Genomic DNA, 54522 nt, shown 5'->3' with positions numbered 1-54522 from the left:
GCGCCGGCAAGGGCGTGCTGCGGGTGCAGTGGTACGTCTCCGCCATTCCCGGCCTGGTCATCCTGCTCACCGTGCTCGGCGTCTCCCTGGTCGGCCAGGGGCTGAACGACGCCCTCAACCCGAGGCTGAAGGGACGATGAGCCTGCTTGCCATCGACGGGCTGACCGTCGCCCTGCCACCCGGCGCCGACCGGCCGCATGCGCTGGAGAAGGTCTCGCTCAGCCTGAAGGCCGGCGAGATCCTCTGCGTCGTCGGCGAGAGCGGCTCGGGCAAGTCGCTGACCGCCGGCGCGGTGATGGGGCTGCTGCCAGAGGGCGTGCGCGCCACCGCCGGTGCCATCCGCTACCTCGGCCGCGACCTGCTGCCGCTGCCGGCGGCCGAGATGCGCAAGCTGCGCGGCCCGGATATCGGCATGGTCTTCCAGGAGCCGATGACCGCGCTGAACCCGCTGCGCAGCATCGGCGACCAGATCGGCGAGATGTTCCGCACCCATACCCGCCTGTCGCGCCGGGAGATCGCGGCGCGCGTGCTGGCGCTGCTGGAGCAGGTGCGCATCCCCGACCCGGCCGCCGCCGCGCGCGCCTATCCGCACGAGCTCTCGGGCGGGCAGCGGCAGCGCGCGATGATCGCCATGGCGCTGGCGCTCGAGCCCAAGCTGCTGATCTGCGACGAGCCGACCACCGCGCTCGACGTCACCACCCAGGCGCAGATTCTTTCCCTTATCCGCGACCTGCAGCGGCGCACCGGCACGGCGGTGCTGTTCATCACCCATGATTTCGGCGTGGTCGCCGATATCGCCGACCGTGTCGCAGTGATGCGGCATGGCATCCTGGTCGAGCAGGGGCCGGCGGCCGAGGTGCTGAACCACCCGCAGCACCCCTATACCCGCGCCCTGGTCGCCGCGGTGCCGCCGCTCTCGCCGCCCGTGCGCGCGCCGGTCACCGGCGCGCCCTTCCTCGAGATCGACCACGTCTCCAAGACCTACCGCAAGGGCGGGCTGCTGCGCCGCCACCGCCGCGTCACCCATGCGGTGAAGGATGTCTCTCTCAGCCTGCCGCGCGGCGGCACGCTGGGGATCGTGGGCGAGAGCGGCTCCGGCAAGTCGACGCTGGCGCGCTGCATCCTGCGCCTGCTCGACCCGGAGACCGGGGAGATCCGCCTCGACGGCCAGGACCGGCTGGCGCTGTCGAAGGAGGCGCTGCGGCGCGAGGCGAAGCGGGTGCAGATGGTGTTCCAGGACCCCTATGCCTCGCTCAACCCCCGCCGCCGGGTGGGCGAGCTGGTGGCGCAGGGCCCGATCATCCACGGCACCCCGCGCGCCGAGGCGATGGAGCGCGCCCGCGAGCTCTTCGCGCTGGTCGGCCTCGACCCCGCGGCGCTCGACCGCTTCCCGCATGAATTCTCCGGCGGCCAGCGGCAGCGCATCGGCCTGGCCCGTGCCCTGGCGCTGCGCCCCGACGTGCTGGTGGCGGACGAGCCGGTCTCGGCGCTGGACGTCTCGGTCCAGGCGCAGGTGCTGAAGCTGCTGGTGCAGTTGCGCGAGCAGCTGGGCCTGTCGATGGTCTTCATCACCCATGACCTGCGGGTGGCCGCCCAGCTCTGCGACCAGCTGGCGGTGATGCGCCGGGGCGAGGTGGTCGAGCATGGGCCGGCGGCGGCGATCTTCGCCAATCCGCAGCACGAATACACGCGCGCGCTGATGGCAGCGGTGCCGGGCAAGGGCTGGACGCCGCCCGTCGCCTTCGGCAGCGAGGAGGCCGCTTAGTTTTTTCGGACTGCCGTGTCCACCTGGAGACAGCAGGTGAAACGGCCGGTCGGCAGCACTGCCCGCCCAACGGCCAGCAGAACAGAAAAAAGATGGGGTCCAGGGGAATTCCTTCCCCTGGCCTTCTACGGTCCTTGCTGCAGGACGCTCGCCCGAAGATCCCCGATATGCCCCCGCATCGCCGCCTCGGCGGCCTCGCCGTCGCGGCGGGCGATCGCCGCCGCGATGGCGGCGTGCTGGGCGACGACCGCCTGGCGGTGGCCGCTCTGCCCGGCGGCGATGAACCAGAAGCGGATCGCCCGGTCGCGCAGGTTGCGCAGGATCTCGGCCAGCACCGCGTTGCCGGCGGCGCCGGCGATCAGGCCGTGGAATTCCTGTTCCAGCAGCATCAGCCGCTCGGTCTCCTCGACCGCGGTGGCGCTGCCGGCGCGCAGGACATTGTCTTCCAGCGCGGCGATCTCGGCCGGTGTGGCGCGGGCGGCGGCCAGGCGGGCGGCGTGGCCCTCGTTGATCAGCCGCGCCTCGATGATGTCCAGCAGCTCGGCCGGGTCGATGCCGCGCACCTCGACGCGCTTGCGCGGGTGGATCACCACCAGCCCTTCCTGGCGCAGCCGGTCGAAGGCCTGTCGGACGGGGGTGCGGCCGAAGCCCAGGGCCTCGGCCACCTGGGCCTCGACCAGGCTGCTGCCGGGCGCGAAGCGGCAGGTGACGATGCGGCCGCGGATGGCGCGATAGGCCTGTTCCTGCAGCGACAGGGCCGGCATCAGCGCTTCGGGCGGAACACGCCCTGCGCCAGCCGCGCCAGGGCGGCGCGCAGCTCGGGGTCGGCGACATCGGCGATCTTGGCGTCGATCGGGGCGGGCAGGGCGACCGGCGTCGGCTTGGGGATCTTGCGAACGGGCGGCGGCATCTTCGCCTGGACGATGCGCAGCCGCTGCACCAGCGCCTGGCCGAGCGCGCCGTTCACCTTGGCGATCAGCTGCGGCGCCAGGTATTGCAGCTCCATCGCCACCGGCCCGGCGCAGCCGAGCGTCAGCGTCCCGGCCGAGAGTTTCTGCGGGATGGTCTGGGCGGCCAGCACGGGACCGACGATCTGCGGCCAGTCGGCCATCAGGTTGGCGCCGGCGGGGCTGCGCTTCTTGAAGGCGGGGCGGGTGACGCGCGGCATCAGCGCGGCGATCGGGCGCGGGCCGAGATCGGCGCGCCAGACCGGCGGGGCCGGGGGCGGGGTGGCAGGATTCTGCGCGGGGGGGCTTGCGCGGCCGGCCGCTTCGTCCTCTTCCTGCATGCGTGCTGCCCCCTGCCTCTGCCCTGCTCGAATGGTACGACCGCCACCGCCGCGCCCTGCCCTGGCGGGAAGCGGTGCGCGATCCCTACCGCATCTGGCTCTCCGAAGTCATGCTGCAGCAGACGACGGTCGCCACCGTCGCGCCGCGCTGGCGCCGCTTCCTGGAGCGCTTCCCCTCGATTCAGGCCCTGGCCGCCGCGCCCTGGGCGGAGGTGGCCGAGGAATGGGCGGGCCTGGGCTATTACGCCCGCGCCCGCAACCTGCATGCCTGCGCCCAGGCGGTGGCCGCGCGCGGCGGCTTCCCGGACACGGTGGAGGGGCTGCGCGCCCTGCCGGGCATCGGCGCCTATACGGCGGCCGCGGTCGGCGCCATCGCCTTCGACCGGCCGGTGGTGCCGCTGGACGGCAATGTGGAGCGGGTGACCAGCCGGGTCGAGGCAGTGGAGGAGCCGCTGCCCGGCGCGCGTCCCCGACTGGCGGCGTTGGCGCAGGGCTGGATGGCGCAGGCGGAGGCCGTGGCGCGGCCGGCCGATTTCGTCCAGGCGCTGTTCGACCTGGGTGCCACGATCTGCACCCCGCGCAAGCCGGCCTGCGCCCTCTGCCCCTGGCAGCGCGACTGCGCCGGGCAGCGCGCCGGCATCGCCGAGACGCTGCCGCGCAAGGCCGCCAAGCGGGTCCGCCCGGTGAAGACCGGCGTGCATTTCCTGCTGATCGATGCCGAGAGACGAATCCTGCTGCGCCGGCGGCCGCCTTCCGGCCTGCTGGGCGGCATGCTGGGCCTGCCGGGCACGCCCTGGCGCGAGGCGGCGTGGCCGATCGCCGAGGCGCTGGAGCATGCGCCAGCCCTGCTGCCCTGGCGGGCGCTGCCCGGCGAGGCGCGGCACAGCTTCACCCATTTCGAGCTGCGCATGACGCTGCTGGCCGCCGAGGCGCCGCCCGGCCTGAACGCCGAGGGCGAATGGCTGACCGCCGAGGCCGCGGCACTGGCCCTGCCGGGGGCCATGCAGCGGCTGATGGTGCTGGCGGAACCGGTGCTTTCCCAAGGACTTGCCGAGCGGGGCGGCCCCGTGGCAAGCCCGGCACTGCGCCAGCCCCTCCTGGGCGGCGCCGAATAAGAGCAATCGGACGCCCCGCATGATGCAGCTTTCCACCCTCGCGGCCCGCAGCCGCCTGGCCTTCGCCGGTTTCGCCCTGCTGGGCTCGGCCGCGCTGGCGGCCTCGGCGCAGATCACCCTGCCGATGTGGCCGGTGCCGGCGACCATGCAGACCCTGGTGGTGCTGCTGCTCGGGGCCCTCGGCGGCTCGCGCCTCGGCCTCGCCGCCGTCGCGCTCTATCTGGCCGAGGGCGCCATGGGCCTGCCGGTCTTCGCCGGTGGCGCCGCGGGTCCGGCCGCGCTGATGGGCCCGACCGCCGGCTTCCTGCTCGGCTTCCTGGCCGCCGCCTGGCTGGCCGGCTTCGCCCGCGGCGGGCTGCTGCGCCAGGGTGGCGTGCTGCTGGCCGCCCACCTGCTGCTCTTCGTCCCCGGCGTCGCCTGGCTGGCGCAGTTCGTGGGCTTCGAGAAGGCGGTGATGGTCGGCTTCGTGCTGTTCATCCCGGGCACGCTGGTGAAGACCGCGCTGGCGCTCGCCACGCTGCGCGCCGTGTCGCGCTGAGCGGAATGCCGGGCGCCTGCGGGCGCCCGGCGCAACCACGGGCCTGCGGCGGGGTTCTTGTCATGGAACAGGACAAGAACGGAGGCCACTGCCATGAGCGACGAGACGCCGTCCAACACCGTCAAGCCGGTCGAGAACTGGACCACCGGCGACGAGACCATGACCGGCGCCCAGGCCAGCTACCTGCAGACGCTCTGCGAGGAGGCCGGGGAAGAATTCAATCCCGACCTGACCAAGGCCGAGGCCTCGCAGCGGATCGACGCGCTGCAGGCGAAGACCGGCCGCGGCCGGGATCACTGAGCAGCGGCGGGATCAGCCGCCCATCGAGGCGGCGATCTCGCTGCGCAGCTCGTCGAGCAGGCGCAGCGTGCCGTCGCGCCGCTCCAGGTGCCAGAACAGCCAGCCATTGCAGGAGGGCGCCTCCTGCACGGCGGCGCCGACCTGGTGGATCGAGCCCTGCGCCTTGCCACAGCGAAGAGAGCCGTCGGCGCCGACCTCGGCGGTGAAGCGGCGGTGGCGGTCGACCAGGCGGGCGCCCGGCGGCACCAGGCCGCGCTCGACCAGGGTGCCGAAGGGGATGCGCGGCTGCTCGCGCTTGGTCGGCATCACCAGGGAGGCGCTTTCCGACAGCGGCTCGACGGCGGCAATGCGGGCGCGGGCGGCGGTCGCATAGGTCGGGTCGCGCTCGATGCCGATCCAGCGGCGGCCGAGGCGGCGGGCGACGGCGGCCGTGGTGCCGGAGCCGAGGAAGGGATCGAGCACCACGTCCCCCGGCGCGGTGCAGGCCAGGATCACCCGGTGCAGCAGCGCCTCCGGCTTCTGGGTGGGGTGCACCTTCTTGCCGTCAGCGTCGCGCAGCCGCTCATGGCCGGTGCAGAGCGGGATGAACCAGTCGCTGCGCATCTGCACGTCGTCGTTCAGCGACTTCATGGCGGTGTAGTTGAAGCGGTAGCGGCTGTCCTGCCCGCGCGAGGCCCAGATCATCGTCTCATGCGCATTGGTGAAGCGCCGGCCGCGGAAATTCGGCATCGGATTGGCCTTGCGCCAGATCACGTCGTTCAGGATCCAGAAGTCCAGATCCTGCAGCGCGACGCCGAGCCGGAAGACGTTGTGGTAGGAGCCGATCACCCAGATGGTGCCGTCCTTGCGCAGCACGCGGCGCGCCTCGGTCAGCCAGGCGCGGGTGAAGGCGTCATAGGCGGCGAGGTCGGAAAAGCGGTCCCAGGCATCGTCGACGCCGTCCACCACGCTCTCATCCGGCCGCCGCAGCTCGCCCTTGAGCTGCAGGTTGTAGGGCGGGTCCGCGAAGATGGCATGCACCGAGGCCGGCGGCAGCGCGCGCAGCATCTCGATGCAGTCCCCCTCGAGGATGCAGTCCAACGGCAGATCCAGCCCCTTCCCCACGCGCGCAAAATCCCCCGGCGACTCGAAGGCGGACAATGCGCGGGGTGGAGTCGCGCCGTCAAGGAAGCCGAGTCGCCGTTTTCAACAGCCTACCCCCGCATTTTCAGGGGAAGGGCGGGTCAGGGAGACTCTTGCCTTCGGCAAACCGCCTGTTCAGAGCAGGCAAAGCTGGTCGACCGGGGCGAAGCCGCGGCGATGGTGCGGGCAGGGGCCGAGCCGCTCCAGCGCGGCGCGGTGCAGCGCCGTGGGATAGCCGGCATGGCGGGCGAAGCCATAGCCCGGCCAGCGGCTGTCAAGCCGCGTCATGGCGCGGTCGCGCGTCACCTTGGCCAGGATCGAGGCGGCGGCGATCGACAGGCTGAGCGAATCCCCCTTCACCACGCAGCGCACCGGGCAGGCCAGCAGCGGCGGCGCATTGCCGTCGACCAGCGCCAGGTCGGGGGCGGTGCGCAGCCGGGTCACCGCGCGGAACATCGCCAGATGGGTGGCGCGCAGGATGTTCAGCCGGCCGATCTCGGCGGCACTCGCGGCGGCGACGGCGAAATCCAGCACCCCGGCACGGGCGGCGGCGCGCAGCACGCCGAAGGCGGCCTCGCGCTGGGCCGCCGAGAGCTTCTTGCTGTCGTCCAGCAGGATCGCCAGCGTCTCCGGCGGCGGGCCGTGGAAGAGGACGGCCGCCGCCATGACCGGGCCGGCGAGCGGGCCACGCCCGGCCTCGTCCACCCCGGCGACGCGGCCGCCGGCCGCCAGTTCCAACGCATAGTCCGGCATTCACCCCAGGCCCCTGGTCTCCAGCCGGTCCCCCGCGGCGATCAGGCCGGGGGCGCCGGCGCGCAGGAAGGCGCCAGCCGCGGCATCGCCGAGCCATAGGCTGCGCAGGAAGGCCACCGCAAGCCCCGCGCTGCGTGGATGGTAGGTGGCATCCTCCCAGCGGTCGCCGACGCCGGTCTCGCCGGCGAAGGCGGCATGGGTCGCGCCCTCCAGCACCGCCAGCGCCGCCGGGCCGGAGGTGGCGTCATAGGGAATGCGCCGCGCCGCGGCGGAGGTGCCGCCCAGCCAGCTGTGGTCCTGGCTGCCGGTGACATGCAGCATCGGCGCGGTGACCCGGGCGAAGGCCAGGCGCGGCGGCAGCCCCTCGGGCGGCATCGGCGAGAAGGCGATGCCGGCCGAGAGCCGCGGATCCGGCAGGGCCAGGCCGCGATCGCCGCCGGGCAGCCGCTGGCCCAGCATGTGCTGCACCAGCCAGGCGCCATAGGAATGCCCGCCAATGCCGATCCTTCCGGTGTCCACCCGGCCCTTCAGGGACGGCGTCGTGGCAAGAGTGTCGAGGGCGAAGCGCACATCCAGCAGCCGGTCCAGCGCCCGGTTGGCGTCGCTCGCCGCCGCCAGCAGGTTGGCGCGGCGGTCCGGCACGCCGCGCCACAGGCTGTCATCGGTGCCCGGATGCTGGAGATGCAGGGAAACAATGCCGGCCTCGGCCAGGGCCTGGCCGAGATAGCCCAGCCCCTCGCGCGAGCCGCCCAGCCCATGCGAGATGATCAGCAGCGGCGCCCGGCCGGGGGCCTCCGGCAGCCGCAGCAGCACCGGCAGGCGGCGGTCGCGGGCCGGGTCGTGCCATTCCTCGCGCAGCAGGCGGGGCGGCGCCGCGGCGGCGGGAGGCGCGAGAAAGGGCAGGGCCAGGGGGGCCACCAGCGTGGCGCGACGGGTCAGCATGCCGCTTCAGATGGGCCCGCGGCTTCCGCCTGCCGAGAGGAGAGCATTGCAGCGCGGCCGCTTCTGCACCAGTTATGCCGCTCTTTTCATGGCTTCTGGTCGATGCGACCGGCGAGGACACCGCGATGACCACCGACCACCCGGTGCTGGCTCTGGAAGACCGTCTGGCCGCGGCGATGAAGGCGGGCGATGCCGCCACCCTGGAGGCGCTGCTGGCCGAGGGGCTGGTCTTCATCGACCAGAACGGCCGCAGCCAGGGCAAGGCCGAGGACCTGGCCATGCACCGTTCCGGCCTGCTGCGGCTGGACCGGCTGGAGATCGCCGACCGCAAGCTTCGCGAGCTCGGCCCGGAAGCCGCGGTGGTGACGCTGCGCGCCAAGCTGGAGGGCCGCTTCCGCGGCGCCCATGTCGCCGGCCATTTCGCCTATACCCGCGTCTGGCAACAGACCGGCGAGGAGAGCTGGCAGGTGGTGGCGGCGCATTGCTCCACCGTCGCCTGAGCCTCTCCCCGCCCGCGGCGGTCAGAGCTTGATGTCGTAGGTCTTCCAGGGCGTCAGCGCCGCCACCCGGTCATAGACGGCGCGGCCGCGGTAGTTGTTCTCGGCGGTGATCCAGCGGATCACGCTCCAGCCCTTCTGCCGGCCGATATCGGCGACGGCGCCGATCAGCGCATCCGCCACCCGCTGCCCGCGCGCCGCCGGAGCGACGAAGAGGTCGTCGAGGAAGCCGCCGGTGCTTGCCGCCAGCGGCCGGGCGAAGGGGCGGAAATGGGTGATGCCGACCGCCTGGCCCGACCCGTCGAGGGCGATGAAGCCCTTCACCTCATGCGCCGGGTCCTGGATCCAGCCCCAGACCCGCGCGCGCATCTCCGGCGTCTGCTCGACGCGGTAGAATTCGGCATAACCCTGGTACAGCCGCTCCCAGTCCGGGCGGTGGCTGTCGTTCAGCGGCAGGATCGTCAGGCCGGGATCGGGCATCGGAGGCTCCAGGGCGGGCGGGCGCGCGGAACCGCAGGGGCCGCCGCGCGTTGCAGGGCAGAGGAAAAGGCAAGGATATGCCGCTGCCATGCTGAACCAGAGCAGCGCCACGGTCGAGACGCCGCGGCCGCGTCGCAAGGCCCCGCCGCCGCCACCGACCCCGCAGAGCGAGGCGCGCGCCGCCGGGCTGCGCTACGTCTCCGACACCGGGCCGGGCATCACCCGCCAGCGCCAGGGCGAGGATTGGCGCTTCCGCGGTCCGGACGGCAGGCTGATCCGCGACAAGGCGACGATCGAGCGGCTGAAGAAGCTGGCGGTGCCGCCGGCCTGGACCGAGGTCTGGCTCTGCCCGCGCGCCGACGGCCATATCCAGGCCACCGGCCGCGACGTGAAGGGGCGCAAGCAGTACCGCTACCACGCCGACTGGCGTGCCGCGCGGGACACCACGAAATACCAGCACGTCATGGAATTCGCCCGCTGCCTGCCGCAGCTGCGCGCCCGCATCGCCGAGGACATGGAGCAGCCCGGCCTCGGCCGCCAGAAGGTGCTGGCCACCGTTGCCCATCTGCTGGACAGCACGCTGATCCGCGTCGGCAATGAGGATTACGCCCAGGCCAATGGCAGCTACGGGCTGACGACGCTGCGCAACCGCCATGTCGCCATCAAGGGCGCCGAGCTGCGCTTTGCCTTCCGCGGCAAGAGCGGCAAGGACTGGACGCTGGCGCTGCGCGACCGGCGCGTGGCCAAGGTGGTGCGCGCCTGCCAGGATCTGCCCGGCCAGTCGCTGTTCCAGTACCTGGACGAGGAGGGCGAGCGGCAGAGCATCGATTCCGCCGACGTCAACGACTACCTGCGCGAGATCACCGGCCGCGACATCACCGCCAAGGATTTCCGCACCTGGGCCGGCACCGTGCTGGCGGCCATGGCGCTGAGCGAGTTCGAGCGCTTCGACAGCGACGCCGCCGCCAAGCGCAACGTCAAGGCGGCGATCGAGCACGCGGCGACCCGGCTGGGCAACACGCCCGCCATCTGCCGCAAATGCTACGTCCATCCGGAAGTGCTGGACAGCTACCTGCAGGGCAGCCTGCTGGTGCAGGTGAAGCAGCAGGTCGACGCCGTGCTGCGCGACGATCTGCCGAAGCTGAAGCCGGAGGAAGCCGCCGTTCTTGCGTTTCTGCGGAAGCGGTTGCGGGAAGAGAAGGCAGCATAGAAAAGACAGGGGAAGGCCAGGGGAATGAATTCCCCTGGATTTTTCTGTCTGTTGGCCGTCTGGCGCCCAGCCACATCGCCACCAACGACGTGCCGGCATCACGGCGGGACGCCTCTACAAAAACAGCGCGACCTCGAAGGTCGCGCTGCTGATGGGCCGTGGCGCCTGCCGTCCCCACATGGACACGGCAGTCAGACAGAGAAAAGAAGGGCGCAAACGTCTACGTTTGCGCGGGGGAATTCATTCCCCTGACCTATCCCTGTTCTGACTACTCCGCCGCCTGCGCGTATTCTTCCAACGGCGCGCAGGTGCAGATCAGGTTGCGGTCGCCATAGACGTTGTCGACGCGCTTCACCGGCGGCCAGTACTTGTGGGCCGCGACGAAGGGCAGCGGGAAGGCGGCCTCCTCGCGGCTGTAGGGATGCGTCCACTCCGCCGCCGCGATTTCCGACGCCGTGTGCGGCGCGTTCTTCAGCGGGTTGTCGGCGCGGTCGCTGCGGCCCTGCTCCACCGCGCGGATCTCGGCGCGGATGGCGATCATGGCGTCGCAGAAGCGGTCCAGCTCGGCCTTGGTCTCGCTTTCGGTGGGCTCCACCATCAGCGTGCCGCTGACCGGCCAGGACATGGTCGGCGCGTGGAAGCCGTAATCCTGCAGGCGCTTGGCGATGTCCTCGACGAGGACACCACCGCCCTGCTGGAAGCCACGGCAGTCCAGGATGCATTCATGCGCCACCATGCCGCGCGCGCCCTTGTAGAGCACCGGGAAGTGCCCATCGAGCCGCTTGGCGATGTAGTTGGCATTGAGGATGGCGACCTGGGTGGCCCGTGTCAGCGCCTCGGGCCCCATCATCCGGATATAGGCGTAGGAGATCGGCAGGATCGAGGCGCTGCCGAAGGGCGCCGCCGAGACCGGGCCATAGCCCGTCGTCGGACCGGCCTCGGCCAGCAGCGGGTGGTTCGGCAGGTGCGGCGCCAGGTGGGCCGCGACGCCGATCGGGCCGACGCCCGGACCGCCGCCGCCATGCGGGATGCAGAAGGTCTTGTGCAGGTTCAGGTGGCAGACATCGGCGCCGATCCGCCCCGGTGCGGTCAGGCCCACCTGCGCGTTCATGTTGGCGCCGTCCATGTAGACCTGGCCGCCGGCCGCATGCACCGCGTCGCAGATGCGGATGATCTCCTCCTCGAACACGCCATGCGTGGACGGGTAGGTGATCATCAGCGCCGAAAGCTTCTCGGCGTGCTGCGCGATCTTGGCCTCGAGGTCGGACAGATCGACATTGCCGTCGCGGTCGCAGCCGACGACCACCACGCGCATGCCGGCCATCACGGCGGAGGCCGGGTTGGTGCCATGCGCCGAGGAGGGGATCAGGCAGACGTCGCGCTGGCCTTCGCCGCGCGCCTTGTGGAAGGCGCGGATGGCCAGCAGCCCGGCATATTCGCCCTGGCTGCCGGCATTCGGCTGCAGCGACACGGCGGCGAAGCCGGTGATGGTGGCCAGCCACCCCTCCAGCCGGCGGACCAGGGCGATATAGCCGGCGGCCTGATCGACGGGGGCGAAGGGATGGATGTCGGAGAAGCCCGGGAAGGTGACCGGGATCATCTCGGCCGTCGCGTTCAGCTTCATCGTGCAGGACCCGAGCGGGATCATGCTGCGGTTCAGCGCGACGTCCTTGTCCTCCAGCGACTTCAGGTAGCGGAGCATGGCGTGCTCGGCGTGGTGGCTGTTGAACACCGCCGCCGTCAGGAAGGCCGAGCTGCGCGCCAGCGCGCCGGGGATGCCGCCGGCCGGGGCCAGATCGGCCAGCGCCGCCGCCTTGCCGCCCACCTTGGCCAGGATGGCCACCAGCGTCTCCAGCTCGGTGCGGGAGACGGTCTCGTCGAGGGCGATGCCGACGCCCGTCGCATCGATCCGGCGCAGGTTGAAGCCGCTCGACAGCGCCTCGGCCATCAGGGCGTCGGCGTGGGTGCCGGCCTCGATCGCCAGCGTGTCGAAGAAGGCGTCGTGGCGCAGCGTGAAGCCGGCCTTGGCCACCGCATCGGCCAGCAGCCGCGCCTGCAGGGCGACGCGGCGGGCGATGCGGGTCAGGCCCTCGGGGCCGTGCCACACCGCGTACATGCCGGCCATCACCGCCAGCAGCACCTGCGCGGTGCAGATGTTCGAGGTCGCCTTCTCGCGGCGGATATGCTGCTCACGCGTCTGCAGGGCGAGGCGCATGGCCGGGCGGCCGGCGGCATCGACCGAGACGCCGACCAGGCGGCCCGGCATCAGCCGCTTATAGGCGTCCTTGACCGCCATGAAGGCGGCATGCGGGCCGCCATAGCCCATCGGCACGCCGAAGCGCTGCGACGAGCCGATGACGACATCGGCGCCCATCTCGCCCGGCGGCGTCAGCAGCACCAGGGACAGCGGGTCGGCGGCGACGATGGCCAGGCCACCGGCGGCCTGCACGGCGGCGATCTCGGCGGTCAGGTCGCGGATCTCGCCGGTCGAGCCGGGATACTGCAGCACCAGCGCGAAGGGCTTCTTCTCCGCGCAGGCCGCGGCGATCCCGGCGACCGGCACGACGACGACCGACAGGGAAAGCGGCTCGGCGCGGGTCTGGATGACGGCCAGCGTCTGCGGATGCACATCGGCCGCGACCAGCAGGGTCTGCGACTTCGCCTTGCTGGCGGCGAGCGCGAGCGCCATGGCCTCGGCCGCGGCGGTGGCCTCGTCCAGCAGGCTGGCATTGGCCATCGGCAGGCCGGTCAGGTCGGTGACCATGGTCTGGAAATTGACCAGGGCCTCCAGGCGGCCTTGCGCGATCTCGGCCTGGTAGGGCGTGTAGGCCGTGTACCAGCCCGGATTCTCCAGCACGTTGCGCAGGATCACCGGCGGCACCTGGGTGCCGTGGTAGCCGAGGCCGATCAGCGAGCGCCGGCGGGTGTTCAGCTCGGCCAGGCCGCGCAGTTCGGCGATGGCTTCCGCCTCGTTCACCGGCGCGGGCAGGGTCGAGAAATCCTGGCCGCGGATCGCCTTGGGAACCGTCTTCTCGGACAGTTCCTCCAGGCTGGCGGCGCCGACCACCTTCAGCATGGCGGCGATCTCGGCCTCGCCCGGGCCGATATGGCGGGCGGCGAAGGCACCGTGGTCCTCCAGCGCCGCGAGTTCGTCCAGCGCGCTGCTCATGCCTGGCTGTCCACGAAGGCCTGGTAGGCGGCCTCGTCCATCAGCGCCGCGATCTCGGCCTCGTCGGCCGGCTTGATCTTGAAGAACCAGCCCTCGGCGGTCGGCGCGCTGTTCACCAGGGCCGGGTCGTCGGACAGCGCCTGGTTCGACTCGACGATGCTGCCGGCGATCGGCGCATAGACGTCGGAAGCCGCCTTGACGCTCTCGACCACGGCGCAGGCCTCGCCGGCGGTGACGTCACGGCCGGCCTCGGGCAGGTCGACGAAGACGACATCGCCCAGCGCGGTCTGCGCATGGTCGGTGATGCCGATGGTGGCCACGCCACCCTCCAGCCGCACCCACTCGTGATCCTTGGTGTATTTCAGCTCGGCCATGGGGGCAGATCCTTATCGGGCGTAGCGGTGAGGGATGAAGGGGGTGGCGGCGACGCGGGCGGGCACCGCCTTGCCGCGCACCATCAGGTCCAGCTTGGTGCCGTCGGCGGCATGCTCGCGCGCCACATAGCCCATGGCGCAGGGGCCGTTCAGGCTGGGGCCGAAGCCGCCGCTGGTGATCTCGCCAACGTTCGTGCCGGCGACGGCGATCTCGGTATGGCCGCGGGCCGGCTGGCGGCCCTCCGGCAGGATGCCGACGCGCAGGCGCTTCGTCCCGCCATCCAGCTCGGCGCGGACGCGCTCGGCGCCCAGGAAATTCCACTCGGTGCGGCGGCGCTTGCCGATGGTCCAGGTCAGCGCGGCCTCGACCGGGCTGGTCGTCTCGTCGATGTCGTTGCCGTAAAGGCAAAGCCCGGCCTCGAGCCGCAGCGAATCGCGCGCGCCCAGACCCGCCGGCACCACGCCGGGCAGCGCCAGCAGGAGGCGGGCCAGCGCCTCGGCCTGGTCGGCGGCGACGCTGATCTCGACGCCGTCCTCGCCGGTATAGCCGCTGCGGCTGGCCAGCACCGGGATGCCCTCGATCGTCGTCGCGGCCACGCCCATGAAGGGCAGGGCGGCCAGCGCGGGGGCCAGCGGCGCCAGCAGGGCCAGCGCCTGCGGCCCCTGGAAGGCCAGCAGCGCGCGGTCGTCCAGCCGGTTGAGCTTCACGCCCGCGGGCAGCACCGCCTCGATCGCCGGCAGGTCGACATGCTTGCGGCTGGCATTGACCACCAGGAACAGCCGGTCGCCCAGGTTGGCGACCATGAAATCGTCCAGGATGCCGCCCTCGGCGGTCATCAGCAGGCCGTATTTCTGCCGGTTCGGCTTCAGGATCTGGATGTCGCCGGGGGTCAGCTGCTCCAGCGCGGCGGCGGCGCCGTCGCCGACCAGCTCGGCCTGGCCCATGTGGGAGACGTCGAACAGCGCGGCGCCGGCGCGGGTCGCCAGGTGCTCGGCCATGATGCCGGCCGGGTACTGCACCGGCATGGAATAGCCGGCGAAGGGCACCATGCGGCCGCCCAGTTCGCGATGCAGGGACGCCAGCGGCGTTTCGAGAAGGGTCTCAGCGGAATCGGCCACGCAGCCTCCAACGCCGCGCCGGAGCGCAGCGGGTCAGGGTTCGTGGCCCCCCTCTGTCCGATGACCTGAGAGATTCAGCGCGGGCGTTGCGCGCCTTACTCCGTCGGTGCCGGTCCCTGCTTCCAGGTGCCGGGCTTTCCAGAGACCCCTACCCACGCGGCCCTTCTGCCTGAGCGTTTCCGGGGGCCGGTTGCGCCTTCGGCGACAGCCAAACCAGGGGCGAACCCCAGGCGCTGTGCTCTCCCGCGTGGGATCTGCGGGTGGGCTCCCCATTGCCCCAGGGAAAGGGGCAAAGCAAGTGAAGGGTAGGCCAGGGGAATGAATTCCCTTTTTTCTGTCAGGCTGCCGCTGCCTCCCGGCCAGGCGGGACGCGATACTCAGCGGTCGCGCGACGTCGCCGCTGGTGCCATTTTATGAAAAGGTGCCCCGCCGTGCTGCCCTGGTATCGCCTGTGGAGAGGCGCGGGTCCCCAAACGGCCGGTGATCAGAAAAAAGAAGGGGTCGAGGGGAATTCATTCCCCTCGCCTTGATCTGCCTTCTCTTAACGCGGCCCCCGCGCCCGGTTCAAAGCCAGCTCATCCGGCGACAGGACGAAGCCCAGCCAGACCTGCCGGCGCGCCGCCGCCTGGGCATTGCCCGGCAGGCGGATGCTGATCTCGTCCGAGCTGCGGGCGCGGGACACGTTGGGGGCGAATTCCACCTGCAGGCCGTAGGTGGTCGGCGGCGCCACCGGCTGGTCGTCCTGCATCACCGCCACCATGTAGGTGATCTGGGCGGTGTTGCCGCGGAAGGCGGGGCCGCGCTCGACCAGGAAGCTGGGCGTGACGGTCACGTCCAGGCCGCCGTTGCGGCCGTAGTCGCATTTCGCCTGGAAGCCGGAGACCGAGGCATTGAGTTCCATGGCCGTCAGGTCGCGCCCGCCGCCGGGGCGGAAGCGGGTCAGGTCCGCCGCGTCGGCGATGATCGAGATCCGCGGGCAGGGCGCCATGGCGTCGAGCAGCGGGTTGCCCCGGTCGCTGCCGCCGCAGCCGGCAAGCAGCGTGAGCCCGCCCATCGCCGCCATCATGCCGAGCCGGAGGTTCCGCGCCTTGACCATGCTGCCACTCTTCCCCTTAGTGCCGGGTCTCGATAGCACGGCCGGACGGCCGTCCATCACCCCCCGTCGCAGCCCCACCCCCGGACAGGCCGGGCGGAGCCCATGAATCACCACGCCCCCATCGAACAGGCTGCCATGACCGTCAAGCCCGCCCTGCATGTCCTGCTCGCCGGTCCGCGCGGCTTCTGCGCCGGGGTGGACCGGGCGATCAAGATCGTCGAGGAATCGCTGAAGCGCTTCGGCGCCCCGGTCTATGTGCGGCACGAGATCGTGCACAACAAGTTCGTCGTGCAGAGCCTGGAGGCGCAGGGCGCCATCTTCGTCGAGGAGCTGGACGAGGTGCCGCAGGACGCGCCGGTGGTGTTCTCGGCGCATGGCGTGCCGAAATCGGTCCCGGCCGAGGCGCAGCGGCGCAACATGGTCTATCTGGACGCCACCTGCCCGCTGGTCAGCAAGGTGCATCGCGAGGCGGAGCGCCACTCGGCGGCCGGGCGCCACATCCTGCTGATCGGCCACAAGGGCCATCCGGAGGTGATCGGCACCATGGGCCAGCTGCCGCCCGGCAGCGTCACCCTGGTCGACAACCTGGCCGAGGCCGAGGCGGTGATCCCGCCCGAGGGGCCGCTGGCCTATACCACCCAGACCACCCTGTCGCTGGACGACACGGCCGAGATCGTCGCCGCCCTGACCCGGCGCTTCCCGCACATGGTGGGCCCGGCCAAGGAGAGCATCTGCTACGCCACCACCAACCGGCAGGGGGCGGTGAAGGCGATCGCCGGCCGGGCCGAGATGGTGGTGGTGGTCGGCGCGCCGAACTCCTCCAACTCGGTGCGGCTGCGCGAGGTGGCGGAGCGCGCTGGCTGCCCGCGCGCGGTGATGGTGCAGCGCGGCCGCGAGCTGGATCTCGGGCTGGTCGAGGGCGTGCGGGTGCTCGGCATCACCGCCGGGGCCAGCGCGCCGGAGGTGCTGGTGGACGAGGTGATCGCCCGGCTGCGCGAAGCCTATGAACTGACCCTTGAGGAAGTCGTGGTGGCGGAGGAAAACGTCACCTTCAAGCTGCCGGCCGCGCTGGCGCGTTAACGTCTTACTTCTGGAGCGCCAATGGCGGTCTATACCGAGGTCACGGAGGCCGCGCTGCGCGGCTTCCTGGCCGATTACGATCTGGGCGAGCTGGTCGCCCTCCGCGGCATCGCCGAGGGGGTGGAGAACAGCAACTTCGCCCTGCAGACCACCGGCGGCAGCTATATCCTGACGCTCTACGAGAAGCGGGTGGACCCGGCCGAGCTGCCCTGGTTCCTCGGCCTGATGCGGCACCTGGCGGCGCAGGGCCTGTCCTGCCCGCTGCCGGTCGCCGGCCGCGACGGGGTGGCGCTGCGCCAGCTGGCCGGGCGGCCGGCGGCGATCTGCACCTTCCTGCCGGGCAACTGGCCGCGCCGGGTGCGCCCCGAGCATTGCGCGCCGCTCGGCGCCGCGCTGGCGACGCTGCATTCCGCCGGCGAGGGCTTCCGGGCGGAACGCCCGAACGGCCTCGGCCCGCGCTCCTGGGCGCCGCTGCTGGAGCGCTGCCGCGACGGCGGCGACGCGGTGCAGCCCGGGCTGATCGCCGAGCTGGACGGGCATCTGGCGGGCATCCTGGCGGCCTGGCCGGCCGGCCTGCCGCGCGGCCATATCCATGCCGACCTGTTCCCGGACAATGTCTTCTTCCTGGAAGATGCGCGCGGGGCGCCACGGGTCTCCGGGCTGATCGACTTCTATTTCGCCTGCACCGACATCCTGGCCTATGACCTGGCGATCTGCCTGAACGCCTGGTGCTTCGAGCCGGATTTCGCCTTCAACGTGACCAAGGCGAAGGCGATGATCGGCGCCTACCAGGCGCTGCGGCCGCTGTCCCAGGCGGAGATCGAGGCGCTGCCGGTGCTCTGCCGGGGGGCGGCGCTGCGCTTCCTGCTGACCCGGCTGTTCGACTGGACCAACACGCCGCCGGGCGCCATGGTCACCCGCAAGGACCCGCTGGAATACCTGAAGCGCCTGCGCTTCCATGCCGGGGCCAAGGATGCCAGTGCCTATGGCCTCTGACACCCCTGACACGGCCGGGCGGCTGGTCGAGATCTGGACCGATGGCGGCTGCAAGCCCAATCCGGGCCCCGGCGGCTGGGCCGCCATCCTGCGCTATGGCAGCGTCGAGAAGGAGCTGTCCGGCTACGAGGCGGCGACCACCAACAACCGCATGGAGCTGACCGCGGCGATCTCGGCGCTGGAAAGCCTGAAGCGGCCCTGCACGGTGGTGCTGCACACCGACAGCGAATATGTCCGCAACGGCATCAGCCGCTGGGTCAATGGCTGGGTGCGCAACAACTGGCGCAACGCCGCCAAGGACCCGGTCAAGAACATGGAGCTGTGGCAGCGCCTGCTGGCTGCCGCCAAGCCGCACCAGGTCGACTGGCGCTGGGTGCGCGGCCATGCCGGCGACCCGATGAACGAACGGGCCGATGTGCTGGCGACCCAGGCGCGGGTGAACGAAGGGCGGTAGCGGGGTTTGAGCACCCCCTCCCGCCCGCCCCGGGACCGCCCTGCCGGCTGACGGCCTGCATCCGCGGCAGCGGCGCGGCCCACGCTCCGGTGGACTTCGCGATCAACCGGATGGCCGGTCCCGGCGTTGCAGCTGCGCAAACCCGAAGGATCATCGCCATGCGTCTGCCCCTGCTCACCGCCCTCACCGGTCTGGCCCTGATCGCCGCGCCGCTCGCCGCCTCCGCCCAGACCGCGCCGGCCGCCGGCGCCCCGGCCGCGGGCACCGCGTCGGGCCTGCGGATCGAGGCCAACCAGATCCGCGCCAAGCAGCTGATGGACCGCGACGTCTACACCACCGACAACACCGAGATCGGCGAGGTCGAGGATCTGGTGGTCGATCCGGCGACCGGCCGCATCGTCAGCGTCGTCATCGAGGTGGAGAACCGGCTGGGCCTGACCGACAAGTATGTGGCGGTCGACCTCAACCAGCTCCGCCTGACGCCGGGCGAGCGCCGCATCACCATCGACATGACCCGCGACAATGTGCGGTCGCTGCGCGGCATCGCCTACAAGGACTGACTATCGCTCCCGGCGCCCTGCGGAAGCGGCCGTCGCCGGCCGCGCGGGGCGCCGGCGACGGCCTGGCCCGAATGGCCGGTTCCCGCCCGTGGGATATCGACTATGGTGGCCAGGGCCCGTGCTCGGGCCGGATGATGGCCGTGCGGAGACCCGCCGAGGGGCCGATCTGCCGCCGCGTTGCGCGGTCGGGCCCGGAGGGGGAGCGCCATGGCCGATATCTGGACCGCGTGCCTGATCACGCTGCTGGTCTTCGGCGCCGCCCTGCTCGGGCTGCGGATGCGGCGCAGCCTGCCCGGGCCGCATCTGGCCAGCGAGGCCCGCGATGGCGTGGTGCGCGGCACCTCCACCATCTCGCTGCTGGCCTCGCTGGTGCTGGGCCTGCTGCTCTCCACCTCGAAGGCCACCCTCGACAACACCGACCGGCAGATCCAGCTGCACGCCGCCGATCTGGTGGCGCTCGACCAGGCGCTGCAGGATTACGGCCCCGAGGCCGCCGCGCTGCGCGGCACGGTGCGCGAGGTGGCGCGCCGCACGCTGCGCGACATCTGGCCGCCGGCCGGGGCGCCCTTCCTCGGCCTGTCCGACGAGGCCGTGGCGGCGGCGCTGGACAGCCTCGCCCGTGCCGCGCTCGACCTGCCGGCGGCCGGCCCGGCGCAGCAATGGGCGCGCGGGCAGATGCTGGAGCTGACCGCCGCGCTGCGCCGCCAGCGGATCCTGCTGGGCGAGCAGGCCGGGCCCACCGTGCGGCCGATCTTCCTGGTGGTGCTGGTCGCCTGGATCTCGGCGCTGTTCTTCTTCTACGGCCTGCACACCCCGGCCAATGGCAGCACCCTGGCCGCCTTCCTGGTCTTCGCCGTGGTCACCGGATCGGCCTTCTTCCTGATCCTGGAGATGGACAGCCCGCTGGAGGGCATCCTGCGGATCTCCTCGACCCCGCTGGAGCGCGCGCTGCGGACCATGCAGTGACGGAGCCCCGGCCCGCCTTCCCGAATGCTTTTTCCAATCTCTTCCCGCAGGGCCGGCCGCCGGCGGGATGCAGCAGCGAGACGATGATGCGCCCTTCCCGGTTTCCCGGCCCCCGCCCCGATCCCGCGCCGGGCCGGCGCGCCCTGCTCGCCGGCCTGGCCGCCGCGGCCATCGCCCGCCCCGCCGCGGCGGCGACGGAGATCCGCCTGGACGATGCCTTCGGCGGCATCGTGCTGACGAAGATCCCCGAGCGTGTCGTCTCGCTCGGCTTCACCACCCATGACACGCTGCTCGCCCTCGGCGTCCAGCCGGTGGCGGTGCGGCACTGGTTCGGCGATGCGCCCGGCGGCATCTGGCCCTGGGCGCAGCCGCTACTGCAGCGCCCCGCGCCGGTGCTGCTGAACGGCGATGTCTCGGTCGAGCGGGTGGCCGAGCTGCGGCCGGACCTGATCGTTGGCATCGGCTCGGGCATCACGCCGGAGATCCATGCCACCCTGTCGAAATTCGCGCCTGTCCTGATGCATGAGCGCGGCCAGGCGACCTATGGGACGCCCTGGGACAGCCTGGCGCGCCGGCTCGGCCAGGCACTCGGCCGCGCGCCGGAGGCGGAGGCGGCGATCGCCGCGGCCCGCCGCAGCTTCGCCGCGGCGCGCGCCCGGCATCCCGGCTGGGCCGGGCGCAGCGCGGTCGCCGCCTACAGCTTCGGCGGCGAAACCGGCGCCTTCACCCGCAGCGACACCCGCGGCCGCTTCCTGGCGGAGCTCGGCCTGGTGGTGCCGGAGGCGGTGGAGCAGCGGCGCGCGCCGCAGGGCTTCTACGCCCGGCTCTCGCCCGAGGATCTCTCGCCGCTGGAGGCCGACCTGCTGATCTGGATCAGCGCCAGCGGCCAGATGGCGGAGATCGCCGCCCTGCCGCTGCGCCGCCTGCTGCGCGCGCATCGCGAGGGGCGGGAGGTCGTCGCCACCGCGCTGGTCTCGGCGGCGCTGTCCTTCGGCAGCGTGCTGTCGCTGCCCTTCGCGCTGGAGGCGCTGGAGCCGGAACTGGCCGCCGCGCTGGATGGCGACCCGGCGACGGTGGTGCCCTCCGCGCGGGCCACCGGCATCGCCCCCTGAGGCAGGGCTTCGCCTACGCCGCCACCGGATCGAAATGCGGGATCGCCGCGATCAGCTCGGCGGTGTATTCGGCCTGCGGCGCGCGGAAGATGCGCTGGCTGTCGCCCTGCTCGACCACCTGGCCGTTGCGCAGCACGATCATGCGGTCGCAGAGCATGCGCACCACGTTCAGGTCGTGGCTGACGAAGAGATAGGCGAGGTTCTTCTCGCGCCGCAGCCGCTCCAGCAGCTGCAGCACCACCGCCTGCACCGAGACGTCGAGCGCCGCGGTCGGCTCGTCCAGCACCAGCAGCTTGGGGTCCACCGACACCGCGCGGGCGATGCCGACGCGGGCGCGCTGGCCGCCGGAGAGCTGGTGCGGGAAGCGCTCCAGCAGCGGCAGCGGCAGGCCGACGCTGACGGCGCAGTCCTTCACCCGCTTGGCGAGCTCCGCGCCGTCGCGCAGGCCGCGCAGCCGGCGCAGCGGATCGGCGATGCTGTCGAAGGCGCTGAAGCGCGGGTTCAGGCTCTCGCCGGCATCCTGGAAGACGATCTGGATCTGGCTGCGCTGCGGCGCCGCGTGGAAGTCGCGGGCGGGCACGTCGGAGACCGACTGGCCGTCGAAGATCACCTCGCCGGCCGTGGCGTCGATCAGCCGGGTGACCAGGCGGGAGATGGTGCTCTTGCCGGAGCCGCTCTCGCCCACCAGGCCAAGGCTTTCGCCCGGCTGCATCTGGAAGGAGACCTTGTCCACCGCGGTCACCCCGCCGGGGTATTTCTTCACGAGGTCGCGGACCTCGAGCAGCAGCGGCGTGCCGGCGGGCAGGGGCGCGCGGCGCAGGGGTTCGGCGGGAAGCTCGACGTCGGGGGAAAGCGAAGCAATGGTGGAATGCGGGGTCGGGCAGGCGGCGACCAGGCGGCGGGTATAGGCATGGCCCGGCGTGCCGAACAGCCGGGCGGGCGGCGCCTCCTCGACGACGCGGCCCTGCTCCATGACGGCGACGCGGTCGCAATACTGCGCCGCCAGGCCCAGATCGTGGGTGATCAGCAGCATGGCCATGCCGCGCTCGCGGGTCAGCGTCGCCAGCAGGTCCATCACCGCCTTCTGCGTGGTGACGTCGAGGCCGGTGGTCGGCTCGTCGGCGATGATCAGCCGGGGCGCGCAGGCGATGGCCATGGCGATCATCACGCGCTGGCACATGCCGCCCGACAGCTCGTGCGGGAAGGCCTCCAGGCGCTGGCCAGCGTTGCGGATGCGCACCTGCTCCAGCAGGGCCAGGGCCTGGTCGCGCGCGGCGCGCGACGACAGGTCGCGATGCGCGCGCAGCGCGTCGGCCAGCTGGGCGCCGATGCTGCGGATCGGGTTCAGCGCGGCGCGCGGATTCTGGAAGATCATCGAGAAGGCGGCGCCGCGCATCGGCCGCAGCACGTGAGCGCCGGCGCGGGTGATGTCGCGCCCGTCGAAATGGATGCTGCCCCCGGTGACGCGCCCGGCCTTGTCGAGCAGCCCCATGGCGGCCAGCGCGGTGACCGACTTGCCGGAGCCGCTCTCGCCCACCAGCCCGAGCACCTCGCCCGGGTCGAGGGCGAAGCTGGCGCCGCGCAGGGCCGCGACATCGCCGCGGCGGGTGGCGAAGCTGACCTCCAGGTCCTGGACCTGCAGCAGAGGCGTGGTCATGTGCGCATCCTCGGGTCGAGGATGTCGCGCAAGCCATCGCCCAAAAGGTTGAAGCAGAGGACAGCGAACATCAGCGCGGCGCCGGGGAAGAAGACCAGCCACCACTTGCCGGAGGCGATGAAGCGCGCGCCTTCCGCCACCATGATCCCCCATTCCGGCGTCGGCGCCTGGACGCCGAGGCCGATGAAGGACAGGCCGGCGGCATTCAGGATCGCCCAGCCCAGGTTCAGCGAGATCTGCACGGCGACGATGGGCAGGATGTTCGGCAGCAGGAAGAACAGGACGATGCGGCCGCGGCTGTTGCCCGAGGCCTGCGCCGCCTCGACCCAGCCGGCGTTGCGGCGGACGGCGACCTCGGTGCGGGCGAAGCGGATATAGAAGGGAAGATTGATGATGGCGGTGGCGTAGATGATGTTCTCCAGCCGGTTGCCCAGGGCCGCGACCATCGCCATCGCCAGGACGAACAGCGGAAAGGCCATCAGCACGTCGGTGAAGCGGCCGACCCAGCGGTCGAGCCGGCCGCCGACGAAGCCGCAGAAGCTGCCGATCATGGCGCCGACGGCAAACGACAGGCCGACGGCGGCGGCGGCGATGGTCAGGTCCAGCCGCGTGCCGTGCAGCAGCCGGCTGAGGATATCGCGCCCCAGCTGGTCGGTGCCGAACCAGTGCGCGGCGGAAGGCGGCTGCAGCGCGCTGGGCACGTCGCTGGCGACCGGGTCGTAGGGCGCGATCCAGGGGGCCAGCACCGCCAGCAGGATCAGCAGCGCGGTGCCGGCCATGGCCAGCGCCGTCAGCGGATTGCCGCGCAGCACCCAGGCGACATGGCCAAGGGTCGCGTTGCGGCTGGGGGAGGTGAGGGAGGCGCTCATTCCGCGGCGATCCTCGGATCGGCCAGGCCGTAGAGAATGTCGACCAGCAGGTTCACCAGCACGAAGATCGTCGCCATCAGCAGAACAAAACCCTGCACCGGCGCGTAGTCGGAGGCGAGCAGCGCATCGAGCGCATAGGACGCGACCCCCGGCCAGGAGAACACTTTCTCGACCAGCACGTTCGCCCCGAGCATGGTTGAGAAAACAATGCCGGCGATGGTGAGGACCGGCAGCAGCGCGTTGCGCAGCGCATAGACCAGGATGACCCGCCAGGGCGCGAGGCCGATCGAGCGGGCGGTGCGGATGAAGTCGCTGCCCAGCACCGCCAGCATCGAGGCCCGCGTCATCCGCGCCAGCGGGGCGAGCACGAACAGCGCCATGGTGCAGGCCGGCAGGATCAGCTGCGACAAGGCCGCGCGGAAGCCTTCCCCATCGCCGGTGATGGCGAAGTCGACCAGCAGGAAGCCAGTGATCTCCGGCGGGGTGGAGGCGAAGATGTCGATGCGGCCGGTCGGGTCCGGCGCCCAGCCCAGCAGGTAGTAGAAGGCATAGATCAGCAGCAGGCCGGAGACGAAGGTCGGCATGCAGACGCCGAGCGTGCAGAGGAAGCGCACGACGTGGTCGACCGCCGAGCCCGGCCGCAGCGCGGCCAGGATGCCCAGCGGCAGGGCGCAGGCCAGCGCCAGGAACAGCGCCGAGAAGGTCAGCTCCAGCGAGGCCGGCAGCCGCTGCCGCATGTCGGTCAGCACCGGCTGGCCGGTGGTCATCGAGCGGCCGAGATTGCCCGTGGCGATGTCCTGCAGGTAGCGGACGAGCTGCACCGGCACCGGCTGGTCCAGCCCCATCGCCTTGCGCAGATCCTCGATCTCCTGCTGCCCGGCGCTGGGGCCGGAGGCGAAGAACACCGCCGGATCTCCCGGCAGCACCCGCATCAGCAGGAAGGTCAGCACCACCACCCCGAGGATCGCCGGCACCGAGGAGAGCAGCCTGCCCCCGATGCGGCGCCCGATCGCCTGGAACTTGCGCATGCCCGGCCGCCCGTCCTCAGGCCCGCTTCAGGTCGCGGAAATCCACCTGGCGGTAGAACTGGTAGGTGAACTCGCGGATCGCCGGGCCCATCACCGCATCCATGTTGGGCTGCCACAGCATCAGCAGCGGCACCTGATCGGCGAGGATGCCGATCATCTCGCGGCAGGCGGCGTCATAGGCGGCCTGGTCGGTCTCGAAGCGCGCCTGGCCGGACAGCTCGGTGATGCGCGGGTTGTTCCAGCTGGCGAAGTTCCAGCGCTGGTCGCGGGTGAAGTAGAGGTAGAAGAAGTAGTAGGTGGCCGGCAGCCAGGCGGTGCCGGCATCGGTGTAGAAGGGCAGCTTCTTCTCGGCCGCCATGGTGTTGAACTGGGCGTCCGGCATCTTCTGGATCTCGACCTTGATGCCGATCTTGCCCAGCGCCTCCTGCACCAGCGCCGCCAGCGGCTCGGCCGTCGCCGCCTGGCCGGCGGAGAAGGCGAAGCTGGTCGAGAAGCCATTCGCATGGCCGGCCTCGGCCAGCAGCGTCTTGGCGCGCTCCACATCCTGCTTCAGCGGCAGCGGCTGCGGGAAGTCGCTCGTGGCCGGCTGGCCGGTGAAGCTGCCGCCGAACAGCGGCCGGCCGCGGCCGAACAGCGCCGCCTTGAACATGGCGTCATAAGGGAGGGCGGCGGCCACCGCCTGGCGCACCTTGACGTTGTCGAAGGGCGCCTGGGTGGTGTTGAAGCTGATATGGGTGAAGCCGTTGCTCTGCGGGATCGAGGCGACCTTGACCTTGCCGCGGCTCTCCAGCGTGGTGATGTCGCTGGCCTGCAGGTCGATCGACAGGTCGGCATCGCCGCGCTCGATCAGGTTGGCGCGCGTCGCCGCCTCCGGCACGGTCTGCAGGATGACCCGCTTGAAGAAGGGCAGGGCGCCGTCGACGCCGGCCTTCCATTCCTCGTTGCGGGCGAGGGTGACGGAGACGCCGGGGCGATAGGCCTCGACCTTGTAGGCGCCGCTGGCCGCGGTGTTGTTCTGCAGCCAGGTCTGCGCCCAGGGGTCCTCGGCGGTGGCGTGCTGCTTGGCCAGCTTGCTGTTGATCATGATGGCGTAGGGCACGGCGAGGTTGGACAGCGCCAGGCGGTCGGGCTTGTCCAGCAGCACCTCGATCACGCCGGGCCCGGCGATGCGGAACTGCTCGGGCTTGGTCAGCGAGCCGGTCTGGAACTGCGACACCGCCAGCGACTTGGCGCTGACATGGCGGTCGAGCGACCACTTCACATCCTCGGCGGTGACCGGCGTGCCGTCATGCCACTTCGCGTCCTTCCGCAGGTGCAGGGTGATCGTCAGCCCGTCGGCCGAGACCTCGTAGCGCTCGGCCAGCTCGCCGCGGATCACCGTGTGGTCGAACAGCCAGTTGCCGTCGACCTGCTTGCGGCCGAAGGCGACCAGCCGGTCATAGACGTTCATGCTGATGCCGAAGGCCTCGCGGGTCGAGCCCGGCATGGTCGGGTCCAGCGTGTTCACCGCATTGCCGGTGACCTGGCGCAGCGTCTCGGCGCGCGAGGCGGCGGGCTGGGCGCCGGCGGGCAGGGCGATGCCGGCGGGCGCCGCCAGGGCGGTCAGGGCCAGCAGACCCTGTCGACGGGTGAGGTCCATGGGCGGTCAGTCCTTCTGCGGGGCGCCCGCGCCGGGCAGCGCGGGAGAAAAGGCGGGGGAGCGGGTTTGCAAGCGCCGTGCCATCACCCGGCGGCCGCCACGGCCGCGGGGCGCATCACCGCCTGCCGCACGTCATAGGCGGCGAGCGAGGCCCAGTGGCTCTCGAGATCCTCGCGGAACAGCGCGCCGGTCAGGCCGCGCACCAGCTTCGGCACCGCCGTCGTCATCGCGTTGATCGAGGAGCCGGAGGGGCCGAAGCTGACCGTCGAGGCGATCGAGAAGAGATGCAGGTGGCGCAGCCAGGGTGTCTCGCCTGGCCGCTTCTCGACCAGGGCATAGTCCGGCGCGAGATAGGGGTAGCGGCCGATCCGGGCATCCTCCTCGCCGGCGGGCGGGGTGTAGCGGTCGGCCCAGCTGGCGATGTTGCCGGCGCAGCGCGCGAGCTCCGGCCGCGCCGCCGGGTCGACGTCGATGCCGGTGCCGCAGATGATGAAATCCGCCTGGACCGGGCCGCCGGGCGTGTCGATCTGGACGCCGTCATCCTTGGCGCGGGCGCCCAGCCAGGGCGTGCCGGCCACCAGGGCGAAGCCCGGCTGCCGTGCGCAGCGGTCCCAGGTCGGCTGCGGGAAGCCCTCGCGCAGGCTCATGATGTGGCGCATGAAGCGCCAGCGCCAGCGGTCGTCCAGCTCCGAGAGATGGCGCAGGAAGCCCGGGAAGGTCAGCCAGAGATAGGGCTGCACCAGCTGCGGCTCCGGCCGGCGGCAGAAGACGCGGGCGCTGGCGGCGCCGGCCTCCAGCGCCATGGCGGCATTGTCCATGGCCGAGGCGCCGGCGCCGAGCACCGCGACATGCCGGCCGCGCAGGGCGGCAAAATCGATCGGGTCGGCGGCATGCGCCCGCAGCGAGGGCGGCAGCGCCTCGATGAAGTCCGGCATGGTCCAGCGGCCGAGGCTGTCCTGGCCGGTCGCCAGCACGATCTTGCGGGCCAGCCGCGTCTCGGTCCGGCCATCGGCCTGGCGCAGCGTCGCCTGCAGCAGGTCGCCGGGGGCGGGGGCGATGTCGACCAGCGCCGTCCCGTTCTCCACCGGCAGCGCCAGGGTGTCGCGCAGCCACAGCAGGTAGTCGGCCCAGTCCTGCCGCGGGATGCGGTCCAGCGCCTGCCAGTGATCCGCGCCGTAGCGGGCCTCGTGCCAGGACTGGTAGGTCAGGCTGGGGATGTCGAGATCGGGGCCGGTATAGTCCTTCGGGCTGCGCAGCGTCGGCATCCGCGCATAGGTCCGCCAGGGGCCCTCCAGCCCGCGCGGCGCCGCGTCGACCAGGCAGAAGCGCTCGATCCGGGCGCGCTGCAGGGCGAAGCCGATGGCCAGGCCGGACTGGCCGGCGCCGGCCACCAGCACGTCCAGCACCGGCGCGCCGTCCGGCCCGTGGCGCGGCGGCACCCAGGGGCGGGCGGGATGGGCGATGCGCGCCAGGTCGTCGCGCGCCCGGTCGGCGAGGGCTTGCAAGGTCATCGGCTCAGCCCGCCAGCCAGCCGCCATCGACCAGCAGCTCGCTGCCGGTGGTGAAGCTCGAATCGTCGCAGGCGAGGAAGAGGGCGGCGCGCGCCACCTCCTCCGGCCGGCCGAGGCGGCCGAGCGGATGGCGGGCGCGGCTGGCCTCGCGCGGCACCGAGGGGTCGGCATGGCGGGCGAAGCTGCGGCGCAGCAGCGGCGTCTCGATGGCGCCGGGCAGCAGGCAGTTCACCCGCACGCCATCGGCGGCGAAATCCAGCGCCATGGTCTTGGTCAGGCTGATGATGGCGCCCTTGGCGGCGATATAGGCGCTGTTGTTGCGCCCGCCGGCGCGCGCCAGCTGCGAGGCGACGGTGATCACCGAGCCGGATTTCTGCGCCTGCATCACCGGGATCACCGCCTGGCACCAGCGCCAGGTGCCGCCCAGATTGGCCGCCACCACCGCCTCGAAGGCCTCGTCCGGCGTGGTGACGACGGTGCCACCGGAGGAGAAGCCGGCCGCCGTCATCAGCACGTCGATCCGCCCCCATTCCGCCATCACCGCGGCGGCATCGGCGGCCGCGGCGCCCGGGGTGGCGACATCGCCGATGCGGGTGATGGCCTCGCCGCCGGCGGCGCGGATCAACGCGGCGGTTTCCTCGACGCCGGCGGCATCGCGGTCGACCAGGCCGAGCCGGGCGCCCTCGGCGGCGAAGAGCAGCGCGGCTTCCCGGCCGATGCCGGAGCCGGCGCCGGTGACGATGGCGATGCGACCGGCGAGCTTCATGCGGCGCTCGGCGACAGGCGGGGGAGGGACATGGCGGCTTCCTGCTCGGGGCGGCGTTCTGCCGGCATGCTCCGCGCCGCGGCGCGCCGGCGCAACGGCCAGTTTGCGCTAAAATCGGGCAGGATATGGCCGCTGAGAAATATCAGGGTCAAAGCATGGGCAGGATGCGCAAACCGGCGGCGGTAGCCGGCGGAAGGGTCGTGGCCGCCTCGGGCGGGGAAGGGCCGGAAGAAATTTTGCGCCGCCCCGCGGGACGTATTTCGCGATCCCGTCGCGGGGTTCGGCCGAACTGACCGGTGTGGCCTCCGGAAAAAGCCATTTCTTTACAGATGCTTGGGAAAAGAAAGCGGCAGCGGTGGCCGGGCTGCCGCAGGGCTGGGCCGCGAATCCGCCGCTGGCGCGGCCGCTTTAAGGTTGCTTAAGCCGCCGCCCCGCGTGACCACGTGCAACAGCCATGGACAGGGCGCGGCCGAGGCGGCATCAGCCGCGGGCATCGCCTGCGGGCCCGGTTCGCGGTAGAGACGCGCGCCGGGTCCCGGGACCCGAACCCTTCAGGAGGCTTCATGTCGCTCTCCCGCCGTTCGCTGCTGCTGGCCCCCGCCGTCGCCGCCCCGCTGGTCCTCGCCCGGGGCGCGCTGGCCCAGACCGGCCAGCCCGCCGCCGGCGCCGATCCGCGCATGGGCGAGCGCTCGTCCGGCCCGGCCACGGCACCGGTGACGGTGATCGAGTATTTCTCGCTGACCTGCTCGCATTGCGCCGCCTTCCACAAGGAGGTCTGGCCGCAGGTGAAGCAGGAGCTGGTCTCGGCCGGCAAGATGCGCATCGTCTGGCGCGACTTCCCGCTCGACCAGCTGGCGCTGGCCGCGGCGCAGGTCGCCCGCGCCCTGCCGGCGGAGCGCTATGAGGGCTTCATCGCCGCGCTGCTGGGCAGCCAGGACCGCTGGGCCTTCGCCCGCGGCGCCGACAACATCGCCGAGATCGCCAAGATCGCCGCGCTGGCCGGGCTCGGCCGCGCCGAGGTCGATGCGGCGATCGCCGACCAGGGCCTGCGCCGCGCCATCCTGGAAGGCCGCCTGAAGGCCGAGCAGGAGCACCGCGTGAATTCGACGCCGACCTTCGTCTTCGGCAGCAAGGTGGTGCCGGGCGGCATGGCCTATGACCGTTTCGCCCAGCTGGTGGCGGAGGCCGCTTGAGCCAAGGGCGTCCCGACTCCGGCGACCTGCCGCCGGACGACACCACCCCGGACGGCGTGACCGCGCCGCCCGGGACCGAGACCCGGCCCGACCCCGAGGCCGGGCCGTCGCGCGACGCCGAGGCCGCAGCCGCGGCGCGCGAGGCGGCGCTGCGCGCGGTGCTGACCCGGCTGCGCATCGCCGGCTTCAAGTCCTTCGCCGAGCCGACCACGCTCGAGGTCCTGCCGGGGCTGACCGGCATCGTCGGCCCGAATGGCTGCGGCAAGTCCAACGTGGTCGAGGCGCTGCGCTGGGCGATGGGCGAGACCAATGCGCGGGCGATGCGCGGCGGCGAGATGGACGACGTCATCTTCGCCGGCACCGCCACTCGCTCGGGCCGCAACCAGGCCGAGGTGACGCTGCTGCTGGAGGACGCCGCCGGCCTGGCGCCGCCGCCCAATGCCGCCGCCGCCGAGCTGGAGATCACCCGCCGCATCGTCCGCGGCGAGGGCACCGGCTTCCGCATCAATGGCCGTGAGGCGCGCGGCCGCGACGTGCAGACGCTGTTCGCCGATATCGGCAGCGGCGCCCGCTCCTCCGCCATGGTCAGCCAGGGCCGCGTCGCCACGCTGATCGCCGCCAAGCCGGACGAGCGCCGCCAGGTGCTGGAGGAGGCCGCCGGCATCGCCGGGCTGCGCGCCCGCAAGCACGAGGCCGAGCTGAAGCTGCGCCAGGCCGAGACCAACCTGACGCGGGCCGACGACCTGAAGGGGCAGCTCGACGTGCAGCGCCAGTCGCTGCAGCGCCAGGCCCGCCAGGCCGCCCGCTACCGCAATCTTTCTGGTCTGACCCGCGCCGCCGAATCCGAGTTCTTTTCCCTGTTGGTGGCGCGGGCCGAGGCGACGCTGATCGCTGCGCGCGACGGTTTCGCCGCCGCCCAGGCCGCGACCCGGGCCGGCGAGACCGCCGCCGCCGAGGCCGCCACCCGCGCCTTTGCCGCCGAAAAGGCGCTGCCCGCCCCGCGCGAGGCCGAGGGCGAGGCGCGCACCGCGCTGGAGCGCCGCCGCGTCGAGCAGGAAGGGCTGGAGGCCGAGGAACGCCGCGCCCGCGCCGCCCTGGAGGAAGCCGAAGCCCGGCTGCAGACCCTGCAGGACGACCACGGCCATGCCAGCCGCCTGGCCGAGGATGCCGCCGCCGCCGCCGGTCGGCTGGCGCAGGAGGACTCTTCCCTGTCGGCCCTCCTGGCCGCGCTGCCCGGCCGCCGCGCCGAGGCGGAGGCCGCCCAGGTCGCCGCCGCCGAGGCCGCGACCACCGCCGAGCGCGCCGCCGATGCCGCCGCCGCGACCGCCGCCGAGGCCGCCGCCGAGGTCGCCCGGCTGGCCAGCGAAGCCCAGGCCGCCCGCCAGCGCGCCGAGCGCCTGCGCCAGCAGTTCGCGTCCCTGGAGTCGCAGCAGCAGCAGGCCGCCGCCGGGCGCGTGCTGCCCGAGATGCTGGCCGCCGCCGCCGCGCAGCAGCAGGAGGCGGTGGCGGCGCTGGAGGCCGCGCGCGCTGCCCTGGACGCCGCCGAGGCCGCCCGCGCCGGCGCGCAGGAGGCCCATGCCACCGCCCGCCGCGCCAGCGCCGAGGCCGAGGCGGCGCGCAGCCGCGCGACCGCCGAGCGCGACGCCGCGGCCCAGCGCGCCCGCCAGGCCGCCGAGCAGCGCGACCGCATGATGCGCGAGCGCGATGCGGCACTGGCCGAGCGCCCCGACCCCGCCGCGCTGCAGACCGCCCAGGCCGCGGTGGCCGCCGCCGAGGCGGGGCTGGTGGAGGCCCGCCGGATCCTGGCGGAGGCGGAGACCGCCCGCGCCGCCGCCGCCCAGGCGCATGCCGCCGCCCGCGCCGCCGCCGGCACCGCCGAGGCCGCCCGCGCCCGCGCCAGCGCCGAGCGCCAGGGGCTGGACGACCTGCTGCGCGCCCGCGCGCCGAAGGCGGCGGCGCCGATCCTGGATGCCATCGCCGTGCCGCCGGGGCTGGAAGCCGCGCTCGGCGCCGCGCTGGGCGAGGCGCTGGAAAGCCCGGCCGACCCTGCCGCCCCGCGCCACTGGCGCCTGCTGCCGCCGGTCGATGCCGCGCGCCCGCTGCCCGCCGGGGTGACCCCGCTGGCCAGCTTGGTGCAGGCGCCGCCGGAACTGGCCCGCGCCCTGACCCAGATTGGGCTGGTCGAGGCGGGCGCCACCGGCGAATCCCTGTTGCCGCTGCTGGCGGAGGGCCAGGGCCTGGTGGCGCGCGACGGCGCGCTGTGGCGCTGGGACGGGCATTGCCTGCAGGCCGGCGCGCCCAGCCCCGGCGCGGTGCGGCTGACCCAGCGCAACCGCCTGCGCGCCGCCGAGGCCGCCCTGGCCGAGGCCGAGACCGCCGCCAAGGCGGCCGCCGCCGCCGCCGAGGCGGCCAAGCAGGACGAACAGAAAGAAACCGCCGCCGAGGCCGCCGCCCGCCAGGCGCGGGGCGCCGCCGAGACCGCGCTGGGCCAGGCGCGCGAGGCCGAGCAGAAGCTGGCGGGCGCCGCGGCCCGGGCGGAAAGCCGGCTGGCGGCGCTGGGCCCGCAGCTGGAGCGGCTGCAGGCCGAGCACGACGCCGCCGCCGCCGCCCGCGACGCCGCCGCCGCCGCCCTGGCCGGCCTGCCGGAGGCCGCCGCGCAGCGCGCTGCCCGCGACCAGGTGGCGCGCGAGGAAGCCGCGGCGCTGGCCGCCGAGGCCGCCGCCCGCGAGGCCCGCCGCCGCGCCGAGGCCGGGCTGGAAGCCGCCCGCGGCGCCGAGGCGCAGCTGGCCCGCCGCGCCGCCGAGGCCGAGAGCCGGCTGGCGGCGCTCGCCCCGCAGCTGGCGCGTGCCGGCGAGGAGCGCGCCGAGGCCGAACGCCTGTTGCAGGCTGCGGAGGCTGCCCAGGCGGCGCAGCCCGACCTGGAGAAGCTGCGCGCTGGGGTGGAGGCGGCGCGGAAGACCCTGGCCGAGGCGCGGGCGACGGCGGCCAATGCCCGCGACAGCGCCACCGGCCTCGCCGCCGAGCTGGAGCGCGCCACCGCCCGCCGCGCCGTGATCGGCGACGAGCAGCAGAGCTGGCAGGCGCGCAGCGCCACCGCCGCCGCGCGCCTGGAGGAGATCACCCGCCGCCGCGCCGAGGCGGAGGCCGCGCGCGCCGCCGCCGCCGATGCGCCGGAGGAGGCCGCTGCCCGCCGCGCCGCCTCGGGCCGGATCCTGGCCGAGGCGGAGGCGCGCCATGCCGCCGCCGCCGCCGCGCTGAAGGCCGCCGAGGCCGAGGACCGCGCCGCCCAGGAGGCCCGCCGCCAGGCCGATGCCGGCTTCGCGGCGGCGCGCGAGGCGCAGCTGCGCGCCGAGGCGGCGCGCGACGCCGCCGAGGCCGCCGCCCGCGCCGTCGCCGAGCGGCTGGCCGAGAAGCTGGGCGAGGGCGCCGATCTGCCCGAGCCGCCGGACGACCTCTCCGACGCGGCGGAAGAGCGCGCGCGGAAGAAGGCGGAACGCCTGGCCCGCGAGCGCGAGGAGATGGGCCCGGTCAATCTTCGTGCCGAGCAGGAGATGGAGGAGATCGAGGCGCGGATCGGCGGCATCGACCGCGACCGCGACGAGATCGGCGCCGCCATCGCCAAGCTGCGCGGCTCGATCGGCCATCTCAACCGCGAGGGGCGCGACCGGCTGCGCGCCGTCTTCGACCGGATCGACACCGAGTTCCGCGCCCTGTTCGGCCGGCTGTTCGGCGGCGGGCGGGCGCATCTGGCGCTGGTCGGCAGCGACGATCCGCTGGAGGCCGGGCTCGAGATCTATGCCGAGCCGCCGGGCAAGAAGCTGGCGACCCTGTCGCTGCTCTCGGGCGGCGAGCAGGCGCTGACCGCGCTGTCGCTGATCTTCGCCGTCTTCCGCTGCCAGCCGGCGCCGGTCTGCGTGCTGGACGAGGTGGATGCGCCGCTCGACGACGCCAATGTCGAGCGGCTCTGCGGCCTGCTGGAGGCGATGGCGGCCGAGGCCGGCACCCGCTTCCTGGTGGTTACCCACCATCCGCTGACCATGGCGCGCATGCACCGTCTCTATGGCGTCACCATGCAGGAGCGCGGCGTGTCGCGGCTGCTCTCGGTCGATCTGGGCACGGCGGTGGAGCTGGTCGACGGCGCCTGAAGCGGGCCGTGGCGTGGCGTTTGGGCCACGTCACCTTCCCGAACCTTGCCTGCGAGGAATGCGCTTAACAATCCATTCAGGAACGTGCTGGTAAACGGAAGTATGCGGCGTGGCGCCTGCCGGCCCTCCCGGAGGAGAATTCATGCGTCGTCGCGACAGCCTGCGGCTTTGCACCGCCAGCCTCGTTGCCGGCCTGGCCGCGACCGGGCGGCCGGTGCTCGCCCAGACGGCCGCCCCCGGCGCCGCCGCCGAGCCGGTGGTGCTGCGCGTCGCCGGGCTGATCCGCCAGCCGCCGCAGGGCGAGCGCGAATTCACCCTGCCGCAGCTCGAGGCGCTCGGCCTGACCTCGCTGCGCACCATCACGCCCTGGGACCGCGGCCTGCGCAGCTTCTCCGGCATTCCGCTGCAGCGCCTGCTGGACGCGGTGGAATGCCTGGGCAGCATGCTCGAGGCGGAGGCGATCAACCGCTACACCGCCTCGATCCCGGTGGCCGACGCCCAGCTCGGCGCCTTCATCGCGACCCGTCTGGAAGGCCGGCCGATGCGGGTGCGCGACCGTGGCCCGCTCTGGCTGCTCTATCCCTGGTCCGAGCGGCCGGAGCTCGATCGCAGCCTCTATCATGAACGGGCGATCTGGCAGCTGCGCCATATCGTCGTCCGCTGAAGGCCGGCCGCCCCATGTCCTCCCCCCGGGATATCGGCGCCATGGCCGAGGCGATGCGCCCCGCGCCGGCCGCGGCGCCGGCCTCCGGCCCGCCGCCGCGCCTCTCCCTCGCCCGGCTGCTGGCGGCGGCGCGGCAGGGGCGGCGCTCGGTGCAGCTCGGCCTCGGCATCGCCGCCCTGCTGTTCTTCGTCTCGCTCGGCGTCTCGATGATCAACGCCACCTCGCAGTACCGGCTGGAGGCGCGGATGCAGCGCTCCGGCCTGTGGATGTCGAGCCATGCGGCGGTGGAGGCCGCGCTGTTCGGCACCATGCTGCGCGGCTACATGATGGGCGAGCTCGCGCCCGCCCAGCTCGAGGAGCAGTTCGAGGTCGTCTACAGCCGCATCCTGCTGCTGGGCAGCGGCGACCGGCCGAGCGAATATGCCCAGCTCGAGCGCATCCGCAACAACCTGCCGGCCATGCTGCAGGCGATGGCGGCGATCGAGCGCGAGATGGTGCTGCTCTTCGCCGGCGAGCGGGACGCCTATCGCCGCATCCTGCCGCAGGTCGCGGTGGTGCAGGAGCAGCTGCGCATCACCAACCTGCACATGCATCAGGACCGGCTGCAGGCCGCCGACATGGCGGTGGGCGGCATGCGCCGGCTGAGCTGGACCTTCCTGGCCGCCGGCGCCGGCATGCTGGTCTCGGTCGGGCTGCTGGTGGCGCTGCTGATCGCCGAGACCCGGCGGGTACGGCGCTCGATAGCTTCCGCCCGGGGCGCCGCCGAGCGCCAGGCCGAGGCCGAGCGCACGCTGCGCGCCCTGATCGACAGCCTGCCGGCGATGATCAGCGCCTTCGACCGCTTCGGCCGCCACCTGTTCATGAACGAGGCGCATGCGCGCTTCCACGGGCCGGCCGCCGGCGCGGTGCCGCCCGGCGAGCATGGCCGGCTGGAGCTGGCGCTCGCTAGCGCCGGGCCGCTGCCCTTCCAGGAGCGGGCGCTGCAGAACCAGGATGGCGAGGAGCGCACCCTGCTGACCACGGCCGTCGCCGTGCCCGATGGCAGCGGCGCGGCGGGCCGGGTGGTGTTCATCGCCCTCGACATCACCGACCGCAAGCTGGCCGAGGAGCGGGTGCGGCACCTGGCCGAGCACGACCCGCTGACCGACCTGCCGAACCGGCTGCTCTTCGCGGTGCGGCTGAACGCCATGCTGGCCAAGGCGCGTGCCAGCGTGGCGCAGGGCTTCGCCCTGCATTGCGTCGACATCGACCGCTTCAAGGCGATCAACGACAGCCTGGGCCATCCGCTGGGCGACAAGCTGCTGCTCGCCGCGGTCGAGCGGATGCGCGGCTGCCTGCGCCGCTCCGACACCCTGGCGCGGGTCGGCGGCGACGAGTTCGCTATCATCCAGGCCGATGTCACCGGGCCGCAGGACGCCCTGCGCATGGGCGAGCGGCTGGTCCGCGCCATGGCGCAGCCCTTCGAGATCGACGGCTGCATCATCGAGAGCGGGATCAGCGTCGGCACGGCGCTGGGCCAGCTGCATGGCCAGACGGTGGAGCTGCTGCAGCAGCGCGCCGATATCGCCCTCTACCGCGCCAAGGGCGAGGGGAGGGGCCGCGCCATGCTGTTCGACCCCGGCATGGAGACCGCGCTGCAGGAGCGCCGCCAGATGGAGGCGGAGCTGCGCGAGGGCCTGGCCGAGGGCGCGCTGCACCTGCTCTACCAGCCGAAATTCTGCCTGCAGAGCGGCCGGCCGATCGGCTGCGAGGCGCTGCTGCGCTGGAACCATGCGGAGCGCGGCGCCATCCCGCCGGCGCTCTTCGTCCCGGTGGCGGAGGAGGCGGGCATGGCCGGCACGCTCGGCCGCTACGTGCTGCGGGCCGCCTGCGCCCAGGCGCTGGCGTGGCGAGAGGCGGGCGTCAACATGCCAGTGGCGGTCAACCTCTCGGCCGCGCTCTTCGCCTCCGACCAGGCGGTGGAGCTGGTGGCCGAGGCGCTGTCGGTCAGCGGCCTGCCGCCGCATCTGCTGGAGATCGAGCTGACCGAGGGCGTCTTCATCCGCAATGCCGAGGCCGCCCAGGCGGCGCTGCAGACGCTGCACCGGCTGGGGGTGCGGGTGGCGCTGGACGATTTCGGCACCGGCTATTCCAGCCTGGCCTATCTGCAGCACCTGCCCTTCGACGTGCTGAAGGTCGACCGCGCCTTCGTCCACGACCTGCGCGCCGAGGAGGACAACAGCAGCTGGATCGTCGAGACGATTCTCCGGCTGGCCCATGGCCTGGGCGCCAGGGTGGTGGCGGAGGGTGTCGAGACGCCGGAGCAGCTGGCGGCGCTGCGCCGCCTCGGCTGCGATGCCGCCCAGGGCTTCCTGCTCGGGCGGCCGATGGCGGCGGAGGCGCTGACCCGGCTCGCCCTGACCGACGCCGCTGGCGACTCCGGGCCCGCGCTGCTGCCGCCGGCCCTGCCGCCCGCGCTCCTGCCGCCAGCCCTTCTGCCGCCAGCCCTTCTGCCGCCGTCCGGGTGAGCCGGAAAAGGCTTGGGCGCGCGCGGCGCGCAGGCTAGTCTACCGCCCGTCACGATGCTGCCCGCCGGGCCGCCCGCCGGGTCGCCGCGCCGCCCTGTCGGACGCGGCCATGGCGGTCTGGCGGAGAGCTGCCGGCAGGCGCCGGCGCGTTGCCTGAAACCCCGCTGGCAAAAGGGGTTTCACCCCTCTGGCCCGGTCCCGCGCACTTGACACCACATGAACGCCCCCTTACGAGCCGTCCAGCCTTCCGGCGGGGGAAACCGCAGCGGGAGCGAGGGTGAACGAGCAGAACGATTTCGATGCGCGCCTGCGCCAGGCCCGGCAGAAGCGGGGACTGGAGAAGGCGGATGCCAAGGCGGCGGACGGCTCCTCGGGGCTGCCCGGAAGCGCCTTGCGCGTCGGCATGCGGGCCGGTGTCGAGGTGGTCTCCGCGCTGATCGCGGGGTCCGGCCTCGGCTGGCTGCTGGATCGGTGGCTTGGCACGTTCCCCTGGCTCTTCATGCTGTTCTTCGTGGTGGGCGGCGCCGCCGGGGTGTTGAACGTCTATCGGCTGTTCAACCCGCGGAACGGCGCTCCGAGATAAGCACCGGATACGGGAGAGCCGCAGTGGCCGCCGAAGGCAAGACGATCGACGCGCTGAGCCAGTTCGAGCTGACCCACGCCTTCGGGCCGATTGGCGCGGCGGTGAACTTCACCCAGTCCAATGCCCACATGCTCGCCGCCTGCGTGGTGATCGTGGCGCTGATGGCCTGGGGCATGGCGCCGCGCGCCGTGGTGCCGGGCCGCTTCCAGGCCCTGGCCGAGACCTTCTACGAATTCGTCGAGAACCTGGTCGCCGGACAGGTGGGCCACGAGGGGCGTCGCTATTTCCCCTTCGTCTTCGCCCTGTTCATGTTCGTGCTGTTCGGCAACGTGATCGGCCTGCTGCCCTTCGCCTTCACCTATACCAGCCATATCGCCGTGACCTTCGGTCTGGCCTTCCTGGTGTTCCTGGTGACGACGGTCGTGGCGCTCGCCCTGCACGGCAAGAAGTTCTTCGGCTATTTCTTCCCCGAGGGCGCGCCGCTCTGGCTGGCGCCGATCATCGTGCCGGTCGAGGTGGTCTCCTACCTCTCGCGCCCGATCAGCCTCTCGGTGCGTCTGTTCGCCAACATGGTCGCCGGCCACGTGCTGCTGAAGGTGTTCGCCACCTTCGTCGTGCTGCTGGGCGGCCTCGGCTTCATCGGCCCGGTGGTGGCGCTGCTGCCGCTCTCGGTCAACGTTCTCCTGGTCGGTTTCGAACTCCTGGTCGCCTTCCTGCAGGCCTATGTGTTCGCCATCCTGACCAGCATCTACCTGCACGACGCGGTGCACCTGCACTGACGGGGCCAGTCCCCACAAGGGGGCCACGTCTTTCCAGGACCCGCGTCAGCGGACCAACATCAGATCAGCGAAGGGATTACTCTGATGGAAATCGTGCTTGCTGCTAAGGCCATTGGTGCCGGCATCGCCGTCCTCGCCCTGTTCGGCGTCGGCCTGGCGCTCGGCAACATCTTCTCGACGCTGATCGCCTCGGTTGCCCGCAACCCGGCCTCGCGCGACACCGTCTTCCCGATCGGCATCCTGGGCTTCGCCCTGACGGAAGCCGTGGCGCTCTTCGCGCTGCTGATCGCCTTCCTGATCCTGTTCACCTGATCCCGGCCGGCGCGCCGTGCCGCAAGGTCCGGCGCGCCGATCGATCGACAGGGTGAACGGCCTGAGGATGCAGAAGATGAAGTCCGCGACCACCAAAGCCACCCGGCTCAGCCTTGCCGCGCTGGCCATGACCGCCGTCTCCACCGCCGCCATGGCGGCCGAGGGGGGCATGCCGCAGCTCGACTTCGGCAACCCGCTGATGCTGGCCCAGGTCGTCTGGCTGCTGATCATCTTCGGCGTCTTCTACTACGTGCTGTCCAGCATCGTGCTGCCCAAGGCCGCCGCCGTGCTGGACGAGCGCCGCAGCCGCATCGAGGGTGACCTCGAGGCCGCCCGCGCCGCCAAGGCCGAGGCCGATGCCGCGCTGGTCGCGCATCAGGCCGCCACCGCCAAGGCCCGCGCCGAGAGCCAGGCCGCCATCGCCACCGCCGGCGCCGCCGCGCAGGCCGATGCCGCCGCCCGCACCGCCGCGCTGAACGCGAAGCTCAACGAGCAGATCGCCAGCGCCGAGGCCCGCATCAACACCGCCCGCGACGCCGCCATGGGCGCGCTGCGCGAGGTGGCCACCGACACCACCAACGCGCTGGTGCAGCGCCTGACCGGCCTCCGCAACGAGGCGGCCGTCTCCAGCGCCGTCGAGCGCGCGCTGGCTGCCCACGGCAAGGCGTAAGGGAGGTCACCATGCACCATTACGAGCATTTCTGGCTGGACCCGAAGTTCTGGGTCGCCGTCTCCTTCGTCATCTTCGCCGCCCTGGTCGCGAAGCTGGTCTGGGCCAAGGCGACCGAGGCCCTCGACGCCCGCGCCGACAAGATCCGCGCCGAGCTGGATGAGGCCGCCCGCCTCCGCGCCGAGGCCGAGGCGATGCGCCGCCAGGCCGAGGCCGACCGCGCCGCCGCCCTGGCCGAGGGCGAGGCGCTGATCGCCCGCGCCAAGGCCGAGGCCGAGCGCCTGGCCGCCGCCACCGCCGCCGAGGCGGAAGCCGCCGCCAAGCGCCGCGAGCGCATGGCCATGGAGCGCATCCAGGCCGCCGAGAGCGGTGCCCTGGCCGAGGTCCGCCAGGCCGCCGCCGCCATTGCGACGGCCGCCGCCCGCGACGTCATCGCCAGCCAGCTGGATGCCGCCACCGACGGCAAGCTGATCGACGCCGCCGTCGCCGACCTGCCGCGGGCGCTGCGCGCCGCCTGATCCGGCCGCCGCCGCCGCCATCGAGAAGGGGCCCCCAGGGGCCCCTTTTTTCATGCGCCGCTGCCGGCCATCGCCGCCGCCGGAAATTCACCCTCGAATCCCCCTGGGCCGGGTTGCGCGGGGAAGCCGCCGCGCCGATGCTCGGCGCCTGCCGGACGCCGCCCCGGCCCCGCCAGGGGCGCAGGAGCGCGACCTTCCGGCCCGCCGCATCCGGGCCGCCGCCAAGGCGGCCGCGACCACGGGAACACGCCATGAAGCTCTACTACTCCCCCGGTGCCTGCTCGCTCGGCATCCATGTCCTCCTGGAAGAGATCGGCGCGCCCTATGAGGCGGTGCCGACGCTGCTGAAGGAAGGCGCGCAGAACAGGCCGGAATTCCAGGCGATCAACCCGAAGGGCAAGGTGCCCACGCTGACCCGCGGCGATGGCGTGGTGCTGACCGAATGGCCGGCCATCGCCTATTGGCTGGCCAACAGCCACCCGGGCAGCCAGCTCTGGCCGGCCGGACTCGACGAGCAGACCCAGGCGCTGGCGCTGATGGACCATGTCTGCGGCACCATCCACCCGCAGGGTTTTTCCCGCCTGTTCAACCAGGCGCGCTTCGCCCCCAGCGAGGCCGATGCGCCGAAGGTCATCGAGCAGGGCCGCGCCATCGCCGAGAAGGGCTTTGCCGTCATCGAGAAGCAGTGGGCGGGTGGCGACTGGCTGCTGCCCTCCGGCTATTCGGTGGCCGATGCGGCGCTGTTCTTCGTCTCCTACTGGGCGGTGAAGCGCATGAACATGACGCTGCCGCCCAAGGTCGCCGCGCATTTCGCCCGCATGCTGGCGCGCCCCGCCGTGCAGCGCGCGCTGGCGGCCGAAGGTCTCGGGGCCTGATGCCCGAGGCGCTGATCCGCAAGCCGTTCTGGTTCCTGCGCCACGGCGAGACCGACTGGAACGCCCAGGGGTTGTCCCAGGGCAATATCGACATCCCGCTGAACGCGGTGGGCATCGCCCAGGCCGAGCGCGCCGCGCGGGCCCTGGCCGCCCAGGCGGTGGAGGAGCGCCGGATCGCCACCGTGGTCGCCTCGCCGCTCGGCCGCGCCAAGGCGACGGCGGAGACGGCGGCGGCGGCGCTCGGCCTGCCGGTCGAGCTGCACGGCCCGCTGCACGAGGTCTCCTTCGGGGTCCAGGAAGGCCAGCCGATGGCGGGCTGGTTCGACGACTGGGTCGAGGGCCACTTCACCCCGGAGGGGGCGGAGAGCTTCCTGCAGCTGCGCGAACGCACCGTCGCCGCCATCAACCACTGCCTGGCGCAGCCGGGGCCGGTGCTGGTGGTGGCGCATGGCGCGCTGTGGCGCGCCTTCCGCGCCGAGGCCGGGCTGCCGGCCAATGTGCGCACCCCGAACGCCCTGCCGATGTGGGTCACCCCGCCGGCCGAGGGCGAGACCGCCTGGCGCTTCGAGCCGCTCGACCTCTCCTGAGGTCCGCCGTCTCGGTCAGCCGGTGAGAAAAAGGCCGGGGATCCTTCGGGATCCCCGGCCTTGCCGTTCAGGGCCGCACCACCCGGGCCTGCGGCGCCGGCGGGTTGGTGATCTCCGGTGGCTGCGCGGCGTTGCGCAGCACCTCGCGGATGCCACCCGCCGCCTGCTCCGCCGCGACATAGGCGACATCGCCCCAGAGCCCGTTCAGCGAGCCGCGCGGCACCTCGTTGATCTGCACCACGCGGCCGAGCTCGTAGCCGTCGCGCCGCGTCACGATCCATTGCAGCTCGATCCGCTGCTTGTCGCCGGTGGTCACCGCATCGACCTGGCCCTGCACGGCATAGGTCGCGCCCTCGGCATTGTCCTGCGGCAGGTAGGCGAGCTTGGTCAGGAAGCTGCGCATCTGCTCGTTCAGGCTGCGGTTGCCGTCGCCCGGCGCGCCGCGCACGCCGGCCAGGCGGATGCGGATGACGCCCTGGCCGGCCAGGGCCTGCGGGTCGCTCGCCTTGCGCGCCGCCTCGACCCGCTCCAGCAGCTGCACCACCAGCTTGGCATCGCGCTCGGCGACCTGCTTGAAGGCGGCCTCCTCCTCCAGCCCCCAGCCGCGCAGCGGCACCGGCGCGCCATCGGCCGAGCCGAGCGAATCGCCATCGGCGTCCAACAGCTCGTAGCGCGGCACCAGCCGGTCGCCACGCCGCTCGGCGGAGACGCGCAGCGGCCAGTCCAGCGGATAGGGGCTGGCGATGGCCACCGCCGGCACCTCGGCGACGCGCAGCGCCTCGGCCAGGGTGTTGGAGAAGCGCTCCGCCCCGGCATCGGTCAGCAGCGCCTGGGTCGGCCGCGGCACGGCGATGCGGTAGGCCGGCGGCTTCGCCAGCCGCGGCGCGTCGCCGCCCGGATTGCCCCAGTAGGAATAGTAGCTGCCGCAGCCCGAGAGGGTGGCCAGCAGGGCCAGCGGCAGGAAGAGACGCCGGAAAGCTTCAGATAAGGGCAAAACAGGACACCAGCATGGTCAGCATCACCATCACGAGGAACATCACCAGATAGGGCATGGCGGGGGGCTCTCAACCCGGCAGGGCGATGGCCGAGAGCTGGTGGCCGATCGGCCCCTCGCCGGCGAGGGTACGCCGGCGGTGGCTGAAGAAGCGTTGCGGCTCGGCGAAGGTATCGGCCGGGATCACCGCGACCAGCCCGGCGCCGGCGGCGACCAGGCGGGCGGCGCAATAGCCGGCCAGGTCGAACTGCCAGTGCCCGTCGCGCCGGCCGGGCACCAGGAAGCGCGCATCGGCCTCGGCGCGCGCCAGCACGGCGTCGCGCAGCTCGGCGCCGACCTCATAGGAGGCCTGGCGGATGCAGGGCCCGACCACCGCGGTGATCTTCCTGCGGTTCGCGCCGAGGCCCTCCATGGCGTCGAGCGTGGCCTCCAGCATGCCGGCCACCGCGCCGCGCCAGCCGGCATGGGCGGCGCCGACGACGCCCGCCTCGCGGTCGGCGAACAGCACCGGGCCGCAATCGGCGGTGACGATGCCGAGCGCCAGGCCCGGCACCCGGGTCACCATGGCATCGGCGGTCGGCCGCGACTCGGGCGGCACCGGCTCGGTCAGCACGGCGACCGCGGTGCCGTGCACCTGGGTCAGGCCGCAGAGCGCCCCGGCCGGCAGGCCCAGCGCCGCCATGGCGCGGGCCCGGTTGGTGGCGACCGCCGCGGCGTCGTCCTTGCCCGACAGCGAGCAGTTCAGCGAGGCGAAGCCGCCGGTGGAGACGCCGCCGCGGCGGGTGAAGAAGCCATGCGGCAGGCCGGAGAGCGGATCGGCGGTCAGGAATTCGGCGGTCATGCGGTCTCGAACCCCGGCAGATTGGGCAATTCAGGGTGGCAAAGCCCCAGCGCCTTGAACAGCCGCCCCATGCCTTCGGGGGCGATCAGGCGCTGGGCGGCGGAAAGCTGCATGCCGGCGCTGGCCGGATGGCTGCGGGCCAGCATGCTGGCGCGGGTGACCAGGCCGAGCGCCTGCAGGAAGATGCCCTGCGGCAGCGGCCCCCAGATCCGCGCGCCGGCGGCGCGGCCGGCGGCGGCGATGGCCTGGAAGTCGACATGGGCGGTGATGTCGGCACTGCCCGCCGGGTCCAGCGGATCGGCGCGGCGATGCTGGCTGAGCGCCTGCAGCGAATCGCCGAAGCCGCTGCGCGCCGGGCCGTAATCGATGAACAGCGCGGCGCCGCCCTGCCGGGCGAGCCGTGCCGCCAAGCGCCGGGTCAGCGCCAGCCCGGCCTCGCAGACCTCCTGCACGGCGCCTTCCGGCGCCTCGGCGGGCAGGGCGGGGAGCGATTCGGCGGGCAGCTCGACGAAGGCGCCCCCGGCGACATGCCGTTCCAGCCAGGCCCCGCCGCGGCGCACGAACTGGCGGATCGGCAGCGCGTCCAGGAACTCGTTGGCCAGGATCAGCGCCGGGCCGGCGGGCAGGGTGTCGATCGTGTCGTGCCAGGCGGGGCCGGCGCCGCTCGGCAGCAGGGTGCGCGCCTGGGTCAGCCGCAGCGAGGGGCTCTGCTCCACCAGATGCACCTGCACGGCCTCGCGGAACTCGGGCATCACCGTCTCGACCGCGCGCAGCGCATCGGCCATCAGCGTGCCGCGGCCGGGGCCGAGCTCGACCAGCAGCACCGGGTCGGGCTGGCCCATGGCGCGCCAGACCACCGCCGCCCAGAGGCCCAGGCACTCGCCGAAGGCCTGGGAGATCTCCGGCGCCGTGGTGAAGTCGCCGGTGGCGCCGAACGGGTTGCGCCCGGCGTAGTAGGCGCTGGCTGCCCGGGCCATGAAGCGGTCCAGCCTCTCGGGAAGGTCCTGGCTCATGGCGCGGGCGCCGGGCTCAGGCCGCGGCCGGCCGGGCCGGCGGGCGCGCCGCCAGCATCAGCCCCGCGCCCACCAGCACCATCGGGATCGACAGCAGCTGCCCCATGGTGGCGCCGCCCCAGAGGAAGCCGAGCTGCGCGTCCGGCTGGCGGAACAGCTCGCCGATGATGCGGGCGATGCCATAGCCGGCCAGGAAGGCGCCGGCGATGAAGCCCTGCCGCGCCCGGATCGCCGGAATACGGACGAGGATCTGCAGGATGACCAACAGACAAAAACCTTCGAGGAAGGCCTGGTAGAGCTGGCTGGGATGGCGCGGCTCCGGTCCGCCATGCGGGAAGACCATCGCCCAGGGCACGTCGCTGACGCGGCCCCAGAGCTCGCCATTGATGAAATTGGCCAGCCGGCCGAAGAACAGGCCGACCGGCACCACCGCGGTCAGCCGGTCGCCGAAGCGCAGCACGTTCAGCCCCTGGCGCCGGCAGAACAGGAAGACGGCGACGATGACGCCGGCCGCACCCCCATGGAAGGACATGCCGCCCTTCCAGAGGTAGAGCGCCTCCCAGGGCGCCGAGAGATAATGGTCGGGCTGGTAGAACAGCACATAGCCCAGCCGCCCGCCGAGGATCACGCCCAGCACCGCCCAGGTGACGAAGTCGTCGATCTGCTCGGCGCTGGCGGCCACCGGCTCCAGCGCCGCCAGCCGCCGCATCAGCCGCCAGCCGATCAGGATGCCGGCGATATAGGCCAGGGCGTACCAGCGGATGGCGAAGGGCCCGATCTCGACCAGCACCGGGTCGATGGCGGGGAAGGGGATGGCGAAGAGCATCAGGCGGCGGCCTTAACGGTAGGGGTCGGGCTGGGTCAGGAAGTCCTGAACGTAGCGGCGGACCCCGTCCTCGAGGCTGGTGGCGCTGCCGTCGAAGCCGGCGGCGCGCAGCCGTTCCATCCGCGCTTGCGTATAGTACTGGTACTTGCCGACCAGATCGACCGGCATATCGACGAAGGCGATCTCCGGCGCGCGGCCGAGCGCCGCATAGATCGCCCGCGTCAGGTCGAGGAAGCTGCGCGCCGTGCCGGTGCCGACGTTGAACAGGCCGTTCACCGCCGGATGGTCGAGCAGCCAGAGCATCACCTCGACGCAATCGTCGACATGCACGAAGTCGCGCAGCTGCTCGCCATCGGCGATGCCCTCGCGGTCCGAGCGGAACAGCGTCGCCGGCGCGCCGGTCATGATCTGGCGGAACTTGTGCAGCACCACGCTGGCCATGCGGCCCTTGTGGAATTCATTCGGCCCGTAGACGTTGAAGAACTTCAGCCCGGCGCATTGCGGCGGCTGCGGCCGGCCCAGCGCCTGCAGGGCGGCGATCCGCCGGTCGGTCTGGTGCTTCGACCAGCCATAAAGGTTCAGCGGCCTGAGCCGCGCCAGCGCGTCGCGCGCCGGGTCGTCATCGAAGCCTTCCGTCCCGTCGCCATAGGTCGCCGCCGAGGAGGCATAGACCAGCCGCACCCCGGCCTGCGCGCACCAGTCGTGCAGCGCCAGCGTCAGGACCAGGTTGTTCTCCGCCACCAGGTCGCCGTCGCGCACCGTGGTCGCGCTGATCGCGCCGAGATGGAAGATGACCTCCGGCCGGTTCACCGCCAGCCAGTCCCACAACCGCTCCGGCGGCAGCACCCCGGCGATGTCGTGATGCGCCAGGTTGCGCCACTTCTCGCGGCCCTCCTCGCCGGCGCGCAGCCGGTCGCAGACCATCACCTCGGCACCCCGCTCACAAAGCGCCGCGACCAGGTTGGAGCCGATGAAACCGGCGCCGCCAGTGACCAGATACATGCACGGGTCCTTCCGCGATTTTGCGCGCGGGGGGGCATGGTCGCCCGCCGGGCGCGCCGGGTATAGGCGCCGGGCGCGGGGCCGGGCAAGTTGCGCCGCAAATGGAGGGTCAGCAGATGAATAGCGGTTCCGAGGGCGGCGCTGGGCGCCGCGGCAAGTTCTTCGACGACCTGGCCGGCATGGCCGGCGGCGCCTTCTCGGTGGTCGCGGGACTGCGCGCCGAGGTCGAAGCCATGGCCAAGTCCCAGGTCGAGATCATGGTGCAGAAGCTGGAGCTGGTGCGGCGCGAAGACCTGGACGCGGCGCTGGAAGTGGCGCGGCGGGCGCGGGAGGAAAGCGCGGCCCTCGCCGAGCGGGTCGCCAAGCTGGAAGCCAAGCTCGACGAGAAGGGCACCGATACGCAGGCCGGGGCGCCGGTCTGACCACGGAGAAAAGGCCAGGGGAAGGAATTCCCCTGGACCCCTTCTTTTTTCTGATCCTTATGCCGCCCCGGGGGGCGTGGCTCAGAAGCTGAAATAGACGCCCGGGGGCGGACGGTAATACCGCGGCGGCGGGGGCGGCGGCGGGTAGTACACCCGCGGCGGCGGGTAGTAGTAGCGCGGCCGCTCATAGCCGTAATAGCGCGGCGGCGGGGGCGGACGGTAATAGTCCGGCCGGCCATAGCCATAGCCGCGATGGCGCCAGTGATCGTGCACCAGCACGACCTCGTCATTCGCCTGGGCCTGAGCCGGCAGCGTGGTGAGTCCCAGCGCCAGGCCGACCGCGGCCATGCCAGTCAAAGCCAGATTGCGGAAGCCGGGCATGGTTGGGTTCCTCCTCGACATGACCCTGAAAATGGCCAGTCCGTAAGGCAGAACCGTGGCGGACACCGGGCCGCTTCATGGCCGAGCTTTCACAGCCGCGTGTCAGGTAACCCGGTAAGTCGCTGTTCCCATGCCCTCACCGATGGCAAGGAACAGAAAAAAGAAGGGGTCCAGGGGAATTCCTTCCCCTGGCCTTGCTGTCCCTGACGATCAGCCGAAGACGCGCTGGAAGATGGTGTCGACATGGCGGAAGTCGCGCTGCGGATCGATGATCTGGTCGATGGTCGCCGCGTCGAACTTCTCCGACACCTCGGCGTCCAGCAGCAGGTTGTCGCGGAAGGTCTTCGCGTCTTCCGAGCCGAGCGCCGTCCAGGTCGCCATGGCGGCGCGCTGCACGGCGCGGTAGGCGCCCTCGCGCGACAGCCCGGCCTGGGTCAGGGCCAGCAGCACCTTCTGGCTATGGGCGACGCCGCCCAGGCTTTCCAGATTGGCGTTCATCCGCTCCGGATAGACGGTCAGCTTGTCGATCATGCCGGTCAGGCGGAACAGCGCGAAGTCGAGGGCGATGGTGGCGTCGGGGCCGATCACCCGCTCGACCGAGGAGTGGCTGATGTCGCGCTCGTGCCACAGCGCCACGTTCTCCAGCGCCGGCAGGGCATAGCCGCGCACCAGCCGGGCCAGGCCGGTCAGGTTCTCGGACAGCACCGGGTTGCGCTTGTGCGGCATGGCCGACGACCCCTTCTGGCCGGGGTGGAAGTATTCCTCCGCCTCCCGCACCTCGGAGCGCTGCAGGTGCCGCACCTCGGTCGCCAGCCGCTCGATGCCCGAGGCGATGACGGCCAGCGTCGCGAAGAAGGCGGCGTGGCGGTCGCGCGGGATCACCTGGGTGGAGACCGGCTCGACGGCCAGGCCCAGCTTCGCGGCGACGAATTCCTCGACCTTCGGGTCGACCGCGGCGAAGGTGCCGACGGCGCCGGAGATGGCGCAGGTGGCGATTTCTTCACGCGCCACGGCGAGGCGGGCCCGGTTGCGGCTGAACTCGGCGTAATGGCCGGCCAGCTTCAGGCCGAAGGTGGTCGGCTCGGCATGGATGCCGTGGCTGCGGCCGATGGTCGGCGTCAGCTTGTGCTCGATGGCGCGGCGCTTCAGCGCGGCCAGCAGCGCGTCCAGATCGGCCAGCAGCAGGTCGGCGGCGCGGGCCAGCTGCACCGAGAGGCAGGTGTCCAGCACGTCGGAGCTGGTCAGGCCCTGGTGCATGAAGCGGGCCTCGGGGCCGATTCCCTCGCCCAGCCAGGTCAGGAAGGCGATGACGTCGTGCCGGGTCTCGCGCTCGATTTCGTCGATTCGCGCCAGGTCGGCTTCCGAGATGGCGGCGGCGCGCGGGCCGCCCTTCTGCCGGATCAGCGCGGCGGCCTCGGCCGGGATGGTGCCCAGCTGACCCATCGCCTCGGCGGCCAGCGCCTCGATCTCGAACCAGATCTGGTAGCGCGCCTCGGGCGACCAGATGGCGGCCATTTCGGGACGGGAATAGCGCGGCACCATGGGCCGATCTCCTGCGCGGGTGGGGGAGGCGAGGTGGCCGGCACGCGCGCGGCCCGGGAGGGCGGGGAATGGCGGCCAGGCTTGGCGGCGTCAACCGGCCAAACATGTCAAAGCTGTCATGTTCCTGCATGACTGTTGTGCAATGTTCAAGACAGCCTTATGCGCCGGGCTCACCATCGGGAATGGGGACAAGCGTTCATGGATTTGGCGGCTTTCATGCCGGAGCTGATCGCTCTCGGACAGGTCCTGCTGATCGACCTCGTGCTGGCGGGCGACAATGCCATCGTCGTGGGCATGGCCGCGGCCGGCCTGCCGACGGAACAGCGGCGCAAGGCGATCTTCTGGGGCATCGCCGCGGCGACGATCATGCGCATCGGCTTCGCCGCCATCACCACCCAGCTGCTGGCCATCGTCGGCCTGACGCTGGCCGGTGGCGTCCTGCTGCTCTGGGTCTGCTACAAGATGTTCCGCGAGCTGCAGCGCGGCCATCAGCCGGAAGTCTCCGAGGCGGAGATGGAGCAGGCGGCGGCGGGCCCCGGCCAGGGCAAGACGCTGAAGGGCGCCATCATCCAGATCCTGGTGGCCGATGTCTCGATGAGCCTGGACAACGTGCTGGCGGTCGCCGGCGCGGCCAAGGACCATCTCTGGGTGCTGGTCGTCGGCCTGGCCATCTCGGTGGTGCTGATGGGCGTCGCCGCCACCTTCATCGCCCGCCTGCTCGAGCGCTACCGCTGGATCGCCTGGATCGGCCTGCTGGTGATCCTCTATGTCGCGGTCCAGATGATCTGGTCGGGCGGCGGCGAGGTGCTGCCCTATCTGACCGGCGGCAGCCAGCCCGCCGGCTGAGCCACCCGATCAACCCGCCCGGAAAGGGGCCCGGCAGCCAGGCTGCCGGGCCCTTTTTCATGCGTGAAGCCCCTGTCACAACCCTTGGCTTTGGTGATTCGCATTGCGAATCCGTCACTTGGCCGACAGGCGCCGGGGGGGCGCCGCCTTGACGGCCCTGGCCCGCTCGCGGAGCGTGCCGCCGGAATGAGGGCCAGAACGGTCCTTTCTCGGCGCAGTGCGGCGCCCTGGCGGGGGAATCCTGATGGAAAGTCTGACTGGCATGCTCGGCCCGCTGGCCGAGATCATCTGGCTGAATGTCATCCTCTCGGGCGACAACGCCGTGGTGATCGGGCTGGCGGCGGCGGGGCTGCCGGCGCATCAGCGCGGCAAGGCGGTGCTGTTCGGCGTGGTCGCCGCGGCGGTGCTGCGCATCGTCTTCTCGATCTTCGCCACCCTGCTGCTGTCGCTCTGGTGGGTCGACCTGGTCGGCGGCGCGGCGCTGCTCTACATCGCCTTCACCTTCTACCGCGAGCTGCGCCATGGCGGCGGCGACGAGGCCGAGGCCAAGGGCGAGGCGGAGGAGAAGAGCCTGCTGCAGGCGCTGTGGCAGATCATCCTGGCCGATGTCTCGATGAGCCTGGACAATGTCCTGGCGGTCGCCGGCGTGGCGCGCTCGAACCTGACTCTGCTGGTCGTGGGCCTGGCCATCTCCATCGTGATGATGGGCCTGGCGGGCGGCCTGCTGGCAAAGCTGCTGGATCGCTACAAGATCATCGCCTATGTCGGCGTCGCGCTGATTGCCTATATCGGCTTTGAACTGCTTTGGGAGGGCGTGATCATGGCGAATGCAGCACTGCAGCTGGGGCTTCCCGTGCCGGCACCGGAGGCCGCGCATTGAAGGCGGCCGGGCTCGGCCTCTGCCCCGCGCTGCTCGCCGCCGGCCTGCTGGCCGGTTGCGTCGCGCCGGGCGACGAGGCCGCGACCGGCGCCGCCCGGGCCGCGCAGGAGCGGCCCAGCTATGACATCGTGCTGGCCCGGCTGCCGGAACAGGCGGCCGGGTTCAGCCGCGGCATGACCACCGACATGGAGGCCAGCGCCCCCGGCCAGGGCCGCGCCGTCGATTACGCCACCCCGGCGCGCGGCAGCGTGCTGGCGCGGGCGGCGGTCGCCACGGTCATGCTCTATGAGCACGGCCAGCCGGTGCTGACCCCGGCGACGCCGGCGGCGGTGGTGACCGGCAAGCTGGAGGAAGGCGTCGCCGAGGCGACCAGCCCGGCCCCCGGCCGCCGCATGGCCGAGACGGCGCGCCACGCGCTGGACGTGCCGGGCGGCGCACCGATGCAATGCGCGGTGGTCGAGGGCACCTATGGCCGCACCGCGATGTGGCAGCAGGTCTGCGTCGGCATCGCCGCCGGGCGCTTCCTGAAGGTCTTCGTGGCGGTGCCGACGCGGCAGAAGGCGCTGCTGACCGAGATGGACGCCGACACCTTCACCCGCGCCATCGCGCAGGCCGCCCGCAGCCGCTGAAGCGGGCGGCAGGACCGGGGGACCGGCGCCCCCGGCGCCTCGCCTATTTCTGCCGCGGCCAGTCGAGCCGGGGCTCCGCCCGGCGCGGCTGCCCGGCCTCGGGCCAGGCCGCCGGCGGCGGCACCGGCGGCGTGATCCGCGACTCCCGCGGCGCCGCCATCGGCGGCAGGCCGCGCGTCGGCGGCTCCGCCCATTCCTCGGTCGAGGCAGCGGGCCGGCGGTTCAGCGCCGGCTCCTGCAGGCGCAGCGCCAGCTCGCGCAGCTCGCCCTGGATCTCGTCGAGCTGCACCTCGAGGGCCTCCAGCCGCGCCTTCACCCCGAAGACGCTGAACGGCATCAGCAGGAAGGCGGCGGCGCAGAGCAGCCCGAGGCAGAGCAGCAGCAGCCCGGTCCATTCCGGCATGCCGGGGATGGACAGCGAGGCCACGATATTCCGCACACCGTCCATTTCCATCTCTCAGCCGCCTGTCACGCTCATGTGGCGCCCGACCGCGGGGCGGGCGCGGCGCCGGTCGATGACGAAGTCATGGCCCTGCGGCTTGCGGGCGATGGCCGCCTCGATCGCCGCCCGCAACCCGGCCTCGTCGATGCCCGGGTCGCGCAGGACGGCGCGCAGATCCGCGGCATCCTCCTGGCCCAGGCACATATACAGGGTTCCGGTGCAGGTGAGACGCACCCGGTTGCAGCTTTCGCAGAAATTATGGGTCATCGGCGTGATGAAGCCGAGCCGCTGCCCGGTCTCGGCGATGGTCATGTAGCGCGCCGGGCCGCCGGTGACGTGGTCGCTGTCCTCCAGGGTCCAGCGCTGCCGCAGGTCGCGCCGCACCAGGGAGAGCGGCAGGTACTGGTCGCTGCGGCTGCCGGTGATCTCGCCGAGCGGCATGGTCTCGATCAGCGTCAGGTCGAAGCCGTGCTCGCCGCACCAGGCGATCATCCGGTCGAACTCTTTCTCGTTCACGCCCTTCATCGCCACCGCGTTGATCTTTACCGCCAGGCCGGCGGCCTTGGCGGCGAAGATGCCGTCCAGCGTCTTGCCGATCTCGCCCCAGCGGGTCAGCGCCTTGAAGGTCGCCGGGTCCAGCGAATCGAGCGAGACATTGATGCGGCGGACGCCGGCGGCATGCAGCTCCTCGGCATATTTGGTCAGCTGGGTGCCGTTGGTGGTCAGCGTCAGCTCGCGCAGGCCCCCCGGACCGAGGCGCTGGCCCAGGTTGCGGATCAGCCGCATGACGTCGCGCCGCACCAGCGGCTCGCCGCCGGTAAGCCGCAGCCGGTCGACGCCCAGGCCGATGAAGGCGGCGCAGAGCCGTTCGAGCTCCTCCAGGCTGAGAATCTCGGCCTTGGGCAGGAAACTCATGTCCTCGGCCATGCAATAGACGCAGCGAAGGTCGCAGCGATCGGTCACCGAGACGCGGAGATAGCTGATCCGCCGGCCGAACGGATCGATCATGGGGCAATTCCTGACGGGATACGACGCCCTGTCATTTGGGCGGTCGAGGGGGCGGCATGCAAGGGGCGGCGCATGCGCGCCTGCTCAGCCGAGCAGCGCGAAGAGGCCGGCCGCCAGCAGGGCGAGCAGCGCCAGACGGCGGTACCAGGCGACCGGCAGCACATGGAACAGCCGGGCGCCGACCGGCACGGCCGCCAGCAGCACGGGCAGCATCAGCGCGGTCAGCAGCAGCACCGGCCAGCCGATCAGCCCGCCCCAGAGCGGCGGGATGACCGCGACGATGCCGATCAGGCCGAAATACAGGATCAGGTTGGCGCGGTGCTGCGCCGCCGCCTCCGGCCCCGAGAGCAAATAGAGGATGACCGGCGGGCCGGACATGCCGGTCGCGCCCTTCAGCAGGCCGGAGAGGGTGCCGATCGTCAGGTTCAGCCCGAGCGGCCGGCTGCCATGGTAGCGCCAGGGCGACATCAGCAGCAGGCCGAAGACCAGGACGAAGCCGCCGATCGCCTTCCGCAGCAGCGCGCCATCGGCGACGAACAGGATATAGGCGCCGAGCGGCGTGGCCAGGATGGCCGCGCCCCCCATCGAGAAGATCACCCGCCGGTTGGCCTGGGCGAAGGCGCGCGGCAGCAGATAGGCGGAGACGAAGAGCTCCATCAGCAGCATCACCGGGACGCCGGCGCGCGGGCCCCAGAGGGTGGAATAGACCGGCGCCAGCAGGATGGCGGTGCCGAAGCCGGAATAGCCGCGCATCAGCCCGGCGATCAGGGTGGCGAGGGCGGCGACGGCCAGCGCGCCGCTGCCGAGCTGGCCCCAGGCCTCGGCCAGGGCGGCCATCATGGCGCGTCGACCACCTCGAGCGCGACCTGGGCGGCGTTGATCAGCAGCTTGCCGGCATGCTCGAAATTGACGGTGACGCGGGGGCCCACCACCGATTGCACCTGGCCGGTGCCCCAGTCCGGCCGGGTCGGGTGGCGCACCAGCATGCCGGGCTCGAGCAGGGTCATTCGCGGCGGTCTCGCATCATCGGCGGCGAAGGTGACGGAGGCTGGCGGCCGCGGCCAGCCCGCGCCATGCTGCCTGATGATCACGGAAGCGTGATGTTAACTCCCCGTGAAGCCGATCCCGGATAGGGGCCCGGCAGGGACAGCGGAGCGAGCCTGGCCATGGATGCGGAAGCGATGCTGGCGCAGGATCTCTGCGCGCGCCTGTGCCACGATCTGGTGGGGCCGCTCGGCACCGTCGCCGGGGCGATCGACCTGCTGGCCGAGGAGCCCGAGGCCGGGGAGCTGGCGCGCGACGCCGCCGCCGAGCTGCGCCGCCGGCTGAAATTCTGGCGCGCCGCCTGCGGGGCGGGGACCGGGCCGCTGGCGCTGTCCGAGGTGGCGGGGCTGGTCGACGGGCTGCTCGCCGGCGGCCGCGCCCGGCTGGATCTCGGCCAGCTGCCGGCCGAGGCGGCGCTGCCGGCGCCGGTGGCGCAGCTGCTGCTGGTCGCCGCCATGCTGGGAGGCGAGGCGCTGCCGCGCGGCGGCACGGTGCAGGTGGGCGCCGCGCCGGGCGGCTGGGAGGCGGGGCTGCGGCTGTGCCCGGCCGGGCGGCAGGCCCGCTGGCCGGCGAGCCTGGCGCCGGTGCTGCAGGGCGAGGGCCAGGGCGGCCCGCGCGAGGTGCTGGCGCGGATGCTGCGGCGGCTGGCCGCCGCCGCCGGCTGGAGCGTGCAGCTGGCGGCGCCGGCGGACGCCGTCGGCGACGATGCCGCGCCGGCGCTGCTGCTGTGGCCGCAGGGGGTGGCGAGCTGAGACTGAGCCACCAGCGGCGGCGCATTCGGCCCCCGGCTTTACGCTTTCTTCGGCACGGCGCCCCCAGGCTGCGGATGACGCCATCCGATGCCGCCTTCCGGGGAATGCCGTGGACGACCTTCTCGCCGACTTCCTGACCGAGACCAATGAGGGGCTGGCGGCGCTCGACGTGGCGCTGCTGAAGCTGGAAAAGGCGCCGGACGACCGCCCGACGCTGTCAGAAATCTTCCGCAACGTCCACACGATCAAGGGCACCTGCGGCTTTCTCGGCCTGTCGCGGCTGGAGAAAGTGGCGCATGCGGCGGAGAACGTGCTCGGCCGCTACCGCGAGGGCACGCTGCAGGTGACGCCGGAGGGGATCACGCTGATCCTTTCGGCGCTGGACTGCCTGAAGAGCATCGTCGCCGGGCTGGAGGCGACCGGCAGCGAGCCGGGCGGCGACGACACCGCGCTGATCGCCCGGCTGGATGCCGCCTGGCGCGGCGAGGCGCCCGGCGCCGCCACGGCCGCCGCGCCGGCGCCGGCGGCCGCCATCGACACCTCGCCCGAGGCCTCCGCCAGCGCGGCCGAGGCCGCCTTCGACGCCCTGCCGGGCGAGCCGGCCGCCGCCGCGCCGCCGCCGCCCGCCCCGGCGCCGAAGGAGGCGGAACCCGCCCCGGCC

Annotated in this window: 57 protein-coding genes and 2 riboswitches (1 of these 59 only partly in view); of the genes, 30 read left to right on the top strand and 27 right to left on the bottom strand. The window is 72.5% G+C overall.

All coding sequences use genetic code 11. From position 1 onward, the window contains the following. Positions 1-140: the end of an ABC transporter permease gene (locus WFI16_RS20085; protein ID WP_419899639.1), read on the top strand. 691 nt of this gene lie to the left of the window's left edge; 140 of the gene's 831 nt are visible here — the last part of the coding sequence; the start codon falls outside the window, past its left edge; the stop codon is at positions 138-140. Then, positions 137-1765 carry an ABC transporter ATP-binding protein gene (locus tag WFI16_RS20080; protein ID WP_419899638.1) on the top strand — a complete coding sequence of 543 codons (1629 nt, stop codon included), beginning with the start codon at positions 137-139 and terminating at the stop codon, positions 1763-1765. Before WFI16_RS20085 ends, WFI16_RS20080 begins: the two co-directional genes overlap by 4 nt. A gap of 125 nt (positions 1766-1890) precedes the next feature. Here WFI16_RS20080 and WFI16_RS20075 read toward each other — a convergent pair whose 3' ends face one another. Beyond that, entirely contained in the window at positions 1891-2529 is a 639-nt protein-coding gene (locus tag WFI16_RS20075; RefSeq protein ID WP_419899637.1) for a GntR family transcriptional regulator, read from the bottom strand. Then, the gene (locus WFI16_RS20070; RefSeq protein WP_442970713.1) at positions 2529-3053 is read right to left on the bottom strand and encodes a DUF721 domain-containing protein; all 525 of its coding nucleotides are present in this window, start codon (positions 3051-3053) and stop codon (positions 2529-2531) included. The genes WFI16_RS20075 and WFI16_RS20070 overlap by 1 nt, the downstream gene beginning before the upstream one ends. 2 nt (positions 3054-3055) lie before the next feature. Between WFI16_RS20070 and WFI16_RS20065 the strand changes: the two genes are divergently transcribed. The 3 genes from WFI16_RS20065 (at position 3056) to WFI16_RS20055 (ending at position 5006) form a co-directional block, all read left to right on the top strand. Continuing rightward, on the top strand, positions 3056-4168 hold the full coding sequence (locus tag WFI16_RS20065) for an A/G-specific adenine glycosylase (RefSeq protein WP_419899636.1): 1113 nt from the start codon (positions 3056-3058) through the stop codon (positions 4166-4168). A gap of 19 nt (positions 4169-4187) precedes the next feature. Continuing rightward, entirely contained in the window at positions 4188-4706 is a 519-nt protein-coding gene (locus tag WFI16_RS20060) for a biotin transporter BioY (protein WP_419899635.1), read from the top strand. A 93-nt stretch (positions 4707-4799) separates the two neighbouring features. Continuing rightward, positions 4800-5006, top strand: coding sequence for a DUF3072 domain-containing protein (locus tag WFI16_RS20055; protein WP_419899634.1), 207 nt, complete (start codon positions 4800-4802; stop codon positions 5004-5006). 12 nt (positions 5007-5018) lie between these two features. On the opposite strand, the gene WFI16_RS20050 is transcribed toward WFI16_RS20055, so the two are convergent. The 3 genes from WFI16_RS20050 to WFI16_RS20040 all read right to left on the bottom strand — a co-directional run bounded on the left by WFI16_RS20050 (position 5019) and on the right by WFI16_RS20040 (position 7823). Further along, positions 5019-6053, bottom strand: a complete 1035-nt coding sequence (locus WFI16_RS20050) for a site-specific DNA-methyltransferase (RefSeq protein ID WP_419899872.1) — start codon at positions 6051-6053, stop codon at positions 5019-5021. 210 nt (positions 6054-6263) lie between these two features. After that, positions 6264-6881, bottom strand: coding sequence for a ribonuclease HII (locus WFI16_RS20045; RefSeq protein ID WP_419899633.1), 618 nt, complete (start codon positions 6879-6881; stop codon positions 6264-6266). Next, positions 6882-7823, bottom strand: a complete 942-nt coding sequence (locus WFI16_RS20040; RefSeq protein ID WP_419899632.1) for an alpha/beta hydrolase family protein — start codon at positions 7821-7823, stop codon at positions 6882-6884. Between the two features lie 125 nt (positions 7824-7948). Here WFI16_RS20040 and WFI16_RS20035 point away from each other — a divergent pair, with 125 nt between their 5' ends. After that, a complete protein-coding gene (locus WFI16_RS20035) occupies positions 7949-8323 on the top strand; it encodes a nuclear transport factor 2 family protein (RefSeq protein ID WP_419899631.1) in 375 nt (124 codons plus the stop codon). Between the two features lie 21 nt (positions 8324-8344). Here WFI16_RS20035 and WFI16_RS20030 read toward each other — a convergent pair whose 3' ends face one another. Beyond that, entirely contained in the window at positions 8345-8800 is a 456-nt protein-coding gene (locus WFI16_RS20030; RefSeq protein ID WP_419899630.1) for a GNAT family N-acetyltransferase, read from the bottom strand. 88 nt (positions 8801-8888) lie between these two features. Here WFI16_RS20030 and WFI16_RS20025 point away from each other — a divergent pair, with 88 nt between their 5' ends. After that, the gene (locus WFI16_RS20025) at positions 8889-10010 is read left to right on the top strand and encodes a DNA topoisomerase IB (protein ID WP_419899629.1); all 1122 of its coding nucleotides are present in this window, start codon (positions 8889-8891) and stop codon (positions 10008-10010) included. A gap of 268 nt (positions 10011-10278) precedes the next feature. On the opposite strand, the gene gcvP is transcribed toward WFI16_RS20025, so the two are convergent. The 4 genes from gcvP to WFI16_RS20005 all read right to left on the bottom strand — a co-directional run bounded on the left by gcvP (position 10279) and on the right by WFI16_RS20005 (position 15768). Beyond that, positions 10279-13179: an aminomethyl-transferring glycine dehydrogenase gene (gene gcvP, locus WFI16_RS20020; protein ID WP_419899628.1), complete on the bottom strand. Its 2901-nt coding sequence runs from the start codon at positions 13177-13179 to the stop codon at positions 10279-10281. Then, positions 13176-13553 (bottom strand): glycine cleavage system protein GcvH, encoded by a 378-nt coding sequence (gene gcvH, locus WFI16_RS20015; RefSeq protein WP_419899627.1) that lies wholly within the window; start codon positions 13551-13553, stop codon positions 13176-13178. The genes gcvP and gcvH overlap by 4 nt, the downstream gene beginning before the upstream one ends. Before the next feature lie 12 nt (positions 13554-13565). Further along, the gene (gene gcvT / locus WFI16_RS20010) at positions 13566-14672 is read right to left on the bottom strand and encodes a glycine cleavage system aminomethyltransferase GcvT (protein ID WP_419899626.1); all 1107 of its coding nucleotides are present in this window, start codon (positions 14670-14672) and stop codon (positions 13566-13568) included. Positions 14673-14723: 51 nt separating this feature from the next. Then, a riboswitch (glycine riboswitch) is annotated at positions 14724-14816 on the bottom strand. Between the two features lie 3 nt (positions 14817-14819). Next, positions 14820-14928: riboswitch (glycine riboswitch) on the bottom strand. Between the two features lie 285 nt (positions 14929-15213). Beyond that, positions 15214-15768 carry a hypothetical protein gene (locus WFI16_RS20005; protein WP_419899625.1) on the bottom strand — a complete coding sequence of 185 codons (555 nt, stop codon included), beginning with the start codon at positions 15766-15768 and terminating at the stop codon, positions 15214-15216. Positions 15769-15870: 102 nt separating this feature from the next. Here WFI16_RS20005 and ispH point away from each other — a divergent pair, with 102 nt between their 5' ends. From ispH to WFI16_RS19975, 6 genes are all read left to right on the top strand, one after another. Beyond that, on the top strand, positions 15871-16848 hold the full coding sequence (gene ispH / locus WFI16_RS20000; RefSeq protein WP_442970712.1) for a 4-hydroxy-3-methylbut-2-enyl diphosphate reductase: 978 nt from the start codon (positions 15871-15873) through the stop codon (positions 16846-16848). A gap of 21 nt (positions 16849-16869) precedes the next feature. After that, positions 16870-17844, top strand: coding sequence for a homoserine kinase (locus WFI16_RS19995; protein WP_419899623.1), 975 nt, complete (start codon positions 16870-16872; stop codon positions 17842-17844). Continuing rightward, complete coding sequence (gene rnhA / locus WFI16_RS19990) at positions 17834-18298, top strand: ribonuclease HI (RefSeq protein ID WP_419899622.1); 465 nt, start codon at positions 17834-17836, stop codon at positions 18296-18298. The genes WFI16_RS19995 and rnhA overlap by 11 nt, the downstream gene beginning before the upstream one ends. A gap of 158 nt (positions 18299-18456) precedes the next feature. Then, positions 18457-18858 (top strand): PRC-barrel domain-containing protein, encoded by a 402-nt coding sequence (locus tag WFI16_RS19985; RefSeq protein WP_419899621.1) that lies wholly within the window; start codon positions 18457-18459, stop codon positions 18856-18858. Between the two features lie 207 nt (positions 18859-19065). Continuing rightward, complete coding sequence (locus tag WFI16_RS19980; RefSeq protein WP_419899620.1) at positions 19066-19824, top strand: bestrophin-like domain; 759 nt, start codon at positions 19066-19068, stop codon at positions 19822-19824. An 83-nt stretch (positions 19825-19907) separates the two neighbouring features. Next, positions 19908-20936: an ABC transporter substrate-binding protein gene (locus WFI16_RS19975; RefSeq protein WP_419899619.1), complete on the top strand. Its 1029-nt coding sequence runs from the start codon at positions 19908-19910 to the stop codon at positions 20934-20936. Positions 20937-20949: 13 nt separating this feature from the next. On the opposite strand, the gene nikE is transcribed toward WFI16_RS19975, so the two are convergent. The 6 genes from nikE to WFI16_RS19945 form a co-directional block, all read right to left on the bottom strand. Next, positions 20950-22593: an ABC transporter ATP-binding protein gene (gene nikE / locus WFI16_RS19970; RefSeq protein WP_419899618.1), complete on the bottom strand. Its 1644-nt coding sequence runs from the start codon at positions 22591-22593 to the stop codon at positions 20950-20952. Further along, positions 22590-23462, bottom strand: a complete 873-nt coding sequence (locus tag WFI16_RS19965; protein ID WP_419899617.1) for an ABC transporter permease — start codon at positions 23460-23462, stop codon at positions 22590-22592. The genes nikE and WFI16_RS19965 overlap by 4 nt, the downstream gene beginning before the upstream one ends. Next, entirely contained in the window at positions 23459-24490 is a 1032-nt protein-coding gene (locus tag WFI16_RS19960) for an ABC transporter permease (protein ID WP_419899616.1), read from the bottom strand. The genes WFI16_RS19965 and WFI16_RS19960 overlap by 4 nt, the downstream gene beginning before the upstream one ends. A gap of 16 nt (positions 24491-24506) precedes the next feature. Then, a complete protein-coding gene (locus WFI16_RS19955; protein WP_419899615.1) occupies positions 24507-26129 on the bottom strand; it encodes an ABC transporter substrate-binding protein in 1623 nt (540 codons plus the stop codon). Between the two features lie 83 nt (positions 26130-26212). Then, positions 26213-27640 carry an NAD(P)/FAD-dependent oxidoreductase gene (locus WFI16_RS19950; protein ID WP_419899614.1) on the bottom strand — a complete coding sequence of 476 codons (1428 nt, stop codon included), beginning with the start codon at positions 27638-27640 and terminating at the stop codon, positions 26213-26215. A gap of 4 nt (positions 27641-27644) precedes the next feature. Beyond that, positions 27645-28406, bottom strand: coding sequence for an SDR family oxidoreductase (locus WFI16_RS19945; RefSeq protein WP_419899613.1), 762 nt, complete (start codon positions 28404-28406; stop codon positions 27645-27647). A gap of 563 nt (positions 28407-28969) precedes the next feature. On the opposite strand from WFI16_RS19945, the gene WFI16_RS19940 reads away from it, so the two are divergent. From WFI16_RS19940 to WFI16_RS19890, 11 genes are all read left to right on the top strand, one after another. Then, positions 28970-29599, top strand: a complete 630-nt coding sequence (locus WFI16_RS19940; RefSeq protein WP_419899612.1) for a DsbA family protein — start codon at positions 28970-28972, stop codon at positions 29597-29599. Then, complete coding sequence (locus WFI16_RS19935; RefSeq protein WP_419899611.1) at positions 29596-33744, top strand: chromosome segregation SMC family protein; 4149 nt, start codon at positions 29596-29598, stop codon at positions 33742-33744. Before WFI16_RS19940 ends, WFI16_RS19935 begins: the two co-directional genes overlap by 4 nt. Positions 33745-33886: 142 nt before the next feature. Continuing rightward, complete coding sequence (locus WFI16_RS19930) at positions 33887-34408, top strand: hypothetical protein (RefSeq protein WP_419899610.1); 522 nt, start codon at positions 33887-33889, stop codon at positions 34406-34408. Between the two features lie 14 nt (positions 34409-34422). Next, positions 34423-36915, top strand: coding sequence for a putative bifunctional diguanylate cyclase/phosphodiesterase (locus WFI16_RS19925; RefSeq protein ID WP_419899609.1), 2493 nt, complete (start codon positions 34423-34425; stop codon positions 36913-36915). A 277-nt stretch (positions 36916-37192) separates the two neighbouring features. Further along, entirely contained in the window at positions 37193-37498 is a 306-nt protein-coding gene (locus tag WFI16_RS19920) for an AtpZ/AtpI family protein (RefSeq protein WP_419899608.1), read from the top strand. Positions 37499-37521: 23 nt separating this feature from the next. Continuing rightward, positions 37522-38277 (top strand): F0F1 ATP synthase subunit A, encoded by a 756-nt coding sequence (locus WFI16_RS19915; RefSeq protein ID WP_419899607.1) that lies wholly within the window; start codon positions 37522-37524, stop codon positions 38275-38277. Between the two features lie 84 nt (positions 38278-38361). Beyond that, entirely contained in the window at positions 38362-38589 is a 228-nt protein-coding gene (locus WFI16_RS19910) for an ATP synthase subunit C family protein (protein WP_076959667.1), read from the top strand. 76 nt (positions 38590-38665) lie between these two features. Next, positions 38666-39259, top strand: coding sequence for a F0F1 ATP synthase subunit B family protein (locus WFI16_RS19905; RefSeq protein ID WP_419899606.1), 594 nt, complete (start codon positions 38666-38668; stop codon positions 39257-39259). 11 nt (positions 39260-39270) lie between these two features. Beyond that, a complete protein-coding gene (locus WFI16_RS19900) occupies positions 39271-39777 on the top strand; it encodes a F0F1 ATP synthase subunit B family protein (protein WP_419899605.1) in 507 nt (168 codons plus the stop codon). A 251-nt stretch (positions 39778-40028) separates the two neighbouring features. Further along, the gene (locus WFI16_RS19895; protein WP_419899604.1) at positions 40029-40652 is read left to right on the top strand and encodes a glutathione S-transferase family protein; all 624 of its coding nucleotides are present in this window, start codon (positions 40029-40031) and stop codon (positions 40650-40652) included. After that, positions 40652-41239: a histidine phosphatase family protein gene (locus WFI16_RS19890; protein ID WP_419899603.1), complete on the top strand. Its 588-nt coding sequence runs from the start codon at positions 40652-40654 to the stop codon at positions 41237-41239. The genes WFI16_RS19895 and WFI16_RS19890 overlap by 1 nt, the downstream gene beginning before the upstream one ends. Before the next feature lie 67 nt (positions 41240-41306). On the opposite strand, the gene WFI16_RS19885 is transcribed toward WFI16_RS19890, so the two are convergent. From WFI16_RS19885 to rfaD, 5 genes are all read right to left on the bottom strand, one after another. After that, positions 41307-42233: a hypothetical protein gene (locus WFI16_RS19885; RefSeq protein WP_419899602.1), complete on the bottom strand. Its 927-nt coding sequence runs from the start codon at positions 42231-42233 to the stop codon at positions 41307-41309. Between the two features lie 70 nt (positions 42234-42303). Further along, positions 42304-43074, bottom strand: coding sequence for a peptidoglycan editing factor PgeF (pgeF, locus tag WFI16_RS19880; RefSeq protein ID WP_419899601.1), 771 nt, complete (start codon positions 43072-43074; stop codon positions 42304-42306). Then, positions 43071-44087, bottom strand: coding sequence for a class I SAM-dependent methyltransferase (locus WFI16_RS19875; protein ID WP_419899600.1), 1017 nt, complete (start codon positions 44085-44087; stop codon positions 43071-43073). Before WFI16_RS19875 ends, pgeF begins: the two co-directional genes overlap by 4 nt. A gap of 16 nt (positions 44088-44103) precedes the next feature. Beyond that, positions 44104-44913, bottom strand: coding sequence for a prolipoprotein diacylglyceryl transferase (lgt, locus tag WFI16_RS19870; RefSeq protein ID WP_419899599.1), 810 nt, complete (start codon positions 44911-44913; stop codon positions 44104-44106). 12 nt (positions 44914-44925) lie between these two features. Further along, positions 44926-45915 carry an ADP-glyceromanno-heptose 6-epimerase gene (gene rfaD, locus WFI16_RS19865; protein ID WP_419899598.1) on the bottom strand — a complete coding sequence of 330 codons (990 nt, stop codon included), beginning with the start codon at positions 45913-45915 and terminating at the stop codon, positions 44926-44928. A 116-nt stretch (positions 45916-46031) separates the two neighbouring features. Here rfaD and WFI16_RS19860 point away from each other — a divergent pair, with 116 nt between their 5' ends. Continuing rightward, entirely contained in the window at positions 46032-46337 is a 306-nt protein-coding gene (locus WFI16_RS19860) for an accessory factor UbiK family protein (protein ID WP_419899597.1), read from the top strand. An 81-nt stretch (positions 46338-46418) separates the two neighbouring features. On the opposite strand, the gene WFI16_RS19855 is transcribed toward WFI16_RS19860, so the two are convergent. Both WFI16_RS19855 and purB read right to left on the bottom strand, forming a co-directional pair. Beyond that, on the bottom strand, positions 46419-46718 hold the full coding sequence (locus WFI16_RS19855) for a hypothetical protein (RefSeq protein WP_419899596.1): 300 nt from the start codon (positions 46716-46718) through the stop codon (positions 46419-46421). A gap of 210 nt (positions 46719-46928) precedes the next feature. Then, positions 46929-48260 carry an adenylosuccinate lyase gene (gene purB / locus WFI16_RS19850; RefSeq protein WP_419899595.1) on the bottom strand — a complete coding sequence of 444 codons (1332 nt, stop codon included), beginning with the start codon at positions 48258-48260 and terminating at the stop codon, positions 46929-46931. Between the two features lie 198 nt (positions 48261-48458). Between purB and WFI16_RS19845 the strand changes: the two genes are divergently transcribed. The 3 genes from WFI16_RS19845 to WFI16_RS19835 all read left to right on the top strand — a co-directional run bounded on the left by WFI16_RS19845 (position 48459) and on the right by WFI16_RS19835 (position 50615). After that, entirely contained in the window at positions 48459-49106 is a 648-nt protein-coding gene (locus tag WFI16_RS19845; protein WP_419899594.1) for a TerC family protein, read from the top strand. Positions 49107-49350: 244 nt separating this feature from the next. Beyond that, positions 49351-49986 (top strand): YjbE family putative metal transport protein, encoded by a 636-nt coding sequence (locus WFI16_RS19840; protein ID WP_419899593.1) that lies wholly within the window; start codon positions 49351-49353, stop codon positions 49984-49986. Further along, the gene (locus WFI16_RS19835) at positions 49983-50615 is read left to right on the top strand and encodes a hypothetical protein (RefSeq protein WP_419899592.1); all 633 of its coding nucleotides are present in this window, start codon (positions 49983-49985) and stop codon (positions 50613-50615) included. The genes WFI16_RS19840 and WFI16_RS19835 overlap by 4 nt, the downstream gene beginning before the upstream one ends. A gap of 43 nt (positions 50616-50658) precedes the next feature. Here WFI16_RS19835 and WFI16_RS19830 read toward each other — a convergent pair whose 3' ends face one another. From WFI16_RS19830 to WFI16_RS19815, 4 genes are all read right to left on the bottom strand, one after another. Beyond that, positions 50659-51069, bottom strand: coding sequence for a hypothetical protein (locus WFI16_RS19830; RefSeq protein WP_419899591.1), 411 nt, complete (start codon positions 51067-51069; stop codon positions 50659-50661). Between the two features lie 3 nt (positions 51070-51072). After that, positions 51073-52065 (bottom strand): GTP 3',8-cyclase MoaA, encoded by a 993-nt coding sequence (gene moaA / locus WFI16_RS19825; protein ID WP_419899590.1) that lies wholly within the window; start codon positions 52063-52065, stop codon positions 51073-51075. A gap of 84 nt (positions 52066-52149) precedes the next feature. Continuing rightward, entirely contained in the window at positions 52150-52905 is a 756-nt protein-coding gene (locus WFI16_RS19820; protein ID WP_419899589.1) for a sulfite exporter TauE/SafE family protein, read from the bottom strand. Continuing rightward, positions 52902-53072 carry a DUF3553 domain-containing protein gene (locus WFI16_RS19815; protein WP_419899588.1) on the bottom strand — a complete coding sequence of 57 codons (171 nt, stop codon included), beginning with the start codon at positions 53070-53072 and terminating at the stop codon, positions 52902-52904. The genes WFI16_RS19820 and WFI16_RS19815 overlap by 4 nt, the downstream gene beginning before the upstream one ends. A gap of 159 nt (positions 53073-53231) precedes the next feature. Here WFI16_RS19815 and WFI16_RS19810 point away from each other — a divergent pair, with 159 nt between their 5' ends. Further along, positions 53232-53861 (top strand): histidine phosphotransferase family protein, encoded by a 630-nt coding sequence (locus WFI16_RS19810; RefSeq protein ID WP_419899587.1) that lies wholly within the window; start codon positions 53232-53234, stop codon positions 53859-53861. A gap of 109 nt (positions 53862-53970) precedes the next feature. Then, a partial coding sequence (locus WFI16_RS19805; RefSeq protein WP_419899586.1) for an Hpt domain-containing protein occupies positions 53971-54522 on the top strand: 552 nt, incomplete at its 3' end.

The sequence above is a fragment of the Roseomonas sp. USHLN139 genome, from assembly GCF_037145735.1.
Taxonomy (GTDB): domain Bacteria; phylum Pseudomonadota; class Alphaproteobacteria; order Acetobacterales; family Acetobacteraceae; genus Pseudoroseomonas.
Note: the sequence above shows the minus strand (reverse complement) of the source record. Positions and strands in the feature narration are given on the sequence as shown.

Coding starts and splice junctions, on each gene's coding strand:
- WFI16_RS19910 (WP_076959667.1), top strand. CDS start 38,362: ATGGAAATCGTGCTTGCTGCTAAGGCCATTGGTGCCGGCATCGCCGTC.
- WFI16_RS19860 (WP_419899597.1), top strand. CDS start 46,032: ATGAATAGCGGTTCCGAGGGCGGCGCTGGGCGCCGCGGCAAGTTCTTC.
- WFI16_RS19945 (WP_419899613.1), bottom strand. CDS start 28,406: ATGAAGCTCGCCGGTCGCATCGCCATCGTCACCGGCGCCGGCTCCGGC.
- WFI16_RS19995 (WP_419899623.1), top strand. CDS start 16,870: ATGGCGGTCTATACCGAGGTCACGGAGGCCGCGCTGCGCGGCTTCCTG.
- WFI16_RS19845 (WP_419899594.1), top strand. CDS start 48,459: ATGGATTTGGCGGCTTTCATGCCGGAGCTGATCGCTCTCGGACAGGTC.
- WFI16_RS19810 (WP_419899587.1), top strand. CDS start 53,232: ATGGATGCGGAAGCGATGCTGGCGCAGGATCTCTGCGCGCGCCTGTGC.
- WFI16_RS20060 (WP_419899635.1), top strand. CDS start 4,188: ATGATGCAGCTTTCCACCCTCGCGGCCCGCAGCCGCCTGGCCTTCGCC.
- WFI16_RS20025 (WP_419899629.1), top strand. CDS start 8,889: ATGCTGAACCAGAGCAGCGCCACGGTCGAGACGCCGCGGCCGCGTCGC.
- WFI16_RS19815 (WP_419899588.1), bottom strand. CDS start 53,072: ATGACCCTGCTCGAGCCCGGCATGCTGGTGCGCCACCCGACCCGGCCG.
- WFI16_RS19900 (WP_419899605.1), top strand. CDS start 39,271: ATGCACCATTACGAGCATTTCTGGCTGGACCCGAAGTTCTGGGTCGCC.
- WFI16_RS19950 (WP_419899614.1), bottom strand. CDS start 27,640: ATGACCTTGCAAGCCCTCGCCGACCGGGCGCGCGACGACCTGGCGCGC.
- ispH (WP_442970712.1), top strand. CDS start 15,871: ATGAATCACCACGCCCCCATCGAACAGGCTGCCATGACCGTCAAGCCC.
- WFI16_RS20050 (WP_419899872.1), bottom strand. CDS start 6,053: ATGCTGCGCGCGCTGCCGCCGGCCTCGGTGCATGCCATCTTCGCGGAC.
- WFI16_RS19830 (WP_419899591.1), bottom strand. CDS start 51,069: ATGGAAATGGACGGTGTGCGGAATATCGTGGCCTCGCTGTCCATCCCC.
- WFI16_RS19905 (WP_419899606.1), top strand. CDS start 38,666: ATGAAGTCCGCGACCACCAAAGCCACCCGGCTCAGCCTTGCCGCGCTG.
- nikE (WP_419899618.1), bottom strand. CDS start 22,593: ATGACCACGCCTCTGCTGCAGGTCCAGGACCTGGAGGTCAGCTTCGCC.
- WFI16_RS19940 (WP_419899612.1), top strand. CDS start 28,970: ATGTCGCTCTCCCGCCGTTCGCTGCTGCTGGCCCCCGCCGTCGCCGCC.
- WFI16_RS19895 (WP_419899604.1), top strand. CDS start 40,029: ATGAAGCTCTACTACTCCCCCGGTGCCTGCTCGCTCGGCATCCATGTC.
- rfaD (WP_419899598.1), bottom strand. CDS start 45,915: ATGTATCTGGTCACTGGCGGCGCCGGTTTCATCGGCTCCAACCTGGTC.
- pgeF (WP_419899601.1), bottom strand. CDS start 43,074: ATGACCGCCGAATTCCTGACCGCCGATCCGCTCTCCGGCCTGCCGCAT.
- lgt (WP_419899599.1), bottom strand. CDS start 44,913: ATGCTCTTCGCCATCCCCTTCCCCGCCATCGACCCGGTGCTGGTCGAG.
- rnhA (WP_419899622.1), top strand. CDS start 17,834: ATGGCCTCTGACACCCCTGACACGGCCGGGCGGCTGGTCGAGATCTGG.
- WFI16_RS19980 (WP_419899620.1), top strand. CDS start 19,066: ATGGCCGATATCTGGACCGCGTGCCTGATCACGCTGCTGGTCTTCGGC.
- WFI16_RS20075 (WP_419899637.1), bottom strand. CDS start 2,529: ATGCCGGCCCTGTCGCTGCAGGAACAGGCCTATCGCGCCATCCGCGGC.
- WFI16_RS19965 (WP_419899617.1), bottom strand. CDS start 23,462: ATGAGCGCCTCCCTCACCTCCCCCAGCCGCAACGCGACCCTTGGCCAT.
- WFI16_RS20080 (WP_419899638.1), top strand. CDS start 137: ATGAGCCTGCTTGCCATCGACGGGCTGACCGTCGCCCTGCCACCCGGC.
- WFI16_RS19925 (WP_419899609.1), top strand. CDS start 34,423: ATGTCCTCCCCCCGGGATATCGGCGCCATGGCCGAGGCGATGCGCCCC.
- WFI16_RS19960 (WP_419899616.1), bottom strand. CDS start 24,490: ATGCGCAAGTTCCAGGCGATCGGGCGCCGCATCGGGGGCAGGCTGCTC.
- WFI16_RS20035 (WP_419899631.1), top strand. CDS start 7,949: ATGACCACCGACCACCCGGTGCTGGCTCTGGAAGACCGTCTGGCCGCG.
- gcvH (WP_419899627.1), bottom strand. CDS start 13,553: ATGGCCGAGCTGAAATACACCAAGGATCACGAGTGGGTGCGGCTGGAG.
- WFI16_RS19930 (WP_419899610.1), top strand. CDS start 33,887: ATGCGTCGTCGCGACAGCCTGCGGCTTTGCACCGCCAGCCTCGTTGCC.
- WFI16_RS19975 (WP_419899619.1), top strand. CDS start 19,908: ATGATGCGCCCTTCCCGGTTTCCCGGCCCCCGCCCCGATCCCGCGCCG.
- purB (WP_419899595.1), bottom strand. CDS start 48,260: ATGGTGCCGCGCTATTCCCGTCCCGAAATGGCCGCCATCTGGTCGCCC.
- WFI16_RS20005 (WP_419899625.1), bottom strand. CDS start 15,768: ATGGTCAAGGCGCGGAACCTCCGGCTCGGCATGATGGCGGCGATGGGC.
- WFI16_RS19985 (WP_419899621.1), top strand. CDS start 18,457: ATGCGTCTGCCCCTGCTCACCGCCCTCACCGGTCTGGCCCTGATCGCC.
- WFI16_RS19855 (WP_419899596.1), bottom strand. CDS start 46,718: ATGCCCGGCTTCCGCAATCTGGCTTTGACTGGCATGGCCGCGGTCGGC.
- WFI16_RS20055 (WP_419899634.1), top strand. CDS start 4,800: ATGAGCGACGAGACGCCGTCCAACACCGTCAAGCCGGTCGAGAACTGG.
- WFI16_RS19955 (WP_419899615.1), bottom strand. CDS start 26,129: ATGGACCTCACCCGTCGACAGGGTCTGCTGGCCCTGACCGCCCTGGCG.
- WFI16_RS20030 (WP_419899630.1), bottom strand. CDS start 8,800: ATGCCCGATCCCGGCCTGACGATCCTGCCGCTGAACGACAGCCACCGC.
- WFI16_RS19890 (WP_419899603.1), top strand. CDS start 40,652: ATGCCCGAGGCGCTGATCCGCAAGCCGTTCTGGTTCCTGCGCCACGGC.
- moaA (WP_419899590.1), bottom strand. CDS start 52,065: ATGATCGATCCGTTCGGCCGGCGGATCAGCTATCTCCGCGTCTCGGTG.
- gcvP (WP_419899628.1), bottom strand. CDS start 13,179: ATGAGCAGCGCGCTGGACGAACTCGCGGCGCTGGAGGACCACGGTGCC.
- WFI16_RS19875 (WP_419899600.1), bottom strand. CDS start 44,087: ATGAGCCAGGACCTTCCCGAGAGGCTGGACCGCTTCATGGCCCGGGCA.
- WFI16_RS20045 (WP_419899633.1), bottom strand. CDS start 6,881: ATGCCGGACTATGCGTTGGAACTGGCGGCCGGCGGCCGCGTCGCCGGG.
- WFI16_RS19840 (WP_419899593.1), top strand. CDS start 49,351: ATGGAAAGTCTGACTGGCATGCTCGGCCCGCTGGCCGAGATCATCTGG.
- WFI16_RS20070 (WP_442970713.1), bottom strand. CDS start 3,053: ATGCAGGAAGAGGACGAAGCGGCCGGCCGCGCAAGCCCCCCCGCGCAG.
- WFI16_RS20040 (WP_419899632.1), bottom strand. CDS start 7,823: ATGCTGACCCGTCGCGCCACGCTGGTGGCCCCCCTGGCCCTGCCCTTT.
- WFI16_RS19820 (WP_419899589.1), bottom strand. CDS start 52,905: ATGATGGCCGCCCTGGCCGAGGCCTGGGGCCAGCTCGGCAGCGGCGCG.